Origin of the sequence: Nocardia sp. SYP-A9097 (assembly GCF_009649815.1) — a bacterium.
Classification (GTDB): Bacteria; Actinomycetota; Actinomycetes; order Mycobacteriales; family Mycobacteriaceae; genus Nocardia.
Genome location: NZ_WJIC01000007.1, coordinates 1 through 57,430 on the forward strand (window position 1 = coordinate 1; position 57,430 = coordinate 57,430).

Consider the following 57,430-nt stretch of genomic DNA (forward strand, 5'->3'; position numbering starts at 1 on the left):
GATGACGGCACCCAATGGGGGAGCTAAAGCCGGGTACGGCACCCAGGGTTCCCACACCTCTTCTTTGTCGCATGCACGCCACAACCGAACACCACCAAGATCGCACCACGCCATTGGTTCGGCCACCTCAGGCAAATGCCCAACTAGCCAGGGAAGGGCATCTGTTCGGTAGCCACGGTCACCCAGCGAGTATTGGAGAAGGCTTCGACACCCCAGCGCCCTCCGAACCGCCCGTAGCCGGAGCTTTGAACGCCACCGAAAGGCGCTTGAGGTTCATCGCCAACAGACTGATCGTTGATATGCACAATGCCGGTATTCAGGGCAGCGGCCACACGCAGTCCGTGGGTGGCGTTCTCGGTGATAATGCCCGCGGAGAGACCATGTTCGGTGTCATTGGCCTGGGCGATAGCTTCGGCGTCGGTGGCGAAAGTGCCTATTACACAGGCAGGGCCGAAGATTTCGGTGTGGTGGATATCGGCGTCGGTCGGCACACCGGTGAGAACAGTTGCGCGATGGAGTGCCGCCGAGGGCTCGCCGCCGCCCACGCGTACGGTCGCACCCTTGGCGACGGCATCGGCGATCAACTGCGAGACACGTTGGGCGGCAGCCGGGTTCACCATTGGCCCGATGACCGTGTGGGGGTCGCCCGGATCGCCGGTGGGTAGCGAATCGACCGCCGCGCAGAACTTGGTCAGGAATTCCTCGGCGATATCCTCGTGCACCAGGATGCGGTCGGCGGACATGCAGATCTGGCCGGAGTTGGCGAAAGCGCCGAAAACTGTTGCGCGGACGGCATAGTCGATGTCCGCGTCCGCGAGCACGATTACCGAGTTCTTGCCGCCCAGTTCCAGTACGGCGGGTTTGAGGTGTTCCGCGGCGAGCATGCCGATGATCCGGCCGACCCCGGTGGATCCGGTGAAGTTGACCGCCCGCACCCGCGCGTCGGCGATCAGCACCCGGGCGATCTCGGCCGCGTCGGCGGGGTCGTTGGTGATCACATTCAGCGCCCCGGCAGGCAGCCCGGCCTCGTGCAGCACATCGGCGATGAGCAGACCCGCCGAGAGCGGCGCGGCCTCGCTTGCCTTGAGCACCACGGTATTTCCCGCCGCCAGCGGTGCGGCCACCGCCCGCGTCGACAGGATGATCGGCGCGTTCCAGGGCGCGAACGCGGCCACCACACCGAGTGGGCGGCGCACCGCGAGCCCGAGTACACCGGGGTGCGCGGCGCTGAGCACCTCCCCCGCAGGCGCGGTGACCGCCGCCGCGGCCTCCCGCAGAATCCCGGCGGCGAGCATCACATTGAACTCCGCCCACGGGCGCGCGCCACCCACCTCACCCGCCATATACGTGACGGCCTGCTCGGCGCGAGACTCCAAAAGGTCTGCGGCACGCAGAAATACTGCCCGCCGCACGGAAGGGGCGAGCCCCGACCAACCCTCGAAGGCCGCGTGCGCGGCATCGACCGCAGCAGTCACATCCTCGGGCGTGGCGGCGGCGACCGTCGCGTACACCTCCCCGGTATAGGGATTGACCACATCGGTGGTCAACGCGGTCCGGGCGGGGGTTTCGGCACCGGCGATCAGCAGGGTGCGAGCGATAGACATGGGTTCCTCTTATCGATGCTCCGGTCGGCCCGCGAAGCACCGGGCCGAGGCGTTTCGTCCGAGCATCCGATGGCGGCCGACCACATCTCCATGGCACTTTCATTGAATGGAATCCCACCGGGAATCGGGCTCGCGCCGCACCGGTCGGTGCCGGGTGCCATCGCGGTGCGATGCGAAGATGACCGAGTGACCGGCTATTTCGACGATCGTGCCGAGGCCCCGCCCTCCACCCTCTACCTGATCAAGCAGCTGGAGCTGGCGGTGCGGGCGCTGATGGACGATGCGCTGCGCCCACTGGGCCTGACCACACTGCAGTACACCGCGCTCACCGTGCTGGAGCGCCGCAGTGGGCTGTCCTCGGCACAGCTCGCGCGCCGTTCGTTCCTGCGCCCGCAGACCATGAATGTCATGGTGCAGACATTGGAGGAGCGCGGGCTGATCAGCCGCAAACGCGATCCCGCCAATCGCCGGGTGCTGGTCGCGACCCTGACCGAGCAGGGCCGGAATGTCTTGCGCGAGGCCGCACCCCGGGTCGGTGAGATCGAGGCGCGCCTGCTGGGAGGTATGAGTGCCCGGCGCGGCGAGGAATTCCGCAGCACGCTGGGCCACGGGGTGAGTGTGCTGGCGCAGGAGGCCGCGCGCCGGCAGATTCCCGAATCACCCGGGGAGTAGACGGGTTCGGTGTTTCCACCGAGCGAAAAGGACTCTTGACGCGCCATCGATCGAGCGGTAGAACGTCTCCTGAATCATCAGCAATACTGATAAAGGAGTCGAGATGAGCACCACCGAACCCTGGGGCAACACCGTCACGGTGGAGTTCGACGAGGGCATCGCCTGGGTCAGCCTGAACCGCCCGGAGAAGCGCAATGCGATGAACCCCACCATGAACGACGAAATGGTGGCGACCCTCGATCACCTCGAGTACGACGACCGCTGCCGCGCGCTCGTCCTCACCGGCGCGGGCGAATCCTTCTCCGCCGGAATGGATCTCAAGGAATACTTCCGCGCCGTCGAGGCCGCGGGCACCATTGCCGCCCAGCAGCGGGCCCGCCGCGCCAGCACCGAATGGCAGTGGCGTCGACTCTCCTACTTCGCCAAGCCGACCATCGCCATGGTCAACGGCTGGTGCTTCGGCGGCGCCTTCACCCCGCTGGTCGCCTGCGATCTGGCCATCGCCGATGAGGAAGCGCAGTTCGGGCTGTCCGAGGTGAACTGGGGCATCCCGCCGGGCAGCGTGGTCACCAAGGCCATGGCCGCCACCGTCAGTCAGCGCGACGCGCTGTACTACATCATGACCGGCGAACCCTTCGACGGCCGCCGCGCCGCCGAGATGCGCCTGGTCAACGAGGCCGTCCCCGCCGATCGACTGCGCGCCCGCACCCGCGAGCTGGCACTCAAGCTGGCCGGTTTGAACCAGGTGGTGCTGCATACCGCCAAGGTCGGCTACAAGTTCGCCGCCGAGATGACCTGGTCGCAGTCCGAGGATTACCTGTACGCCAAACTGGACCAGTCGCGGACGCTCGATCAGGACCACGGCCGGGAGAAGGGACTCAGCCAGTTCCTCGACGACAAGAGCTACCGGCCGGGCCTCGGCGCGTTCGACGCCTCCAAATAGATCCGAGGACTGGGATGAACGTGCGCAATCGGGGACTGGGTTCGTGGCCCGCGCGCCGCGCCCGGATGACTCCGGCGGCGGTCGCCATCACCTACGGCGACCAGTCCATCACCTACGCGGATCTGCACGAGCGCTCGACCCGCACGGCCCGGGCCCTGCGCGATCTGGGTGTGAACGCCGGCGATCGAGTCGCCTACCTGGGACCGAATCATCCCGTCTACCTGGAGGTGCTCTTCGCCGCCGGACTGCTGGGCGCGGTCTTCGTACCGCTCAATGCCCGGTCCGCGGCGGCGGAGATCGAGTACGTGCTCGCCGATGCGGGCGTGTCCGTACTCGTGCATACCGCCGAGCACAATGCCCAGGTGGCAGCCCTGCCCGAGGCCGTCCGCCCGGGCATCGTGCGGGTCGGCGGTCCGGGCGGATACGACGAATCGCCGGCCGCGGCCCCGGCCGTGCCCATCGATGAACCGGTCACCCTCGACGACGACTGCCTGATCATGTACACCTCCGGCAGCACCGGACGGCCGAAGGGCGCGGTGCTCACCCACGGCAATCTCACCTGGAACTGCCTCAATGTGCTGGTCGAATCCGATGTGGCCGGGGACGAGGTGGCGCTGGTGGCCGCGCCACTGTTCCACGCGGCGGCGCTGGGCATGATCTGCCTGCCGACGCTGCTCAAGGGCGGCCGGGTGGTGCTGCTGAGCAAATTCGATCCGGCGACCGTACTCGACCTCATCGAGCGGGAGCGCGTCACCTGGATTTTCGGTGTTCCCACCATGTTCGACGCCCTGGCCGCGCATTCGCGCTGGGCCGGAACCGACCTGTCCAGCCTGCGCATTCTGCTGTGCGGCGGAGCGCCGGTGCCGCACAGCACGATTCGGCGCTACCTGGATCGCGGACTCGGCTTCGTCCAGGGCTACGGCATGACCGAGGCCGCACCCGGAGTCCTTGTGCTGGACCGCGCGAACGCCGAATCGAAACTCGGATCGGCCGGTGTGCCTTCGTTTTTCACCGATATCCGAGTGGTGGACGGCGAGGGCGAGGATGCCGGTACGGGCGTGCGCGGCGAGGTATTGGTCAGCGGCCCGAATGTGATGCGCGAGTACTGGGGTCGACCCGATTCGACCTCGGATGTACTGCGCGACGGCTGGTTTCACACCGGCGATGTCGCCACCGTCGACGCCGACGGCTATGTGTTCATCGTGGACCGGATCAAGGATGTGATTATCTCCGGCGGCGAGAACATCTATCCCGCCGAGGTCGAGAACGAACTGTGCAGGCACCCCGAAGTCGCCATGTGCGCGGTCATCGGGGTGCCCGACGAGCTCTGGGGCGAGGTCGGTAAAGCCGTAGTGGTGCTGGTCGACGGCGCGCACGCCACCGCCGACGACCTGCTGGCCTTCCTGCGGGAGCGCCTGGCGGGCTTCAAGGTACCCAAGTATGTCGAGTTCACCGCGGACCTGCCCATCACCGGCTCGGGCAAGATCCGTAAGACCGACGTCAGGCAGCTGTACGGCCGATCCTGAAGCGGCACAAGCTCTTCGAGCCCGAATAACGAGCCCCCGATCCGCGGATCGGGGGCTCGTTCGATCGGCGACAGTGAACCGCCGAGAATCGCACCGAACTGGTATCCGATCGAGGATGGTGCCGTAGGACAGAATGTAGGTCGGTACGATATAGCCGAAGGCCGGACTGGCCGCCGCCGCGTACACCGACACGAGCACCCCGGCCGCCGTGCTCGTCGGCGTGAATGTGGGTGTGAACGTCGATGGCGACGAGCCGGTCGAGATCGAGCCGGGCCTCGGGGTTCGCCGGGACGTTGACCGTGGTTGTCTCGGAGTGGTACACATCTCACATATATCAGTAAAGCTGATGATCAGAACGGGAGACGACGATATGGCCAGGTCGACCAGCGGCGAATCACTACTGTCCCGCGTGGTGCGGATCTACGAGGCATTCGGCCCCGACCACCGCGCGGTCACCCTCTCGGAACTGGCCCTGCGCAGCGATCTCCCGCTCGCGACGGCCTCGCGACTGGTCAATGAACTGATCGAACACGGCTGGCTGCGCCGCGACGCGCAACGCCGCATCTGCGTGGGAGTTCGCATGTGGGAGTTGGCCTCCCGCGCCGCACCCACCCTCGGCCTGCAGGAGGCCGCCATCCCCTTCATGTCCGATCTGCATGCGGCAGTGGGCAACCACGTCCAGCTCGGCGTCCTGCAGGAACGCGATGTCCTCTATATCGAGCGACTCTCCGCACCCCGCGCGATTCGCAATCGAGTACGCGTCGCGGGCCGCCTGCCGCTGCACGCCACCTCCAGCGGACTGGTGCTACTCGCACACGCTCCGGCCGAGATGCAGGAGGCGGAGCTGTCCCGCCCACTGACCGCACTCACCCGCCACACCATCACCGATCCCGCGATACTGCGTTCCACGCTGAGCGAAATCCGGCACACCGGCGTGGCCTACTGCCCCGGCTTCGTCGACGAGGACGCCACCGGAATCGCGGTCCCCATCCGCACCACCGGCGGTCGAGTGGTCGCCGCCCTCTCGGTGCTGGTCCCCAATGAAATGACCGCCCGCACCGCGATCCCCGCCCTGCGCGCCGCCGGCCGCGGCATCTCCCGCCTCCTCGGCGACACCACGGAAGTCCGCAATATCGCCTGACCGAACCCGGATCACCCCGCGCCAACTCTGACAGATCAGCTGCCCGACCATAGGATCGCCTCAGATACAGCGGGATTTCGGGATCGGACGGTAATAGGGGGCCGGTCCCGCAAGGAGGGGATATGCCGGGTTCCGACGACCGGGAAAATGCCGGGGCACAGCCGTATCCGCAGCATCCGGAACCACCGGCGCAGGGTTGGCAGAGCGCGCCACCGCCGAATTACCAAGCACCACCACCGGGTTACAGCGCCGTGCCACCGGGCTACGCTCCCCCACCACCGGGATATGGTGCCCCGCCGCCGAATTACTATGGGCAGCAGCCGAATCCCGGAGGTTGTGGCGGGCCACCGATGCCGCCATACGGATACAGCCCGTCGCCATATCCCGTAGCGCCGCCTCGACGCAATGGCAAGAAGCCGATAATCCTTGCGGCACTGGCCGTTCTGCTGATCGTCGCGGTCGGCATCACCGCGATTGTCGTGCAGCGCTTGACGAATGACAGCGGCTCCACGCCGGAGCAGCGCGGACGGTCCGCGCTGGCGACCGCGCAGGTGCGGATGTTGCACACCGCCGCGGTGCATTACACCGGCACACTCACCAAGACCCCGCTGGCCATATCGGGTGGCGTGCACTTGGACCTGACCGTCACCAATGTGGGCGACGCCTACGGCACGGTCAAGGTGAGCGACACCGCCTGGCTGGACTATCTCGGTGTCGGCGGCAAATCCTTCCTGAAGGGTGACAAGAGCGCCTGGATGGTGCTCGGTGTGCTGGGCGATACCGCCGGCGACTACGCGGATCATCCGGTGCAGATCGGGCCCGACCTGCTCGGCATCGATCTGGCCACCACCTTCGCACCCGCCCGGCTGGCACTGGCCCTGGATCCGGATGCCGCGCGGGACAAGCCGGTCCGGGTCGGCGCACCGGTAACCATCGGCGACCATGAATCGACACCGGTCAGCAGCGGTGGCGTCACCACCTATATCCGCGGGTTGCGCGAACAGCACAGTTCGCCGGGCAATGACGATGATCAGTCGATCGAGCCGTCCATCGACCGGGTGGTCAGCGACGATGATCCCGACTATTCGGGAGCCGGGAACGCGGACCTGCCGCAGTTCAGCCTCGATACCGAGCCACTGCAATCCGATGACGCCGGAGACATCTACGCCCAGCTGCCCGGCCGCATCGACGCCCTGGACAAGGCCGTCGATTCACGGGTCAGCCTGGACGGCACGCTCAACGGCCGCTTCCTGCAGAACCCGTGCCTGGGCACCTGCACCGTCGAATTCACGATTACCAATCGCGTCGAGACCTCACCCGATATCCAAATCAAGACAATCGCTTTCGAGTACACGGTCAGCGTCACGGCCTCCATCGCCATTGCCACCGGACCGGACTGTTCCGGATCCGGGACCATGGCCCCCAATGGTTCGGCGACCATCCGCTGTACCGCCACCTACGACGCCTACAAGATCCGTGCGGGCACGACCTTCCCGATTACCGCGAATGCCCAGGTGATCGTTCGGGCGTTGGATCCCGAGCAGATCAAATCGCTGAAGGATCAGGTCCAGGGGCACGGGACGAGCTCGGGCGGGCTGTCGCCGGAGGTTCCGGTGAGCCTCGCCGACGACTGGAACGACTATGTCGCCGCGGGTGGCAAACTCTCCAAGGACGATTGGACGGCGGCCCGCACGGCGCTGGGAAACCGCGCGAATGCGGCGACCACCGCACCGGCTCCGGCGACCGACTGGCTCGCACCGGGCGCGGTCGCGAAGGTGCCCGCCGGCTGGGGCAGTCCTTCCGCGAACAGCAAGACCGGCCGGGCGGGCAGGGACGAGAAGCTCGGGGTGCGCTGGTCCGACCCGAACAACAAGGGCAATTCGATTCGAATCGACAAGGGCGATCCCACGAATGGACTCGCCTCGCAGCAGGTCGACCACGTGGTGATCAATGTGAATGGCCGCATTATCGACAAGAATGGCAATCCGATCGACGCGCCGAAGCCGTCCAAGACCGCGGAGGCGCATATCCCATTGTCGGAGTGGCTTACCTGGAAGGCCTGGGATCATCCGTGAGCAAGGTCCGATTTCCCTATATGCGCAGTGCGGTGATCGATGCCGTTGCGACACTGGCGGATCCGCAGTATCAGCAGCGAGTCTGGATCGACAATGTCTCGCCGGATCCGGCCTTCTTCGATGATCTGGACGCCAATATCCATGTGCTGTACGACGATTGCCGGGTGCTGCCGAATCCGCAGGACATGGTCGGCGAGGTATTGATCGCCGGTGACGAGGTCACTCGGCTGCGGGCGCTGGGCGCGGTGCTCGACCGGCTCATCGACCGGCTCGGCAATGCCGAGGATCGGGAGTACCTCGCCGATCCGGAGTGGCCGGCCGCCGTCCAGGCCGCACGCGAGACGCTACCCGCGTTGATTCTCGGCGGCGGCTGGATGGCGGAGCAGGACGACTGATCGGCTCAAAGGTCTTGCACCGGAACGGATCCGCACCAGATGCGGATCCGGTCCACCGGCATATCGTCCGCTAGTTCGCAGTCGCGGGCGAACTCGCGGCGGCCCGCTACGGCGGGCCGTTCGGCGAGGCCGAGGGCGTCGGCCCAGTCGAGGGTGAGGAGTTCGGCGGTGAGGGGGTCGTGGTCGGCGGGAGCGGTGCCGACCACCTCGGTGAGGATGCCGATGCCGAATTCATCGGCCGGTTCCTCACCGAGGCTCCACTCCAATGGTGGAAGATTCCGCCAGTCGCCCAGGTAGGCGATTCTGGCGGAGACCCGCTCGATCCGGGTTTGGTCGCGCGGGTCGGCTTCCATCAGCCCAGACGCGACTCGATGGCCTCGATGATGCGCGGGCGGAGTTCGGCGGCACGAATGATGGCGTCCACCGAACCGACCTCGACAGCGCGCTGAATATTGTGCACGCGATCGAATTCCGCCGCGACCTCACCGAGCTTCTCCGCGCGGACCGACGAGCGGATCTCGTCGACCTCGGCGGTGAGCGCGGCGCGGTCGGCACCGGGGGCATTGGCCGCGCGCTCCTGGAGCTCACGGACTCGCGGATCGGCGGCCGTGCGGGTGTTCACCTCACCGGCGAACACGACCGCGGCGGCCGGAGCGCCACCGAGCACCGAGGCGACCGAGCCCTCCAGGGCGAGCACGGTCATATTCGGATTCAGCGCCTTCGAGAACACCACGAACGCGCCACCGTGATACCGCGAGATCACGCAGAACACAATGGGCCCTTGGAAATTCACGATGGCACGGCCGATTTCGGCGCCGTACTCGAGCTGCACCTTGCGCATCGACTCCGGGGAACCGTCGAAGCCCGACAGGTTCGCCAGCACCACCAGCGGACGATTTCCGCTGGCCGCGTTGATCGCCCGCGCGGCCTTCTTCGACGACTGCGGGAAAAGCGTTCCCGCGGTGTAGGTGTCGGGTCCATCGGTGGCCGGGAAGCCACGACGCGGCACACTCTGGGATTCGATACCCAACAGGCACACCGGGATTCCGCCCAAGTGCGCGTCATGCACCACCGCGGTCTCGGCATCGGCCATACCCGCCCAGCGCTCCAGCACCGGATGGTCCTGATCCGAGAGCGCCCGCATGACGGACCGAATATCGAAGGGCTTCTTGCGATCCGGATTCGCGGCCGCGGAGAAGATCTCACCGACGGTCTTGAAATCGCTGTCGACTGCGGCGTGCGGGAAGTCCGAGACATCGCGATCGATGGGATCGCTGGTCTGCGAACGACGCGGGGACTGCTCACCGGGCGCGATGTAGGTGTGGTCGTAGTGCGCCATCAGCACACCGCGCGCGGCGGTCAGGTTCGGCGCCCAGTACTGCGCCTGGCCGTTGGGGCCCATGACGCGGTCGTAGCCGCCGATACCGAAATTGTCCTCGGCGGACACACCACCGGAGAAGTCCAGGGCCTGCTTACCGGTGAGCACCATGGCCGAATCCGGGGTCATGACCAGAATGCCCTTGGTGTGCATGAGCATGGTCGCCTCGGCGTTCCAATACGGCTGCGCGCCGACATTGATGCCCGCGACGACGATATTGATCTCGCCACCGTCCTGGGTGAATTCGACGATCCGCTTGAGCGCGGCCGCCACCCAGTCCATATTCTCGGTGCCCGACTCCATCGAGATACGCGCACCGGAGGAGAGCGCGTACCACTCCAGCGGCACCCGCATCTGCTCGGCCAGATCCAGTGCCGCGATCACCCGGCGGCACTCCGGTTCCGACAGTGCGCCAAGGGATTTCGTCGGATCGCCGAGCAGCACCACGCGCTTGACGCCCTCGGGGTACTGCGTGGTCGGCGTGCTCACCACACCGGCGACAATGGCCGCGCTATTGCGACCCTTGGGCCGCTCGACCGGCACCAGCGCATGCTCGGCATTCAAATCGTATTCGGCGAAATCACCGAGCTGATCGGTCAATTCGTACGGGTAGACGGTATTGCGGCTGGTCGCGCGCAGCACCTTCTGCCGGTATGCGTCCAGCGGCTCGACCGGCTCATCGGAGCGCTCGACAAAGCTGACCTCGGTACCGCCCGCGGGATCGAACGCGATCCGCACCGCGATCTTGACCAGTTCGCCGGTGGCGGCATCACGCTGACGCGCGATGAGCAGGATCTCCTCCAAACCCGCACCGGCGGTTGCCGGTTGCACCCGCGCCGCGATGATGGTCTCCAGCTCGGCACGGTTCAGGTCGACCGGCGGCCAGATGTACATGACGATCCGGTTGGTGTGCAGGCGCTTGGCCGAGGGCCGCTGCGACTGGGCCCGGCGAATCGAGTCCAGGCAGGTGGCGATGGTGATCTCGGCGGTCGGCAGCGAGAGCAGACGACCATCGTGGTCACGCAGTGCCGCGAGGTCCCGGACCTGGGCGAACGCGACGAGCCGCTCGTCCGAGGGGTTGTCCTTGGCCACACACCGGAACAGGTACACCTCTTCGTCATCCGAGGAGGGCAGTCGGGTGAGGTCGAACTTGCGCAGGCGCTTCATCTGCATGCGCTGCGCGATGTACGGGTGCAGGCCGCGGATCAGTCGCTCCTCGACCATGCCGGTCGCCGAGGGACGGAAGGTGAAGTGGTGGTGCATGACCGCGCCACCACTACCGGCTACGGTGCAGGTGATGCGATGCACCTGGTTCGGCAGCGGTTGCGCGTTCAGCACTTCCTGCAATGCCACGGCCATGGCGTCGAAGTCCTCGGGCTGCTGCTCCCAGCCGAGGTAGATATCGACCTCGAGCGAGGCCGCGCCACTGGCGACCGCGGTGAGACCGCGCAGCACGGTGCCCAGCGCATCGAAGCTGACCGCGGCCGAAACCAGGGTCAGGCCACGGCGTTCGGCGACGACGAAGGCGCAGCCGTCGGCCTCGTGGGTACGGACGCCGTCCAGACCCTTGTTGCCGTAGTAACGACGGGTCAGCACCTCCAAAACCGCTGTGTTGTAGGCACTTCCGCGTACCAGGCGCTGACCGAGCAGACGCACCAGCGGTTCGGTGCTGCGCACCATATCGGAGATGCGCTCGGCGCGATCAGCCGAATCCGGCTGAAGATCCAAGTGCCGCAGGTTCTTTCGCACATTGGTGTAGACCCGGGCGCGATTGCGGCGCAGCAGCGGCAGGGCGTACCAGGCGTAAACCACACCGCGAGCCAGGTCCGCGATCACCGGGAAGCGCACCTGCGTGGCGGCCACCAGGCGCTCCAGCGCCAGGCCGACCGGTTCCCGCAATGCCCTGTCCGGCACGGCTTCCCGCAGCCATTCGCGCAAGAGCGTCGTAATAATGGTGACCGTGTCCGCCGGCCGCTGCTGCGCCAGGAAGATGCGGAACACCGCGGCTTCCAGGTCGGGCGTGCGGTCCAATTCGGTAACACCGTAGTGCCCGAGCGCCTTACCGAGCTTGGCCTGATAGGTCTCCGGCAGGCCGGCCCGCTCCACATCGAAGCTCTGCAGATAGGTGTGGAAATACTCGCGGGCGCTGTGGACATGGCTCTGATCGCCGTCCTCGTCCCACGACCGGTTATGGCTCAGCTCGGCGAGATCGGCGAAGACCTCCACCAGCGCGAGCTCTTCGGCAAGCGGACGACGGTAATCGGCGACGGCGGCCCGGCGCAGCACCAGATAGTCGTCCACCACCCGCTTCTCATCGAGCGGGTCGACGTCGAAGCCGAGCAGCAGACCGCGCAGATCCTGCAGGCGGCGGGTAATGCGCTCGTCCGGGCGCACCGGCGCGGTCTCCACCGGCAGGTCCATGACCGCCGCGGCGACCGCCGAATTATCTTCGGCCTCATCGTCATCGGAGGCGAGGGGCTCCAGGCGCAGCAGCGGCGCACCGGTCTCGACCTGGGTGCCGACCGAGACCGCACACTCCTTGAGGCGAGCCCGGAACGGTGCGCGCAGCACCGTCTCCATCTTCATGGACTCGAGCACGAGCACGGGCGCGCCCGCCTCGACCTCATCGCCGACCTGCAGCGGAGTGGCGACAACCAGCGCGGGCGCGGGTGAGCGCACCACGCCGCCCTCGTCCCGGCTGATCCGGTGGGTGACACCGTTGACATCGACCAGGTGGATCGGGCCGTGCGTGCCGGTGGTCAGGCGATACCGGGTGTCATTGACGACAATCTGCCCGGTGTGCTGATCGAAACGCTCCAAATCCACATCAGCGGTACGGGTTTCGCCGCCCGCCTCGATGCCGACCCGGAAACGATGCGCACCGATACGGGCCACGCGCACGCGGTAGCCGACACCGCGCAGTTTGAGATCGCGCGGGCGTCCGCTCTCGTGCTGGACCTGCGGACGACCACCCGAGGCGGTGGAGATCAGCCGGTGCCGCTCGACCCGCTCCTCCTCCTCGTAGGCGTCGATGGCCGCGGCGGCCAGGGCAATGCTGGAGTGCGCGTGCGAAATCAGACGGCCTTCGCCGCGGACGCGGTCGATCCAGCCGGTGTCCGCGCTGGCATCGATGACCTCGGGCTGGATCAGCAGATCCAGGACGAAGCTCTTGTTGGTCGCACCGCCCTCGATGACCACGCGGGTCTGTGCCACCGCGCGGCGCAGTCGGGCCAGGGCCTCATTGCGGTCGCGGCCGTAGGCGATGATCTTGGCGATCATGGAGTCGAAGTCGGCGGGGATGGTATCGCCCTCGCTGACGCCGGTATCGACGCGAATACCCGGTCCGGCCGGAAGATCCAGGCGCGCAATGCGACCCGGGGCGGGCGCGAAGTCACGGTCCGGATCCTCGGCATTGAGGCGCGCCTCGATGGCGTGCCCGCGCTCGGCGGGCGGTTCACCCTCGAGCCGTCCGCCGGAGGCCACATGCAGCTGTGCGCGCACCAGATCGAATCCGGTGGTGGATTCGGTGATCGGATGCTCCACCTGCAGGCGGGTATTCACCTCGAGGAACGCGAAAAGCTGATCACCCGGGTGGTACAGGAATTCGACGGTCGCCGCACCGCAGTAGTCGACCGCGATGGCGAGGCGCTCGGCCGAGGCCTTGAGTTCGGCGGTCTGCTCGGCGCTCAGCACCGGTGACGCCGACTCCTCGATGACCTTCTGATTGCGGCGCTGCACCGAGCAGTCACGCACGCCCAGCGCCCACGCGGTCCCTTGACCGTCCGCGATCACCTGAACTTCGACGTGCCGGGCACCGGTGACCAGACGCTCCAGGAACACCACGCCACTGCCGAAGGCACGCGCGGCCTCCTGGCTGGTGCGTTCATAGGCATCGACAAGTTCGGCCTCATTGGTGACGACGCGAATACCGCGCCCACCACCACCGGCGGTGGCCTTGAGCATGAGCGGGTAGCCGATTTCGGCGGCGGCCTCGGTGGCCGCCTCCAGGGTTTCGACCGCGCCGCGGCTCCACGGCGCGACCGGCACGCCGACCTCCTCGGCGATCAGCTTCGCGCCGATCTTGTCGCCGAGTTTGCGCATGGCGTCCGGGCTGGGCCCGATGAAGGTGACACCGATCTGCTCACACAGTTCGGCGAAGGCCGGATCCTCGGCGACGAAACCCCAGCCGACCCAAGCCGCGTCGGCCTTGGTCTCGACCAGCGCCTTCTCGAGCAGCTTCAGATCCAGGTAGGGACGTGCGGAGGCGGGGCCGAGGTCATAGGTGACATCGGCCTCGCGCACGAATGTCGAATTGCGGTCGACATCGGTGTGCAGGGCGATGGTTTCGATCGGCAGCGCGGTCTCCGCGGCCAGGTCTCGTACGGCATGGATGAGGCGCATGGCGGCCTCTCCGCGGTTCACGATGGCGATGCGGCTGAACAACTCGCCGACTCCTTTCCAAGGCATTGGCCCGGTCGGGCGAGGGAATGGACTCCCGGTTTTTGCCCAGTGTGCTCCCTCCCACCACATGGAGCCACAGCGTGTGGGTGTTACCGGTCCGTAGTTCCGGAGAATTTCACACTCCGCAGGTCAGCGGAGGCCGCGCATGGGGGTCAGCAGGCGGTTTGCTCGGGCGTATTGGCCGGGGGTTTGGCCGCGCCAGGTACGGAAGGCCGTGCCGAAGGCCGAGACGCTGGCGTAGCCGAGGCGGTCCGCGACGCTTTCGACGGTGAGGCCGGTGCCGAGGAGCTCCTCGGCGAGTAGGCCGATTGTCTCGGAGCTCAGTTCGCGGAAGGTGGTGCCTTCGGCGGCGAGGCGGCAGCGGAGGGTGCGAACGCTGATGTTCAGGTCGGCGGCTATGTCGGATTGTTCGGCCAGGCCGTGATGGTGGATCAGCAGCTCCCGGACCTGTTCACTGACTCCGAAGCGATTGCGGCGGCGCTGGACCATCTCGGCGCATTGTTCCTCGTACATTTTCATACTGGCCGGATTCGCTTGCGGGAGAGGCATTTCCAGCGCGGAGGCGGGGAGTGTGAGGGCGGATCGGCCGGCATCGAAGATCAGGTCCGAGACACCCAGCAGCGTCGAAACCGCCTCGTACATCGGGTGTGCGGGCAGTGCCAGTTCGAGCCGGATGGCGGGCAGGCGCATGGGCAACAGGTCCTGCTGCACAATGCCGATGGCGACCATGTCGCGCTCCAGGGTGAAGCGCCGCAGTTCGGGTGGTAGCGCCGAATCATCGCGAATGATCACCACATTCGTGCCGCGGGTCTCCAGGCGCATCTCCCCCGCCGCGAAGGACAGGTCCAGATAGCGCACGCCGATCTCCAGGGCCTGGCGCAGCGTCGAACTCGTGCTGAGCGCGAACCCCCAGATTCCCAGACTGGTCGGATGGCACAGCATGCCCGCCAGCAAACCCAGCCCGGGTTCGTCGACACATCCCGCGAGCAGATTCCGCATCAGCGCGTACTCCTGCTCGCAGGTGATCATCACCTCCGCATCGCCCAAGTCCTCCAACTCGATTCTGGTCCCCGCCAGCACATCCTCGGCCGCGAGCCCGCGCTGCGCACCGAATTCGACCAGCAGAGCGGCATTGTGAATGGCGCGAAGACGCCCGGGCGCTTCAGACATCTCGTCATCTTCGCAAACATCCGGCTCACGGTGATGCGAAACGTGCGGGCCCTACGCCGAACGGCACGCACTGACAGAACTCCGCCACGCCCTGGCACAGCCCCCTCGTGGGGCTGTGCCGGGATGCCAAGGGAGACCGCGCGATTTTCAGACCCGGGCGGGAAGCTTCGGGTGACGGTGTTCGGGGGCTTGGACGGTGAGTTCGGTGCTCTCCGAACCGGGTTCGTCGCGGCCGATGATATCGGCGAACGCGCGGTCCACGGCATCGCCGCGGATTGCCTGTTCGCATCGGCGGGCCAGGTCGCGACGGTCCGTGCCGGGCTGTTCCAGAGGTTGCAGGACCAGTTCGGCCACTACGCCTTTGGAGCGCAGTACGCGGCGGAAGGAATCGGCCATGGTGTCGATGCCGACGAAACCCGGGACGGTGCAGACCTCGCCGTGTCGATCCAGGTAGCGCAGGCGGATCGGCTGGACCGGGGTTTCGGTATCGATGGCCGCTTGGAAGAGAGCGGGCCGCAGGCGCCCGTGGGCGCGGCCGCACCAGGTGGTGCCCTCGGGGAACAGGCCGATACGCTCACCGGCGGTGAGACGTTCGGCAATGCGGTTCACGACGCCCGGGAGTTCCCGGAGCCGTTCCCGCTCGATCGGGATGACGCGGACGCGGCGCGCGATATCACCGAGTACCGGCCAATCGACCATATCCGCGCGCGCCACGAAGGCGGTGGGCTGCACGGCCGAGAGCGCGATGATATCGGTCCAGCCGATATGACCGGCCACCACGAGCAGCCCCTGCTGCTCCACTTCCGCACCGCGCTTGTCCACGACGCGAACTCGAATTCCGCAGCAGGACAGCAGGGCTCGGGCGTACCGGCGCTGCAGCCCGGCACGGTGGCGACGCGGCGTGACCAGATACGCGACCGGGAAGGACACCGCCACCGCACCGATCCCCGCGAGGCGGGCGGCGAAGCGGAGTCGCCCGGCCTCAGGCGGGGTTTCGACGCATTCGGGCCCGCATGGACTCGACGGCATCCAGGCGTGGGCGGAGGCGGGGGCCGGCGGACATTCGAGGGCACCGGATCCGGGGGAAAGGAAGGCGGGCATCATGATTCATCACCGCTCGAGAGTGGCCACCGCGCCCTGTAGGCGCTCCAGGTAGCGAGTGTTGATGGTCTCCAGGCCCAGCAGGGCGACGAAATCGGCTACGGCGAACTCCGGATCATGGGCGGGTTCGCCACAGATCTCCGCACCCAGGCGCAGGTATCCGCTCAGCAGCGGCGGCAGCTTCGGGCGGGCCGGGGCTACCAGCTCGTCCAGTCCGCGACCGTCCACCACGACCGGGTTGTACGGGCGCACATGCCGATCGGCTTGCAGCGCATGCTTTTTCATGAGCAGGTCACGCACGCCGCGCACATTCACGCCGGGCGCGTCCTCGGGAGTCTGTTGCATGGGCACCGACACACACCCCATCACCCACTCGTATCCGGTGAGCTGGATGTAGTGCAGGATGCCCGCCCACATGAGCGTCAGCACCGAACCGTTGCGGTGGTCCGGCACCACACAGGCGCGACCCATCTCGACAATCCGGTTACCGGTGGGATCCAGTGCGGCCAAATCGAATTCGGTCGCGGTGTAGTAGCCGCCCGCGGCGGTCACCTTGTCCGGCGGCAGCATGCGGTAGCAGCCGACGAACTGTTCGGTGAGCTCATCGCGGACCAGCAGGTGGTCGCAGTGCTCGTCGAACCGGTCGGCATCCAGACCGGTTCCATTGTCGGGGATGGTGAATCCCGGTTCGGCGGCGAACACTTGGTACCGCAGCCGCTGGGCCGCTTCGCGATGCTCGGCATCGGAGGCGACAACCAGGGAGTACTGGGAGCGGCCCGTGGTGCGGGGCGGCTCCGGAGCTACATATGACTCGCGTGGGAGCAGGCTGGAAGTCGACGCTGCCTTGGTGGCCATACGGTTGATCAAGCCAGTCCCAGACTGCATCGGAGCAACCTTCGGATGGCCTCTCGATGCCAGTCCGGTGAACGCGACACAGACCACACCCGGCGTTCATCCGACCGCCTCCGAAAGTTCCCTACCAGGACAAACGCTCGTATCCCGGCTGGGTACAACCCCCGCCCGAGCCCTCGCGGCGCGGGCCTCGCAACAGCTGGAGAGCGCGACTTTACGCCTTCGCACGGAGGCTGTCAGCGCCGGGTACGGCGGGTCCGTCAGCGCTCGGCTCGGTCGGCGAACAGCAGCGCGGTATCGCCGAATTCATGCCAGAGGTAACCGGAGTCCAGCGCGACACGGTAGGCGCGCCGCACCGCCTCCGGTCCGGCGACCGCTTCCAGCAGATGTAGATGCGAAGCCCCGGGTGCGTGCCAGCCGGTAATGAGCCCGTCGACCACCCGCGCCGGATGCGCGCAACCGAGTACCAGGTCCGTCCAGCCCGCCGCCGCGTGCACCAGGCCATCGGCGCCGACAGCGGATTCGAGAGCTCGGGTGACCGTAGTACCCACGGCCACCACGCGTCCACCCAGGGCGTGCGTGAGATTCGCCAGCTCGGCAGTCAACTCGGGCACCGCGAAGCGTTCCGGACTGGGCGGCTCCCCGTTCTCGGGCGAGGAGACGCCCGTGTGCAAGGTGATGGTGGCCAGGCCGATCCCGCGCGCCACCAGCTCGGTGATCAACGCCTCGGTGAAAGGCCTTCCCGCGCTCGGCATTTCGGCACTACCGGGTTCACGGCCGAAGACGGTGCGGTAGTACTCGGGCGACCAGCGTTCGGTGACATAGGAGTAGGTGATGGGCCGGCCGTACCGGGCGAGCAGTTCGGGCACATCGGTATCGATATCGGCAATCCACAGACGCCGACCCTCCGGAAGCCACGGTCCGCGCAGTATCGCGCGGTGACCTCCCGGAATCAGTACTGCGGCACCGGCTTCCGGACTCGCGCCGACCCAGGGCGTGCCATGCTGGTCACGCAGTTCGACCACCCAGCCGCCGTCGTCCAGCCGCGTCGAAAAGTGCAGTACCGCGGCATCATCGCCGTACCAGGCCGCCACGGCGGCAGTGACCATGGCCGAATTGTTCACCACCACAAGGTCTCCGGGCCGCAGGAAATCCGGCAGCTCCCGGAAGCGCGCATGCGTCAGCACGCGCGCCTGGCTGACCAGCAGTCGCACCTCGTCCCGCGCCAGCCCGCGCGCTTCGGGCGGACTGGTCGCGTTCAACGCGTCCGGGAGAGTGAACTCCACGGCCGCCAACTCCACCGTCATAACGCCACCGGCAATTCCGAGGCCACATACCGGCCACTCGGCGGACGCGTATCGAGCAGCTGGAACAGCGCGGGGACAACGGTTTCCGGCTCCGGTCGATCGGAGATATCCTCACCCGGGAACGCCGCCTGATGCATGGCCGTGCGCATATCGCCGGGATCGAAACTGTAAATCCGCAGCTCCGGATGCTCCGCGCCGAGCACGGCGGTGAGCTGATCCAGGGCCGCCTTGGACGCCCCGTATCCACCCCAGCCGGGATACGCGCCGACCGCGGCATCGGAGCTGATATTCACCACCACCCCGTCGGCAGCCCGCAGCAGCGGCAGCGTCAATTGCAGAACCGCCAGGGGCGCAATGACATTGGTATCGAATACCGAGACGAGCTCCTCGATCGGATACCGATCCAGCGGCGGCAGCGGACTCGGGCCGAGCGCACTCGCATTATTGAGCACCAGATCCAGCGGCCCGGATCCGATGGCCTCCGCCAGCCGGTCGCGGTGCACCGGATCGGCGATATCGCCGGGCACGACCACCGCACCGGTGACCGCGCCCACCTTCGCCAATTCCTCCGCACCGCGCGCGGTAATGATCAGCCGCCAGCCTCTATCGGCAAGTGCGAGCGCGACCGCCCGCCCGAATCCCGCCGAGGCCCCGGTGATCAAGGCTCTTCTGTTCTCCGTCATATCCCCATCGTGAGACCTCAACCTGAGTTCAGGTCAAGGTCTTTCACCTGGGGTGAAATACCTGGTTGTCAGGCATTCTCGCGAGCGAAGCTAAGGGCCCCGATCACCATGAGGACCAACGCCAGCACCACCGTCACGGCGGTGCCGACATACACGTCGGAGGAGCCGAAGTCACCGCGGAACAGCGCCCGCGCGGCATCGACGGTATGCGAGAACGGATTGGCCTTCGCGACATTCTGCAACCAGGTCGGGCCGACACTCATGGGCAGCAGAATCCCCGAGAGCAACATGATCGGGACCGACACGGAATTGAGCAGTGAGGCCAGGGTCGATTCCTGTTTGGCCCACAACCCCAGCGCATATGAGGCCGACGCCAGACCGGCCGCCATGACCGAGATCAGCAGCACCGACAACACCAGGCCCAGCGGATCCGGACGTAATCCGAAGGCCGCCATGGCCACACCCACCAGCACCAGCGCCTGCACGATGAGCACCACCATGTCCTTGAGCACCCGCCCCACCAGCAGCGCGCCCCGCGGGGCCGGGGTGACCCGCTGCCGCTCGACCACACCCGAACGCAATTCCGAGACAATGCCGAAACCCGCGAACATGGCCCCGAACAGGCCGATCTGAATCACCAGCGCGGGCGTGAGCAGCTTCCACGGGTCCGCGCCCGCGCCGAAGGAGCCCGAGACACCCTTCACCAGCGGACCGAACAGCACGAGATACAGGATCGGCTGGGTGAGCCCGATAATGACCCACACCGGATTTCGCAGATTCGACCGGAGCTGAGACCAGAACACCAGACCGGTATCGCGCAGGAATGTCATGAGTGGTTTCCTTCCCGGAGCGAACGGCCGGTGAGAGTGAGAAAAACGTCATCGAGGCTGGGGCGTTTGACGGTGAGCGCACCAGGGGTAATGCCTTGATCGCCGAGCGCGTGCAACAGCGGAACCACCGCCTCATCACCTTTGTCCACGGTCAGATGTACGAGGGCCTTTCCGGCATGGCCGTTCTCGTGGCCGTCGGTGCGCAGGCGGTGCCGCACGGTGAGTACCCGGTCGGCGATCTCCATCGCGAGATACGCACTGTCGCCGTCGATTTCGAGGCTGATCACATCACCGGAGATGCGGCGCTTGAGTTCATCCGGGGTGCCCTCGGCGACAATGCCGCCGTGATCCATCACCAGGATGCGATCGCACAGCGCATCGGCCTCCTCGAGATAGTGGGTGGTCAGCACCACGGTGGTGCCCTCATCGCGGAGTCGCCGAATGTGCTCCCAGAGATTCGCGCGCGATTGCGGGTCCAGGCCGGTGGTCGGCTCATCCAGGTAGATCAGGAATGGCCGGTGCACCATGCCGAGTGCGATATCCACCCGCCGCCGCTGCCCGCCGGACAGCTGCGAGCATTTGCGCCGTCCGAGCCCGTCGAACTCCAATGCCTTGGCCAGTTCGGCGGTATTGGCGACAGCCTCGGCCTTGGAGAGTCCGAAAAGCCTTGCCTGCAGGATCAATTCATCGTCGACCAATTCATAGTCGGAGGTCGAACCGCCCTGCGGGACATAGCCGATACGGGAGCGGACCGTCCGCGATTGGGTGCGCAGATCCGCCCCGGCGACGGTGGCCTCCCCCGCCGTGGGCGTGAGCAGGGTGGCGATCATGCGCAGCGTGGTGGTCTTACCCGCACCATTGGGCCCGAGCAGCCCGATGATCTCGCCGTCGCGCACATCGAAGTCGATACCGGAAACCGCTTGTACGGCACCGGTTTTGGTTTTGAAGGTGCGGGCCAGACCGCGAACCCGGATGACCGGTTCCGAGGTGGGTGGGCGCACCGGTGATGTCGTTTCCACAGACCAACCGTAGAAACGATTCGTTTTGTAGTCAAGGTTGACTATTAAAACTTGACTAACTGACGATTGGTGGCACCCTGGAGCCGCTCATACCCTCCGTCCACACATCCAGCTCACCCTCTTCGATGCGACGCAACGTCCGGCGCGACCACTCCAGATCCGCCCGCGTGTGATCGGCGGAGAGCCGCATGGCATCGGCCACGTGATACGGCGCCGACTCCTCCGGCTTCCCGCTGCCCGCCAGAATTCGCTGCTCCTCACGCTCCAGAAAGAACAGTGCCGCTTCGAATTTCAGAATCCGGCTCTGCAGCGCCGCCACCACCTCGGCCTTCGGGGCATGCGGGAACAACGCCACCGTGGCGAAATACGGATGCTTGACCTGATCCGCCGAGAACAGCGATTCCCGCAGCATCTCACCGAACTGCTTCTCCCCCTCCGGAGTAAGCCGATACGCGGTCCGCTCCGGCCTCCCCCCGTCCTGCCCCACCTCATCCACCGAGATCAGCCCATCCCGCGCCAGCGTATTGAGCGCCCCATACACCGACCCGGGCTTCACATTCGCCCAATCGTCCGCATGCCAGGACAACAACTCACGCCGCACGTCATACCCATGCACCGGTTGCAGCAGTCGCACCACCGAGAGCACCAGCAAACGCGTTGTAGGAACAGCCATATGCGCAGGTTAGCGCGCCCGATACCACCTGCGACTGGCGGCTTGCTCCTCCGGATTCACCAATCGCACCGGCTTACCATCGCACCGGACGAACAGCAGCGGCGCGAAAGAGCCGCCCGGTGGGGACTGCCGGGCGGCTCATTTCGGTGGCGGGTCAGGCCGCGCGGGGCGGGTCCAGAACCTTTGCCACCGGGGTCTTTTCGACCTCGCTGAAGCCGGGGCGGCCGGTGCCGATGAAGGCGACGAGCCAGGAGAAGATCGCGGCGAAGCGGTTGCGGAAGCCGACCAGGTAGAACAGGTGGACGGCCAGCCAGGTGATCCAGGCGATGGTGCCGGTGAACTTGATCTTGTCGTTGATCTTGGTGACGGCGCTGAAGCGGCTGATGACCGCCATGCTGCCCTTGTCCCAGTAGTTGAACTCGGTGGCCGCCTGCTTCTTGCCGCGAATGATGTCCGCGACGTGGCGGCCCTCCTGCATGGCGACCGGCGACTGGCCGGGGTAGCCCTTGAGTGAGGTCATATCGCCGATGGCGTAGATATCGGCGTGGCCGCCGACGGTGCAGTCCGGATTGATGAGAAGTCTTCCGGCCCGGTCGGTTTCGCAGCCGGTGGCCTCGGCCAGCAGCTGCGCGAAGCCGCCCGCCTGTACGCCGGCCGACCACACCACGGTCTCGGCGGCGATACCGCGCTCCACACCGTCCTTGCTCTTGACGGTCACCTTGCCCTCGTCGATATCGGTGACGAAGGTGTCGACCAGCACCTCGACGCCGCTCTTGCTGAGCGAGCCCTTCGCGTACTCCGACAGTCCGCCGCCGAACGGGGGCAGCACCACGCCCGCGCCCTCGACCAGAATCACCGAATCATCGGTGTGGTAATACCTTTTCGCGAGTTCCTTGAGCTGGCCCGCGACCTCGACACCGGTCGCGCCCGCGCCCACGACGACAAAGCTGAGCAGGCGGCGGCGGGTCTCCGGATCGGCGGTCTTGGCCTCGGTGAAGACGCGATCGATCTGCGCGCGCAGCGCCTTGGCATCGTCGATCGTCTTGAGCGAATAGGTCTTGTCCGCGAAATCGTCACGGCCGAAGTAGGACTGGTTCGCGCCGGTGGCGGCGATCAGTGAGCCGTAGCGGATCCGGCGGGTGCCTTCGGCGGTCTCATAGGTGAGGATCGCGTTCGCGGCGTCGATGGCGGTCACCTTGCCGATCCTGGTCTCACCGTGCTTGTGATGCTTGAGGATGTTCTTGATGGGCGGGGCGATCTCATCCGACGCCAGCACACCCGTCGCAACTTGGTAGAGCAGTGGCTGGAAAAGGTGTTCGGGGGTACTCGAAATCAGAACGTACGGAACTCCAGACTTATTGAGCTGTTTGGCGGCGGCAAGCCCACCGAAGCCCGAACCAACAATGACGACCTCTACGGTCTCGACACCCGCACCCGCGAACGACATGACAGCCTCCTTCTCTCATGACTAACCGTGATTCGAAGCGCGGATGTTCCAGGGGTCAGGGCGCATAATCAATATGACTCTTATCTAGATTGATCATGAATTGGAGAAGTCCCGTGGAGCTGCGTCAGCTGGCCTACTTCGTCGCCGTCTGCGAGGAGCTCAGTTTCAGCCGCGCGGCGACCCGCTGCTTCATCTCGCAGTCGGCCATCAGCCACCAGATCGCGCGGCTGGAAAGAGACCTCGGGGTACCTCTTTTCGAGCGGTCCACACGATCGGTTGTACCCACCGACGCGACCACTCGGCTACTTCCTCTTGCGAAGCAAATGCTGAGCCTGGAATCCGCCATTCGCGCAGCTGTACGCGCTTCCGGACCACGAATTCGCCTCGCCGCCAATATGAGCTTCGCAACAAGATCACTGTCCGCCATTGCCGGAGCACGCGAGGCGCATCCGGGCGCGGAGATCGAATTCGTCATCAAGCCCTTCCGCCAGCGCATTCAAGCCGTGGCCGACGGAGATTGTGATCTCGCCCTCATTCGAGGCAGCGTGGATCAGCCCGGATTGACCGTCGAAAAACTCTGGGTGGAAGACCTCGTCCTCGCCACTTCGACCGCCCATCCCCTCGCCGGCCGCACGGATGTGACACTCGCCATGCTCAGCGCCTATCCGCTATTACTCCCCGGGGAACACGATCAGGTGCTGTTACACAATGTGGTTCGCTCCGCCTTCGCCGATCTACCCACCGGCCCGGCCTACGGCCCACCCATTCCCCCGGACCACACCGCCACCATGGAACTCATCAATCGGCCGGACGCCTGGACCATCCTCTACGCCGACAGCCACACCGAAGGCATCGCGACCCTCCGCCTCACCGGCCACCCCCTCCGCATCCCGGTATCGGCGGTGGTACGCAGCGATATCCGCCCCTCCCCCATCCTCACCACCCTGCTCGCCGCCCTGCACTGCGCCTGAATTCGCGCGACGCCGCCGACTATCTCTGGTTCGATCATGTCGAGCCATGGCGAAAGTGGTTCGCAGGTAGGGGGAATCATGAATCCGTGTCCGCAGTGCGGAATGCTCGACCAAGTACGCGGCATACGCGCGATCATCTTGTGTTCGACCCGTATACCGGGACACACTTTCCCCCCGAAGGTACGACCGGATACCTCTTTCATCGCTTTCCGGAACCGGCATCGATGGCGAAAGTCGATCGACCGCAGCAGTATTGAGAGCGCATGAGGGCACCACGCGTCCTAGGCTGAGGTTCGTGAGCCAGGAGAATATGCGGGCCTCCGATGCCGACCGCGAGCAGATTGTCACCAAACTGCGGGCGGCCATGGATGACGGCCGGATCAATCTGCACGAATTCGATGAGCGGGTGCAGCAGGTCTACGCCGCCCGAACCTACGGTGAGCTGACGCCGGTGCTGTCCGACCTTCCCGTGCAGCGGAATTCGCGCTCCGGGCCGAAGATCGCCGCGGAGCCGAGTGTCTTCCCGCTCTGGGTCAAGATCATGTGGACGCCTTGGGTTTTCGTGAATATCCTGGTCATTTTGATCTGGCTCGCAACCGGGATGGGCTACTTCTGGCCGTTCTGGGTGGCCGTGCCGTGGGGATTGGCGCTGTTCATTCCGAGCACGGTCGGCTACCTGCTCAATAAGGACAAGGGTCACGGCGCGCCTTGACTCTCCAGCAACGGGAGACCTGATCCTCAAAGTATGAAACTGGATCTGACCAAGACCGATAAGAACTACTACGCCGCACCCGCGAATCCGGTGCTGCGCACGTTCGGCACCTACTCGTACGCCACCGTCACCGGCTCGGGCGCACCACTCGGTCCGGCCTATACCGAGGCCGTGGCCACCCTGTATCGCGCGGCCTACGGTGCGAAGAAACTGGCCAAGGCCGCCGATCAGGATTTCGTGGTCGCGAAGCTGGAGGGGCTGTGGTGGGTGGAGTCCGATGCGCCGCCGCTCACGATCCCGCGCGAGGAGTGGCATTGGAAGATGCTGATCCGCCTCCCCGAATACGTCACCGCGGACATGGTTTCCGGGGCGACCTTCGAAACCCTCACCGAGGGCGAATCGATTCAGATCATGCACGTCGGCCCGTATTCGGCCGAACCCGAAACCCTGTCCCGCATGGACGCTTTCATGCAGGCCGAAGGCTTGACCATGAACGGCCGCCACCACGAGATCTACCTATCGGACCCACGTAAGTCGGCCGAGGCCACCATGAAAACCATTCTGCGCCACCCGGTTCGGCGCATCTCCGCCTAATCCGGAACCGAGGTTTCATGGACGGTGCGCCAGAGATGGGTCCGCCCATCGGTGACCAGCACCGCGGTCACCGTCCGGCGCGAGCGAACCTCGCCCATGACGTTCTCGGCGACGAACCGCAACACAATGAGATTCCCACTGCGCGCGATCTCCTGCACCTCGGAGACCTCGATCTCCAACCCCGGCTGCGCATTCCGCGCCGACCACACCCCGGCCAGCAATGTCTCCCGATCCACCGCATGCCCGGTCGTCACCACCGACGTGAACGCCTCATCCAGCTGCCCGGAAATCCGGTCGAACACCTTCGGCAGCGCATCGGACCCCAGCCACTCGGCCAGATCCCAGTGCAGCGCGGCGGCGATGTCGGTCAGCTCGGGTTGTGTTGGCATATAGACATTCTCGATCTCTGTCCAGCCGGGGTCACCTCGACTGGGACTCCCCCGAATACAAGTGACCCCCGGCCTTTTCGGGCCGGGGGTCACTCTATGCGCTCAGCGCGAGACTTTCTCAACCCTTGTGGGCCTTGACCGCCTCGGTCAGCTGCGGGGCGACGTTGAACAGGTCGCCGACGATGCCGTAGTCGCTGATCTCGAAGATGGGGGCTTCCTCGTCCTTGTTGACAGCGACGATGGTCTTCGAGGTCTGCATGCCCGCACGGTGCTGGATCGCGCCGGAGATACCGAGCGCGATGTACAGCTGCGGGGAGACCGTCTTACCGGTCTGACCGACCTGGAACTGGCCCGGGTAGTAGCCCGAGTCGACGGCGGCACGCGAAGCGCCGACGGCGGCACCCAACGCGTCCGCGAGGGGCTCGACGACCTTGCCGAAGTTGTCGGCCGAGCCGACACCACGGCCACCGGAGACCACGATGGCGGCCTCGGTCAGCTCGGGACGATCGCCACCGACATTGGGCTCACGGGAGATGACCTTGGTGACGCCCTCTTCCTGGGCGGGCACCTCGACGACGACCTTCTCACCGGCCGCGGCCTGCGGGGCCGCCTCGATGGCGCCGGGGCGCACCGAGATGACCGGGACGTCGCCGGTGGCCTTGGCGGCCACGGTGAACGCGCCACCGAAGATCGAATGCTGCACGGCGCCATCGGCATCGACCGCGATGACGTCGACGAGCAGGCCGGAGCCGATGCGCGCGGCGAGGCGGCCCGACACCTCCTTGCCGTCGGCGGTGGCGGCGACCAGGATCGCGGCCGGGGCGGCGGTCTCGGACAGGGCCGCGAGGACGTCGACCTTCGGGGTCACCAGGAAGCCTTCGGCCTCATCGGATTCCGCGACGTAGATCTTCTCGGCACCGGCGGCGGCGAGGGCGTCGGCCAGCTTGTCGGCGGTGCCGGAGGTGGCGACCACGACGGCGGCCGGGGTGCCCAGACCGCGAGCGGCGGTGAGGAGTTCGGTGGTCACCTTCTTGGGCGCACCATCGGCGTGCTCCACGAGCACAAGTACTTCTGCCATTGTCTTTCTCTCCTGAAGTTCGTTGGGCTCGGGGGCTTTAGATGATCTTCTGACCGACCAGGTAGGTGGCGATCTGCTGGCCGCCCTCACCCTCGTCGACGATCTTCTCGCCCGCCGTGCGCGCCGGCTTCGGGGTCACACCGGTCACCTGGGTGCCGGAGTTCGCAACACCGACGGTCTCCGGGTCGACACCCAGATCGGCCAGCGTGAAGGTCTGAACTTCCTTCTTCTTCGCGGCCATGATGCCCTTGAAGGACGGGAAGCGCGGCTCGTTGATCTTCTCGGTAACCGAGACGATGGCCGGGAGAGTGGCCTCGAGCTTGAACACGCCTTCGTCGGTCTCGCGCTCACCGGTGATGCGCTCGCCGTCGACAACCAGCTTGCGCAGGTGGGTCAGCTGCGGCAGACCCAGGTACTCGGCGATGATGGCCGGGACGGCGCCCGAACGGCCGTCGGTGGCCTCGTTGCCGGCGATGACGAGCTCGATGCCCTCGATCTGGCCGAGAGCCGCGGCCAGCACGTAGGCGGTCTGCACGGCGTCGGAGCCGTGGATCGCGTCATCGTTGATGTGAATGGCCTTGTCGGCGCCCATGGACAGCGCCTTGCGGATGGCCTCGGTGGCACGGGCCGGGCCCATTGCCAACACGGTGACCTCGCCGCCCTGGGCCTCCTTGATCAGCAGCGCTTCTTCGACAGCGCGCTCGTTGATCTCGTCGAGGATGGCGTCGGCGGCCTCGCGGTCGAGGGTGTAGTCACCATCGGTCAGCTTGCGCTCGGACCAGGTGTCAGGAACCTGCTTGATCAGTACGACGATGTTGGGCATGGGTCTTCGTCGACCTCCTGTTCTGATGGCACGGGTGTGGCGGTCGCACGATCGACTGGCCGTACGTCCACAAGTAGCTCGCGCTGGAGATTACCCTACGTTAAGTTACCCGTGGGTAACTTAGGCTGTGATGTTCTCCATCGGCCGATCCGGTCGCCGCTGTGATATGGGCAACCGCTAACGTCGATCCAATGAGCGAGGCCGTGATACCCACCGAAAACCACACCGATCCCCTGCCTTTGACCGGTGAGCGGACGGTGCCCGGCATCGCCGAGGAGAACTACTGGTTCCGTCGGCACGAGATCGCGTACGTCCGGTTGCTGGAGCACTGCGCGGGCAAGACCGTGCTCGAAGCCGGATCCGGAGAAGGCTACGGCGCCAACATGATCGCGGGGGTTGCCGCGAAGGTGACCGGACTCGACTACGACGACAGCGCGGTCGCGCACGTGCGGGCCAAGTACCCGGCGGTGGAAATGGTGCAGGGCAATCTCGCCGACCTGCCCCTCGAAGACGCATCCGTTGACGTCGTGGTGAATTTCCAAGTCATCGAACACCTTTGGGATCAGTCGCAGTTCATTCGCGAATGCCTGCGGGTACTGAAGCCGGGCGGGAAGCTGCTGATCAGCACACCCAACCGGATCACCTTCTCGCCGGGCCGCGATACCCCGCTCAACCCGTTCCACACCCGTGAACTCAATGCCGCCGAGCTGACCGAACTCTGTGTCGAGGCCGGTTTCCAGGTCGAGCTGATGGCGGGCGTTTTCCACGGCGCGGAACTCGTTGCCCTCGATGAGAAGTGGGGCGGATCGATCATCGACGCGCAGATCGCACGCGCCATCGCGGGCGAGCCGTGGCCCGCCGATCTGGCCGCCGATGTGGCCGCGGTGCGCACCGACGACTTCGAACTGCTCGCCGATTCGGCGGCCGATATCGATGCCAGCCTCGATCTGGTCGCCATCGCGGTGAAGCCGTGAGTGGCAGCACAACTCAGGTGCCGGGCCAGTTCACCCTGGTCCTGCACTCGCATCTGCCGTGGCTGGCACATCACGGGCGCTGGCCGGTCGGCGAGGAATGGCTGTACCAATCCTGGGCAGCCTCTTACCTTCCCGTCGCCAAGGTACTGAGAAAGCTTGCGGCGGAAGGGCGTTCGCATCTGCTGAGCCTCGGTATCACGCCGGTGCTCGCGGCGCAGCTGGACGACCCGCACAGTTTGTCCGGAATGCATCACTGGCTGGGCAATTGGCGGCTGCGCGCCGACGAGGCGTCCATGGCCGGGAATACCGCGCTCGGCGGTCATGAGCATCGGCTCGCGAACGAATCCCTCGAAGATTTCGAAACCCGCTGGCGGCACGGGGCTTCGCCGGTATGGCGTGAGCTCATCGATGCCGAGGCCATCGAGCTGCTGGGCGGACCCCTGGCCCATCCGTTCCAGCCGCTGCTCGACGAGCGGCTGCGCGCCTATCAGCTGCGCGAGGGTCTGGCCGATGCGCGCGGGCGCTGGGGGCATACCCCCACCGGAATCTGGGCTCCCGAATGCGGATTCACGCCCGGCATGGAACGCGGTTACGACGCCGCGGGTGTGAAGCACTTCATGGTCGATGGCCCGGCCCTGCGCGGCGACACCACCCTGGGCCGGCCGGTGTGGGACTCCGATGTGGTCGCCTTCGGACGCGATCTGCATGTCAGCTACCGCGTGTGGTCCCCCAAATCCGGGTATCCGGGGCATGCCGCGTACCGTGATTTCCATCACTACGATCACGCCACCGGTCTCAAACCCTCCCGCGTGACGGGCAAGACCGTCGCGGGTCCGGACAAGGCCCCCTACGATCCCGCGCTCGCCGCGGTGGCCGTCGAACACGATGTCGCCGATTTCGTCGCGACCGTGCGCGAACGGCTGATCTCCGAATCCGCGCGCATCGGCCGACCGGCCCTGGTCGTGGCCGCATTCGACACCGAACTCTTCGGGCACTGGTGGCATGAGGGCCCGCAGTGGCTGGAGCAGGTGCTGCGCGCACTGCCCGAGGCGGGCATCAATGTCGGCACGCTCGCCGATGCCCGCGCCAATGGCTATGTCGGGGAATCGGTGCAGCTCAGCGACTCCTCCTGGGGTTCGGGCAAGGACTGGCGGGTGTGGGCCGGGGATCAGGTCCAGGATCTGGTCGACCTCAATGCCGAGATCGTGCGGCTCGCACTCGACACCCTCGACAAGATGCGCACCGAAAGCCCTTCCGGCGATGGCGAATCCACCTTCCACGGGCTGCGGGACCGGGTCGCCGATCAGCTGCTGCGCGAGGCGATTCTGACCGTCTCCAGCGACTGGGCGTTCATGGTCTCCAAGGATTCGGCCGCCGGGTACGCGCGTGACCGAGCCCATGAACACGCACACGCCGTGCGCGAAATCGCCGCGGCGGTCGCTGCCGGACAACTCGCCAAAGCGGAGCAGTTGGCGGCAGGATGGTACGCGGCCGACGGATTCTTCCCAGCGCTCGATGCGCGCAGGCTCGGCCCCGCTTCAGAAGGACCCCAATGAAGATATTGATGGTGTCGTGGGAGTACCCACCCGTCGTTGTCGGTGGGCTGGGCCGCCACGTCCATCACCTGGCCACCGAGCTGGCCGCCGCCGGGCACGAGGTCGTCGTGCTGGCGCGCCGGCCGATGGGCAGTGACGCCACCACGCACCCCACGATCTCCTTCATCGAGGACCGGGTGCTGGTGGTCGCGGTCGCCGAGGACCCGCCGGTCTTCGACTTCGGCGAGGACATGCTCGCCTGGACTCTGGCCATGGGTCATGCCATGGTGCGCGCGGGAATCGCACTGAACAAACCGGGTATCGGCGAGGGCTGGACGCCCGATGTGGTGCACGCGCACGACTGGCTGGTCGCGCATCCGGCCATCACGCTCGCCGAGCATTACGACGTGCCGCTGGTGTCGACCATTCACGCCACCGAGGCCGGGCGGCACAGCGGGTGGGTGTCCGGGCGGGTCAACAAGCAGGTGCATTCGGTCGAATGGTGGCTGGCGCACGACTCCGATGCGCTCATCACCTGTTCGGAGTCGATGAAGGACGAGGTCGAACGGCTCTACAACCCGGAGCGGACACCGGTCACGGTGATTCGCAACGGCATCGATGTGAGCTCGTGGACCTTCCGGGAGCGCGCACCGCTGTCCGGGCCGCCGCGGCTGCTGTATGTCGGACGGCTCGAGTACGAGAAGGGCGTGCAGGACGCCATTGCCGCGCTGCCGCGTATTCGTAAGGCGCATCCGGGTGCGACGCTGACGGTCGCCGGTATCGGCACCCAGATCGATTGGCTGCGCGAGCGGGCTCGTGCGCATCGGGTTGCGCGCGCGGTGAATTTCGTTGGCCGCCTTGACCATACGGATCTGCTCGGCTGGCTGCACAGTGCCGACGCGATCGTGCTGCCCAGTCGCTACGAGCCCTTCGGCATCGTGGCCCTCGAGGCCGCCGCGGCCGGTACTCCCCTGGTCACCTCCACCGCCGGTGGTCTCGGCGATCTGGTGACCGACGGCGTCACCGGAGCCTCCTTCGAACCCGCCGACGTGAACGGCATTGCCGAGGCGGTGTGCACCGTCCTCGACGATCCGGCCGCCGCACAGGATCGCGCCTGGGCCGCGCGCGAACGCCTCACCGCCGATTTCGCCTGGGATGTGGTGGCGCAGGAGACCGCGCTGGTCTACCAGTCCGCCAAGCGTGGGGTGCGTAATCCGCTGGGCCGGCCGGTCATCGTGGAACGCCCACTGCCGGAACGGGATCCGAACCAGCCGTACTGAATCGTCGGCGTTTCCTCGCGGACGAGACCTTTCGCACAGAACTGTAACGTGTTCTAATTCACGGCATGGGTGGACGAGTCCAAGGCCATGCCGATCCGGCATTCCGGGCCGTGCGAGATGTCTTCGAGGCGAGCTTCGCGGACGGTCAGAACCTGGGCGCGGGCGTCGCGGTGTACGCCGGGGATCGACTGGTGGTCGATCTCTGGGGCGGGCTCGCGGATTCCGGCACCGGGCGCGAATGGGAACGCGAGACGCCGTGCATCGCCTTCTCCTGCACGAAGGCGGTGACCGCGACGGCGGCCCTGCGGGTCGCCGACGAATACGGGGTGGACCTGGACGCACCCGTCGGCGAGTGGTGGCCCGAATTCGCCTGTGCCGGAAAGGAAGCCACCACCACCGCCCATCTGCTCAGCCACCGGGCCGGACTGCCGGCCTTCCACCGGACCGTAAGCGCGGCCGACGCCGCCGATGCCGAGGCCATGGCGGCGGTGCTCGCCGAGCAGACGCCGGAGTGGGAGCCGGGCACCCGGCACGGTTATCACGCAATGACATTCGGCTGGCTGGCCGGCGAACTTGTACGCCGCCATACCGATTCGACCGTCGGCGAGTACACCCGCCGGCATCTGGGCGCGGACCTGCACATCGGCGCTCCCGCCGCGATTCGCGAGCAGGCGGCGCGCAGCGAGTATCCGCCTGCCACACAACAGGTTTGGTCCGATCCCGAACCGCTCGACGCCGTCTCCTTCGACGCCGCCACGGTGACCCGCCTGATCGAATCCTTCCGCGATCCGCAGTCGATGATCATGCGCGGTGTCGGCAATCCCGCCGGCTCGTTCAACGATCCGCAGGTGCAGGCGGGTGGCTGGCCCGCCGTCGGACTCATCACCACCGCCCGCGCCCTGGCCGGATTCTACCGAGACCTGGTGCGGGGCAAGCTACTTCGCCCCGAGCTGCTACGCCATGCGGTCCGCGAACAAGTGCGTGGCGTCGACACCGCACTGCAACTGGAGAGCGCGTTCGGCCTCGGCTTCATGCTGCCCTCACAGAACATGATGGTCCCGAAAGCCGCCCGCGCCACCGCCTTCGGCCATCCCGGCGCGGGCGGATCGATCGGACTCGGCGATATCGACAACGACCTCGCCATCGCCTTCATCCCCAACCTGCGCCGCGATTGGCTGGCCCGAGACCGCCGCGCCTACCGACTGATAGAGGCCGTCTACGCCGCCCTCTGACCGGTCATTCGAACGGACACCCCGGATTAGGCGCATCCTCAGAAAGCGGACTCCCCGTGGGCAATACGTAAAGCACATCCAGAATCTGCGGTTCGTTCCCCAAATTCCGTTCGATATGCACATTCCCGATCCCGGCCCGCTCGACAAACGCCTGCGCCCCACCGGCCCCGTCCTGCTCACAACTCGAGTCGTAGTGGAACAGCACACCCCGCCGGATCACGGCATACAGCGTGCCGTCATGGTAGTGCCACCCCGTGGAACCCCCTGGGGCGATGGTGATTTCGCGCAGAATGTAGTCGGTATCGCCAATCGTGGTGCGAGACAGGATCACCCCCGTGACACCGTCCGAAGGAGTCGCGTGCGCCGTGGTGGCGAACGGACCGGCCAGCGCGAGCGCGACCAGACCGGTGAGTGCCGTGCGGAGACCGATATTCACCGGAACAGCCTATCGGCGGGCGTCAGGTCCCGTATCACTCCGGCGCAACCAACGTCAGCGTCGGGAAGTAGGTGCGATATCGCCGCGCATATCTGGTCAGTGGTCATATCACGCACGGCCGGATTCGTGAAGCGGCTGCGCCGCAGGTGCTGGACGAGTTGCTTACCTCGACTATCCGCTCCGTCACGGGGTGAGATCCGCAGCGAGCCACCATCGTCGATGACATCGACCTCTACGCCCTCGTGTAGCCCGTACTTGGCTCTCAGGTCGGCAGGGATTGTCACTTGACCGTTCGCATTCACTCGCATGCTGAGCCCCGATCCAATAGACGGTGATCTATCAAATTCTGGTGTGATGCGCGCCGACCTGCATCGACTTCAGCTTCAGTGGCTGATCAGCCCAGCTTCTTCAGGGTCTTCTGGACGGTGAGGAAGGTGCGGGTGGTGACGTCCTTGCCGTAGGACTTTTCGATCCAGGACATGAAGTTGGTGGTGCTGGGGTCGGTGTTGTCGATTACCGAGAGGACGGCGGCGCAGGGCTTGTCGTAGGCCAGGATGCGGACCGCTTTGCCGGTGGTTTCATCGAGGGGGCCGGGCGGGCCGGCGGCGGTGTCCTTGACGAAGGTGACCGTCAAATATGTTTCGCGGCAATGGGTCAGGTCGGTGAAGGGGTCGGTGTCGACCAGTGCCTGGAGTTGCTCGCCGGTGCGGATTATGGTGCCGCCGCCGATGCCCAGTTCGGCCTGTAGCGCCTGCTGGATGCGCGATTCCAGGGTGGGGATATCGGTTTCGGGGCTGTCGAAAACGATATTGCCGCTGCTGAGCAGCGATGCCACCTTCGTGAAGCCGAGGTTCTCGAAGACTCCGCGGAGCTTCTCGTTCTTCATATTCGGGTTCGCGGGCATGATCCCGCGCAGGAAGGCGGCATAGCTGGTCATTAGGTGGTGACGCCGCTCTTCTTGCGTTCGATATCGGCGAGGGCGGCCATATACGCGGCGCGGGCCTCGGCGGCGGCATCCCAGGCGTCCTTGCGGTTCTTGACCACCCGGGCCGGAGCGCCGACGGCGATGCCGTAATCGGGGACGTCGCCCTTGACCACGGCGTGCGCGCCGAGCACGCAACCACGGCCGACGCGGGTGCCGCGCAGGACGGTCACCTTCGCCGCGATCCAGGTGTCGGGGCCGATGCGCACCGGGGACTTCACAATGCCCTGATCCTTGATGGGCATATTGATGTCGTCGGTGACATGGTCGAAATCGCAGATGTAGCACCAATCCGCGACCAGGGTGGATTCGCCGATCTCGATATCGAGGTAGGTGTTGACGACATTGTCCTTGCCGAACACCACCTTGTCGCCGATGCGCAGCGAACCCTCATGGCAGCGAATGGCATTGCCGTCACCGATATGGACCCAGCGGCCGATCTCCAGGCGCGCCAGATCCGGGGTGCAGTGCACCTCGACATTGCGGCCCAGGAAAACCATGCCGCGCAACACAATGTGCGGGTTGGCCATCTTGAACTTCCACAGGCGGTAGTAGCGCACCAGATACCAGGGCGTGTACGCGCGATTGGCGAGCACCCACTTGGCCGAGGCCACCGTCAGAAAACGCGCCTGCTCCGGATCCTGGCGACGCGACCCGCGCCAACGCGCACTCAACGGCGCGCCCCACATGCTCGTCACGAACTGCTCCCTGTTTTCCGCTGGGCCGGTACTGCCGCCCTGATCGGGCAATCTTGCCTAACACCTTATGACTTGCGTCTCGCGAGCACCGACGCGGGGACGGGTAGGCGCGCCCTATCTCAGCCGTGACCGGCGTAGCCTGCCATGCCGGGCATCTCCATTTTCATCGGGGTGGGCTGCTGACCGGGGGCGAGGACGAGGAATTGGCCCATCATGCCCTGGTCTTCATGCCGGAGCAGGTGGCAGTGGAACATGTACGGGTAGGTGGGGTCGCTGTGGCCGGAGAAGCGCATGGCGAGGGTGTAGGTGGGGCCGGGGGTGGTGTAGACGGTGTCTTTCCAACCGGCGAGTTCGGGCGGCGGGGCGTGGCCGTCGATATCGACGATCTGGAATTGGACGTCGTGGACGTGGAAGTTGTGCGGCCAGTTGTCGCTATTGCGTACGGACCAGACCTCGGTGGTATCGACGGGGATGGTCATGTCTATGCGGTTCATATCCATGCGCCGGTTGTTGATCATGTGCCAGCGCAGGTCGAAAGTACGGGTCGCGCGGGTGCCGGGCGGGACCAGGGCGGCGCTGGTGGTGAGCGAAGCCGGAAGGGGCGCAGTGGATTTCAGGTTCCGCGCGGGTTGTAGTCGCAGGATGTCGAAGGAATCATCGAAGCCGAAATCCGCGGGATTCTCGATGCCGGCGCGCTGTTCGATCGGCAGGCTACGCAGGGTGACGGGGTCACCACCGCTGAACTCCACGACCAGTTCGACGCGCTCACCCGGACTGATCTGCATGTGCCGCAACGGAACCGGGGCAGCGAGCAGGCCGCCGTCGGTGGCGATCAGCCGGAATTCGCGATTATCGGAGAAGGCCAGGTTGTAGAGGCGACCCGAGGAACCATTCAGAATGCGCAGGCGGACGCGCCGGGTTCGGACGTCGAGGTGCGCTCCCGCAATGCCATTGGTGATGATGACATTGCCGAGCAGGCCGATATCGCCGAGATCGGATTCGTCGAGTGCGCCGTCGGCGGTGAAGCGGCGATCCTGGATGACCAGCGGAATATCGTCCACCCCATACTCTTTCGGCAGATCCAGGCGGCCGGACTCGTCGTCGTCGATCAGGAAGAAGCCGGAAAGCCCACGGTAGACATGCTTTTCGGTGCTGCCGTGCGGATGCGGGTGATACCAGAGGGTGGCGGCGGGCTGCTCGACCGTCCAGGCGGGCTGCCAGACGCCGTCCGGCTGGATGGTTTGATGCGGGCCGCCGTCGCAGGCAGCGGGGACGTGCATGCCGTGCCAATGCACGGTGGTGGGTTCGGGCAGGGCGTTGTGAATGCTGCAGGCCACCTGTTCACCACGTTTTGCGCGCAGTGTCGGGCCGAGGATCGAACCGTTGTATCCCCAGGTGGGCGTGGACTTTCCGGCGAGGATCTCGGTACTGCCCGCCTGGGCCTCCAGGTGGAAGTGGCGCACTCCGTCCGCGCCGACCGTCGACGCGGCCGGCGGCGGAATCGGCAACGGCCTGGTCCCCCTCGCTCCCGAGATCGGCGCAGCGGAGCGGCTGGATGCGCATCCGGCGGTCACCACCACCGATGCGGCTGCGAATCCGGTGAGAAAGCCCCGCCTCGAGACCACGACTGCTCCTTCGATCGACACCCCTTCAGCTTCGATTGCCACCGGATTGCTTTCGATCCTGCGAACGGTCCGTGATCGGCCGCCCACACTCCTCCTGGCGGACCTTGTGAGCACCGCGAAAACGTGCTAAACAGCGCCGACGTCAAAGCCCTACGCACCGCGGCGCAGGTGCGGGTCGCCTACGGTGGGAGCGTGATCGAGACGCGGGATCGGCGGCGATGGGCGGTGCTCGCGCGCTGCCTGCCGGTGGTGCTGGTGCCATTCCTGCTGGCGGCGAGCACCTTTCCGGGGCAGTACCGGGTGCCGGGGGTTTACTGGCTGCTTGCCATGGCGGCGAGCACGCTGTTCGTACTGGGTACGCGGTGGCCGCTGGCCGCTTCGCTCGGCATTTCGGCGCTGGCGATTCCGATGTTCCGGATTCCCGCGTGGGGTCTGTCCGGGCTCGTTCCGTTTCTCGGCGCGGTCGCCCTCGTCGATGTGATCCGGCGCTCGCACCGCAATTCCCCGGTGGTGATCGCGACGGCGGGTTGGGCGGTGGCGGTGCTGATCGGCCGCAATGGGTCGCACGCTCCGGTGGCATCGCGGGTGACGCCGCTGCTCGAGGTGTGCGCGTATGTCGGGCTGGCGGTGGTGCTCGGGCTGTATCTCCGCGGGCAGCGTGAGCTCGCGGTGAGCCTGCGACTGCGCGCCGCCGACGCCGAAAACCGCAGGGCGGAGGCGGAACAGCGCACCCGGCTGCTGGAACGCGGTGCGCTCGCCCGCGAACTGCACGATCTGGTGGCGCATCACATGGCCTCGATCGTGCTGCGCATCGGCGTCGCGCGGCATGTGGTGGCCGATGCCGATCCGCGCGTGCACGCGGTGCTCGACGATGTGCACGGCACCGCATCGGATGCCTTGACCGATATTCGCCGACTCCTCACCGCCCTGCGCGATCCCGGGTTGGGTGAAGTCGCACTGGTGGACTCGGCGGCGGTGCGCACCGAAATCGAAGCCGCCGCCGACCGGGTACGCGCCGCCGGATTCCAGGTGCACAGCGAAATCCGCACGAGCGGAGACGGATTGGATGCGATCGGCCGCCTCACGCTGCTCCGCCTGGTGCAGGAGTCGCTCACCAATGTCATGAAGCACGGCGACCCGGCTGTGCCGGTGTACCTCACCATCGCCGCGGCAGGTGGGAGCACCGGCACCGTGGTGCGAGTGCGGAACGGGCTGCGGACGGCACCGCCCGCCGCGGCATTCGGTCCGGCCGCGAATTCGACTGGCGCACACGGCATTATCGGTATGCGTGAGCGCGTCGAGCTCGCGGGTGGGCGGGTCGGTGCCGGCGTGAGCGGTGTGGAATGGGTGGTGGCGGCCTGGCTGCCGGATACGACTGGGGAGGACGCGTGATCTCGGTGCTGCTCGTGGATGATCAGCGGTTGGTGCGGGCGGGGCTGCGCATGCTCATCGAGTCCACGGATGATCTGCGAGTAATCGGTGAAGCGGCCGATGGGGTCGAGGCGATTCGCCTGACCGCCGAGCTCTCCCCCGACCTGATTCTCATGGATCTGCGTATGCCGGGACTCGACGGCGTCGCCGCCACCGAATCGATCGTCCGCGCTGGTTCGCGCGCGAAGATCCTGGTACTCACCACTTTCGATGACGACGATCACCTCTTCCCCGCGCTCGCCGCCGGAGCCACCGGCTATCTGGTCAAGGACACCGAACCCGCCGACCTGCTCGCGGCCATCCGCCGCACCGCCGAGGGTGACCTGCTCTTCTCCCCACCTCTGCTGCGCCGCTTGGTCGATCGCGCGGTCAGCACCCGCGACCCCGCCGAATCCGATCCGCCGCAACCGGATCTGACGCCGCGCGAATACGAGGTCCTCACAATGGTCGGCGAGGGCTTCGGCAATCAGGAGATCGCCGACCGCCTGCATCTCGGCGTCACCACCGTGAAAACACATATCGCGAACCTGATGGAGAAGACCGGCCGCGACAATCGCGTGCGGCTCGCGGTATATGCCCACCGAATCCTCGGCACCCCACCGCAATAGGCGGTACCCGGACCTCGCCCCGCCCTGAGGCCGCCGACTCGTGGACAGGTATATGACGACTCGCGGCACGACACGCAGGCGTTGGACAACACACCGGTGTGCTCCCGGGCGATCCGGGGTTATGGGCGGAAGGGCGCTCCGCACGGGGTACCGGGATCGGCGTCGGGCGGCGAAGTAGGCTGTGCTGCGGCTGGATCAGCCCGAGCATCGCGCTGCCTCAGCCGCAACGGTATTTCAGTGACTCCGTACTGGCAGAAGGGACACCAGCAGGTGCGAAGCGGCAGGCGGCAGACCGGACGTGACGAGCGGGGACCGCGCACATCGGATCGTTTCGCGCCGGCCTGGCTACGGACCGGGACGCGGGCCCTCGCGGTGGCCGCCGCCGGAGCGCTGACGCTGAGTGCATGCGGCAGTACGACTGTCGACGACATCAAGGTGGGTGCGGGGCAGGGCTGGCCGCTCGCCTTCCACGATGCCCGCAATAGCTCGACCAGTCCGGTCACCGGATCCCGGGCGCTGACGCTGAACTGGTCGCGGCCGGTGGGCGGGCCGCTCGCCGAGCCCGCACTGGTCGGGCCGGAGGGGCAGATCGTGGTCACCACGCGCACCGCGTCCTGCCAGATCTTCTCGTACCTGATGCCGACCGGACGCAAGCGATTCTGTAATCCCATGGGTATCAGCGCGATTGCGGGTGGGATGGCCATCGACGGCACCACCAATATCTATGCCGGTGACGACGGCGGGGTCAATTCGTTCAATGCGCTCGGGCAGCCGCGCTGGCGCACAGCGGCGGCGGGCGTACCGATCTCGGTGCAGTTCACCGGGGACGGCAATGTGCTGTCGGTGACCCAGCTCGGTCAGGTCGATGTGCTCAGCCGTCAGACCGGCGACCGCAAGGTCTCCACCTTCCAGCTGCTCGGCGAACCGGACTTCCTGAAGTTCCCGGATCTGCCGCGCCCGCCGGACTTCACCGGTCTCGACGACTGCTCCACCGGCGGACCGCAGTGCCCGGTCGCGAATGTGTCGGCGGTGGACGAGAAGTCGGGCCGCTTCTATGTCACGGTGTGGCGGCCGGGTCAGGGCAGCGCCGACCTGGTGGCGCTCACCTACGACGGCAAGGAGATTCGCAAGGACTGGAGCGCACAGGTCCTCGCCGACGGCAGCGGCACCAGCCCCACCCTCTCCCCCGACGGCTCCACCCTCTATGTCGGTGACAACGACAATCATCTGATGGCCGTGAACACCACCGACGGCAAAACCAAATGGGTTCACGACCTCGGCTTCCCGGCTCGCGGCGCGGTCTCCGTGGCCGATGGCCTGATCATTCCGGCCGGTGACGACGGCCACCTGCTGGCCATCCACGACAAGGGCGATTCCCCCGAAATCGCTTGGGAGCGTAAGGATCTCGCCTTGCGCGGCCGTCCCGTTCAGACCGCGGGCGGCACCGGCTACACCGTCGCCCCCATCGGCGACAACCTCACCCTGGTCACCTTCGACACCCATTCCGGCGCGACGGTCGACTCCCACGAACTCCCCGGCGCCCAAGGCTCCACCGTCGGCACCACCATCGGCCCGAACGGCGAAATCGTAGTAGCCACCCGAATCGGCGAACTCTTCGTCTTCAAACCCGAAAAGAAGTAACCCCGCAGCCCAGCCATAACCCCAGCACGCCCCCTCGTCATCCCGGCATGTTTTTGGCCGGGATCCACACCCCCGCAACATCATCCGTCCACCTGAAAACCCGCGAGTAGTCGCGCCACATGAGCGGGCGCGGCGGCCGGGTCGAGCGGTGCGTGGTCGGCGAGGAGCCGGTACCAGAACGGCCCGAAGATCAGGTCGGTGGCGTAATCCACGTCGCGGGTCGGGTCGAGTTCGCCGCGGTCGATGCCGCGACGGAGCAGTTCCGCGACCACGGCCCGACGGCCGTCTATCCAGCCCCGACGGCATCCACTTCAGTCGCCACCAGAACCGCCGAGAAACTACACGAGGCGGTCGAACTGGTGCGGGAACTGCTGCCCTAGCGCCCACACAGCGGATGTGGATCCCGGCCGAAAGCATGCCGGGATGACAGGCGGGGTCGACTCCGGCCGGGGCGGATGGAGTTTCGGCTATTCCGGGCGGGTGGTTTCGAGGCTGGCGGTGGCTCGCTCCAGAAGGTCCATCAGGGTTTTTCGTTCTGCGGCGGTGAATTCGTCGGCGAGTGCGCGTTCCACTCGGACCGCGCGCTTGTCGGCGTCTCGGAGGGTTTTCTCGCCTGCGTCGGTCAGGCGGGTTTCCAGGACGTTCTTGTGCCACTCGTGGGGGGTGCGCTCGATGAGGCCGCGGTCCTTGAGATTCGCCAGGACCGTGTTCATGGTGGGCGGGGTGACGCCGCATTGGCGGGCCAGGGCGGCTGCGGAAATGCCGGGGCTGTCTCGTAATACGAACAGGGCGGCGTACTGGGGGACGGTGACGCCGGAGGGTTTGAGGGCGGGGTTCTTCGCACCCATGAGGGCTTGCTCGGCGCGCTTGATGTAGGAACCCAGGCGCTCATCGGCGGGCATCGACGTCACGGGATGCATGGTAGTCGAGTCTATCGGTTGTTCGAATCTTGACGAGCATTAGAGCTCTAATCTACGTTCGTGTACATACTAATGTGTCACATCTACCGTTCTGCATCGGAAGGCTCACCTATGCCTCGCGTCACTCGACTCCATCTCGCCGCCGCGGCGGCTGCCCTGCTGGCGCTCACAGCCTGCAGCAACAGCCAGGAAGCGGCCGCTCCTGTGGCGACGCCGCACATCGGCATCGCGTTCGAACTGCCCGATGCGAAGGCGTATCCCGAAGGGATAGCGGTGGATTCGCGTAGTGGGGACGTCTATGTCGGGTCGTTCACCAATGGTGCGATTTATCGGGCCGCGAAGGGCGGGACGAAGGCGGAGGTCTTCCTGGCTTCCGGCACCGATGGCCGGCAGACCGCCAATGGGCTGCGCGTCGACAACGCGGGACGACTCTGGGTCATCGACCACACGACCGGAGTCGCGGTGTACGACACCGGGACTCGCGCTTTGATCGCACGCTTCGACGCACCGCAGGCGGACAAGCCGTTTCTCAACGATCTGGCCATGACCCCGGACGGTGACGTCTATTTGACCGACAGCGTGCGACCGGTGGTCTACCGTGTGACACCGCAGCAGTTGAGCGATGCCATCGCACACGGTGGGCGCGCTGGGCTGGATGTCTTCGCCACGGTCAATTCCACGAAAGATGCTGCCGCACAGTCGGCTCCACTCCTCAATGGCATCGTCGCCGACACCGCGGGTCGCTACCTGCTCGTGGTCGATATGCCCACCGGCGACCTCTACCGTATCTCGCTCGACGCACAGCGAGCCGTGATCAACGTGACCGAGCGGGGCGGCAACATGATCAATGGCGACGGCCTCGAATTGCGCGGCGATACGATGTGGGTGGTGCAGAACAAGGACAACACCGTCAGCCGCTGGAAGGTGACCGACGACGGCGCGACCGTCGAACAGCAGCAACGCATTACCGATGCGGCACTTGCCATTCCGACCACCATCGCCCATGTGGGCGATCGCGCACTCGTCGTGATCTCCCAATTCGACCGTGGCGGCCCCATGGGCGAGGGCACCCCCGCCGCCTTCACGGTTGCCGCCATAGACGGCATCTAGTTACAGGCACGTCGACAGTTCCCTGCCGACCGGTAGGTGAGGTCGGGCGGGGGTCGGATTATGGAGTGGCGCAGAGGAAGACCGTGGCGGTTTTACCTATGCGGGTGATTACCAGCGAATGAGGTTGGGTGCCACGGGGTTTGAGTTTGGCGCGGAGGGCGTCGGGGTCGAGGTCTACGCCTCGGGTGAGGATTTCCAGGGGGCCGCAATCGCGGCGGTGGAGTTCGGCGCGGAGGGGTTTTTCGCGGAAGTCCATGCGATCGAGGATTCGGAAGCCGCGCATGCCGGCGGGGACCGTATCGCCGGTGAGGTAGGCGATGCGGGGATCCAGTTGCCAGAGGCCGTGTTTCGCGGCGTAGTGGCGGACCAGGCCCGCGCGGACGACCGCGCCGTCCGGGTCGATGATCCACTCCCCCGGTGCGCGGTCGGGGATGTCGTCGGGCAGCGTGTCCGTGAGGATTTCAGGCACGCGGCTGCTGGAAAGGACTGTGGCGCGGCGGGCTACGCCGGATTCGGCCAAACCCGGTGACCACAGGCAGGCTTCGCGGACCGCACCGTCGAGGGAGGCGACCTCGATCTCCCCCGCCCAGGCGAGTTTGTCGAAATCCAATCCGGGGGCGCACTTTACGGCCAGATCTCGGCCCACGTAGGCATCGAGAAGATCCGGGAGTGGCGGTTGCAGTTTCGCCGGGTCATGGGTGCGGCGGCCGTCCGCGCGGCGGGCCGGATCGGCGATCACCACCTCGGCGGTGCTGCACGGCCGCAAGGCATCGGCCTTGGCCAGCAGCACATTTCGAGCACCGCCGACCCGAGTGGTTCTCGGATCACCGGCCGAATCGATTGCCGCGGAGCCGAATTCACGCGCATCCAGGCTGCGCACTCCCAGATTATGCGCGGCTATCGCCAACCGAACGTCGTCCAGATCACTGCCGATCACCGCCGGGCAGACTCGCGCCAATTCCGCGAGTTCCGCTCCGATGGAACAGGTTACGTCGTGGACGGTGCGACCCTTCAAGCGTTCGGCGCGGTGCCGCGCGACCACGGTCGGGGTGGCCTGTTGCAGGGCGTCGTCGGTGAAGAGCCACTCCCCCGCGTCGGCGAGTTTGGCGGTGGAGCGGCGGCGCAGGCGGACGGTCTCCACGAGCGCGGCGGCACGGTCGCCGTGGGCACGCCGCAGCTTGTCCAGATCGGACAGCATCGATGTGGAGGTGAGCGCGAATGCGCCTACCTCGGCCAGCGCGGCCACTCCGGCCGCGCTGCCCAGGTAGGCGACATCATCGCGAGAAAAGGCGTAGCCCATGGGGTTTCGCCGCGAGTTCCTACTTGGCCGAGACGCCGGGCTTCACGCCGGTGATCATGGCGTTGTAGAAGAACCGGCGGGGCACGATATGCCGCATGACCTTCTCGTCCAGCCAGCTGAAGCCCAGCCACGCGCGGTACTGCGCCATGCGGTAGCGGGGGGTCAGCTTGTCGGCGGGGACGGCGGCCTCGAAGGTGCGCACCGGCCAACCCCACAGGGCGGCGGCGAACTCTTCGGTCTTGGCCTGTACCTCGACGGCGCCGGCGCTGCGGGCCATGGCCTCGAGGTCCGACGGATCGAAGGTGTGCAGGTCGACGACGGCCTCGAGGGCGGCCGCGCGCGAGGACTCGTCCAGCTCCTCCTGCGGGCGGCGCCAATCCTTGAGGAACGGCAGCTTGGTGATCTCGGTGGTGACCTTCCAGGTCGCCTGGCCGAGGCGGCGCGCGTAGATATTGCCGATGGTGGTCGGCTCACCCGCGAAGACGAAACGGCCACCCGGCTTGAGCACGCGCAGGCACTCCTTGAGCGCCAGTTCGACATCCGGAATGTGGTGCAGCACAGCGTGTCCGCACACCAGGTCGAAGGTGTCGTCCTCGTACGGGATGGTCTCGGCGTCGGCGACGCGGCCGTCCACATCCAGGCCCAGGTGCTGGCCGTTACGGGTGGCGACCTTGACCATGCCCGGGGACAGGTCGGTGACCGAACCACGCTTGGCGACACCGCCCTGCATGAGGTTCAGCAGGAAGAAGCCGGTGCCGCAACCGAGTTCGAGAGCCCGCTCGTACGGCAGCTGCGCATCCGGCACGACCGCGTCGAAGCGGCCGCGCGCGTATTCGATACAACGCTCGTCATAGGAGATGGACCATTTGTCGTCGTAGGTCTCTGCTTCCCAGTCGTGGTAGAGCACCTGCGCGAGCTTGTTGTCGGAGTACGCGGCCTGGACCTCCGCCTCGGTGGCGTGCGGGTTCGGCGCGGGGTCTTCAGGACGAACGGTCATAACAGGGCAGCCTAATGAATACCCCGGTGGGACCGGTTATCGGCCCGGCTAACGGCCTGTGAACGAGGCCGCACCCGGACCGTCGGCCAAATAAGAACGTGTTCCAACCTGCTGATCTTCGGAACCGAACAGTCCGGCCCATTCGGTGCGGGCGCGATCATGGCCGTGCGTGCCCGCTTCGAAGACGCGCTTGGCCGCGGCGAGCGCGAGGGCCGGACCGCCGGTGAATTGGCGCGCCCAGCGCAGCGCGAATTCCAGAACATTGTCGGGGGGCACGACCTCGTCGACCAGGCCGAGCTTCTCGGCTTCCTCGGCATCGACGAAGCGGCCGCTGTAAACCAGGTCCTTGGCGGCGGACGGGCCGATGAGCAGACTCAAGCGGCGAATACCGGCGACCGGGATCAGCCCCGCTTTGATTTGCGGCAGACCCAGTTTCACGTTGTCGCCGATTATGCGGCGATCGGCACCTAGAGCGAGTTCCAGTCCCGAGCCCAGCGCATAGCCGCTGATGGCCGCGACGGTCGGCTGTGGGATGCGCGCCAGGCAGCTCAGCGCGGCCTGGAAATCCGAGACCACGGCCTGCGCCTGCTCGGGGGTGAACCCGGCCAGTTCGGCCATCTCGTCGCCGGCGGAGAACACTCGCTCATCGCCGTAGACGACCACAGCGGAGATTCCCGGATCGGTCGCGATCTCCGCGGCGGCGGCCGCGACCTCCAATGCTACCTGCAGATCGATCAGATTCATCGGCGGGCGCGCGATTCGGAGAACGGCAACGCCCTCCGCCACACCCCGGTCCACGGTCACGAATTCGGCCACAGCGGTCACCCTACTGGTGGAGGTCGGTGGGGACTTCGCCCCCACACCCCATAACGGACATACCCGGTCTGCCCCCGAACTCCCGCCTGGTCCGGGTCGTACGAGCCGCTGTGCCGCAAGCTATTGCGAGCAGCGGCTCGGCGACCGGACAGTTACGGCGCACCCGGAGAGCGGGTCAGCTACTCCGGCCGTTGCGACCCGCGCAGGCGGGCGTTATCGGGCAGATCGGCGAAGTAGCGGTCGGCCTGCGGGAAGGCCAGCGCAGGCTGGGCGTCGGGGTTGTACACCGGCATGATCGGGTCGATCGTGCGGGTGGCTTCGAGAATCGCCGCGGTGGAGGCGAATTCGCGCAGCGCGTCCAGCTGGGTCCAGGTGGGCGGGAGCAGCACGTCCAGGCCCTGCTGCCAGCGGGCAATGGCCTCGTCGGGCGTGCACCAGGTGACGACGTCGGCCTCGGTGGTCGCACCGTCGGCGAGCTGACCCTCGGGCAGGACCGCCACGAAGAAGCGGGTGTCGTAGCGGCGCGGCTCGATCTCGGGGGTGATCCAGTTGTCCCAGGGGCGCAGCAGATCGGTGCGCAGCACCAGCTTTTCGCGGGTCAGGAATTCGGCGAAGGAGAGTTCGCGGCGCTCGAGCTGTCCACGCGCCTCGGCGTAGACGGAGGTGTCGGAGACGACCGAATCGGCGGTCGGGCCCGCGAGCAGGACGCCGCACTCCTCGAAGGTCTCACGCACGGCGGCGCATACGAGGGTCTGCGCGCGCCCGGCATCGGTGCCGAAACGCTCCGCCCACCAAGCGGGTTCGGGCCCGGCCCAGTCGAGGGTGACCGAGGCGTCGGAGCGGTCCACACCGCCGCCCGGGAATACCGTCATACCGGCGGCGAACGCCATACCTACGACACGGCGCTGCAGGAACACCTCGGGGCCACGTGCGCCGTCACGCACCAGCATCACCGTGGAGGCGTCCTTGACGGGCGCGCTGGTGGGCTGGGCAACGGGCTGGGCAACGGTCTCACTCACCTTTCGCACCCTAACGGTTGCTAGGGCATCTGGCGAACATCGCCCACAGGGCGAGCGCGAGCAGCGTCGCGCCGGCGCCGATCCCGCAGATAAGACCCCATCCACCGGCCTGATACGCCGAACCCGCGGTCACCGAACCGGCCACCCCGCCCAGGAAGTAGGCGACCATGTACGCCGTGGTGAGCCTGCTGCGCGCGGCCGGATCGAGCGCGTAAATGGCGCTCTGATTGGACAATTGGATGCCCTGCACACCGAAATCGAAGACCAGCAGGGCGATGATCAGCACCCACACATTGCTGCCACCCCAGGCCAGCAGACCCCATCCGGCCAGGACGGCGAGCCACACCAGCGTGGTGACGGCGCGCAGCTTTCCGTGATCGGCCGACCGGCCCACCAGTGGCGCGCCCAGCGCACCCGTCACACCGGCGAGACCGAACAGGCCGATGACGAACTCCGAGTAGTGATACGAACTCGACCCCGCGAGCAGGAACGCCAACCCCGTCCACATGCCCGAAAAGCACGCCATGGCAAGGAATCCCAGCACCATGCGCTGCCGCAGCACCGCATGCCGACGAATCAGCACCAGCACCGACGCGAGCACCTCGAGATAGCGTTCCTCGGTCGCCGCCCGTCCGGTCGCGGGCGCGAGCAGATACACGCTCACCGACATGACGAGCTGAATTCCCGCGGCCACCAGCAGCACCCCACGCCATCCGGCGAATTCGGCGATGGCCCCGGAAAGCACGCGGGACAACAGGATTCCCAGCAGCAGCCCGCTCATCACGGTGCCGACGATCTCGCCCCGCTTATGCGGATCGGCCAGCGCCGAGGACCACGGCACCACCACCTGCGCCGCCGACGCCGCGACACCGGTGGCGAACACGCCCAGCAGCAGTAGCGGCAGATTCGGCGCGGCGGCGGAAAGCCCCAGCGCCACAAACGAAATCGCGAGCAGTCCGGGCACCATGCGCCGCCGCTCCAGGAAATCACCGAGCGGCACCAGCAGCGCGATACCGCTGAGATAACCCACCTGCGCCGCACTGACCAGCAGCGCGGCGGTCACCGTCGACACCCGCAGATCCCCCGCGACCTGACTCAGCAACGGCTGGAGGTAATAGAGACAGGCTGCGGACGAACCCGCGGCGACCGCGAACACCAGCACGGTGAGCCGAGTCAGCGGCATGGTCGCGGTATCGGGACGGGCAGGCGAAATAGTCACGGTAGTCATCGTCCGACCTCGGCGCGATCAATGGAAGCGATGAGTTTTGATGTGCCCATCTATGAAATAGCTAGGATCGTGCCGTGGAGATTCGTCAGATCGAATGTTTTCTGGCCTGTCAGGAGCATCGCTCGTTCACCGCGGCGGCGCGCAGTCTGAATCTCGTGCAGTCGGCGGTATCCACCAGTGTGGCGAAGCTCGAACGCGAACTCGGGGCGCGGCTCTTCGATCGCACACCGCGCGGGCTCGAGCTCACCGATGCCGGACGTGCGGCGGTGATGCCGGCGCGAAATATGTTGCGGGCGCGGCTGGAAATCGCCGATGGGATCGATCGGGCGCGGGGGCAGGTGCGGGGTGAGGTGGTGATAGGGAATCTGATGAATATCCATACCCTGGATTTGGCGAGCGTTATCGCCGACCTGCGCGGGCGGTACCCGGAGGTGACTTTGCAAATGCGGCAGGATATTTCGGGGGTGAGCGGGAATATCGCGGGGCTGCGGGACGGGAGTCTGGAGATCGCGCTGGTGGCGGGAGTGAGCACGGAGATCGCCGGATTGCGGCTGTATCCGATCAGTTCCGAGAGCATTGTGCTGTGTACCGCGCCCGGACATCCGCTGGCGGGCCGACCGTTCGGCGCGGCCGATCTCGATGGCATCCGATTCATCGACTTCGCACCGGGCTGGGGTATTCGCGGAATAGCCGACGACTTGTTTCCGGCCCGCCGCAGTGTGATCGAGGTGGCGGATCAGATATTCGCATTGGAGTTGGCGGCCAAGGACTTCGGCGTGCTGCTGGTGCCGCGTTCGGTCGCCGAAACCACCGATGCCACGGTCTTCGCCGAGCGCGCGGGCGCACCCATTCCGTGGCATCTGGCGATCGCGCACGACGCGCAGCGCACTCCGTCCAATGCGGCGCGCACGGTCATCGACGCGCTGTGCCGCTGCCGGCGCGAATGAGTCAATCGGTCAAGTGCACTGACCCGCTGCGGGTTTCGATCGTCATGGACGCATTGGGTTCGTCAGGACGCGACCAGGTGCCCCGCACCTTGCCGGTGCGGTAGTCCTGCACCTGGCTGATTACCGAGCCGGTCGCGTCATCGGTCCAGGTGACCAGGAAGATGCCCGGCGCGACGGCTTCCACCGCCACCGGCGAGGTGGTCTTGCGGCCGGTATCGGCCGCCACATAGGTGAGGGTGCGGCCGTCGCCGCCGAAGGTCGCGGTGCCCCCGGACCCACTGTCATAGGTGAGTTGCACGGTCTTGCCGACCAATTCCGCGGGAAGCGCCGCGGGTGCCACACCTTCCGCCGATTCCGAGGGCGAAAGTTTATGCGGCGGCGCGGGATCGGCGGCGCAGGCCGCCACCGCCAGTGACACCGCCAGCAGCGCGACGATTCCGAGTGTGCGACCCATCCCCTGCTCCCTCCACCCACGCCGAAAATTCGCCAGCGGGTGGCGAAACGTCGGCGATTGCATCGACACACCAGTTCAACGCTTAAACCGGAGATATTGCCGACAGTTTGCCCGTTCTGGACAAACGATGCAATGGCAGCGCGCCGCAGAAAGATTCAGCGATTGCGATGACGTCCGAAACGCTGTGCGCGGCGGGCGAAATACCGTCCGTCGATCCGATCCAATGCGATCGACTGCCGGAATGCCTCGCTCAGATTGTCGGCGGTCAGTACATCGGTGAGCAGGCCCTGCGCCACCACACTGCCCTCATTGAGCAGCAGGCCGTGCGTGAATCCGGGCGGAATCTCCTCCACGTGATGGGTGACCAGCACGGTCGCGGGTGCGTCCGGATCGGCGGCCAGATCCCCCAGCCGCTCCACCAACTCCTCGCGCCCACCCAGATCCAGTCCGGCGGCGGGCTCGTCGAGTAGTAGCAGTTCCGGGTCGGTCATGAGCGCACGGGCGATGAGCACCCGCTTGCGCTCCCCCTCGGACAGCGTCCCGTAGGCGCGATCGGAAAGGTGTTCGGCCCCCAGGCTTTCCAGAATATCCACGGCGCGATCGGTATCCATCGCGTCATAGCGTTCGCGCCAGCGACCCATGACCGCGTATCCGGCGGAGACCACCAGATCGGAGACCTTCTCATCCACCGGCACCCGTCCGGCGACCGCGGCCGAGGACAATCCGATCCGCGGTTTCAGCTCATTGATATCCACCTTGCCCAGGGTCTCCCCCAGCAGGTTGGCCTCGCCGGACGTCGGATACATCTCGGCGGCGGCCATCCGCAGCAATGATGTCTTACCGGCCCCGTTGGGGCCCAGCACTACCCAGCGTTCGTCGAGCTCCACCTGCCAGGTGACTGGGCCGACGAGCGTATGGCCCGAGCGTCGGACGGTGACATCGTTGAAGTCGATGAGCAGATCGGGATCCGGTTGCGGCACGGGGTCCATCTTGGCCCACCGCCCTGGACGTTCGTCAACGTGGTGGGAAAACTCGATGCGTGTCACTTTCTTCCGCACCGAATCCGGACGTGAATTCACCGGTGCGGCGGTCGATTTCGAGGCGGTGTGGGGATAGTTCGGGGTCGTCGGGGCTGCGCGCATGCCCGTCTCGGCGTGTTCGCGTCTCGCCGCGGCCGCGCGCGTCGTCGCTCGTGGACCGGAACATGCGTGCCAGGAGCAGTGCCGCCGGGATCGAGAGCACCACCCATACGATGAGAACAACCAGCAGTGTCGTCATAGTCGTGTTTCCTCCTGCGGAAACTCGTGCACCGATCCTTCTCCTGCAGTTCGGTGAAGTCGATACCTCAGCACACATGGGCCACTGTTCCGACCGAGCGGTTCGTGGCATGGACAGCTGTCGGCATCCGCCGATTCAGTTCATCTGCACCGCGATCACGGTCATCGATCCCGGCGCCACCTCGGTGAATCCGGCATCGCGTACCGCGACAGCGCTACCCTCGGCCACCCGGCGCTGTAGCTGAGCCCAGTGCTGTGGATCGGCCTCGGCTACATTGCATCGGAAACCGCGCGCGGACCAGGCGTGCGCCTGCTGCACCGGCATGAAACCGGCCAACAGCATGCTCGCATGCCCGACCTGCGCGGCGGCCTTACCCACAGTCATACCCAATTCCGAATTCACCCATAGCGTCGGATACCCGCCAATGATCGAATTCGGTTCATCGGCCTCCAATTCGGTGCCGCCGATCTGTAAGCGTTTGATCCGCGGATCGATTTCGCCGACCGCACCGGGCACCAGCGCCCGGGCCTGCGCGCCCTCGAATTCGACTGTCACACCATCCACATCCTGCGCGGCCAGCCATTGCGTGCCCCGAGCGCGCCTGGCCACCTTCCGAATTCGCGATCGCTTCCAGGTGAGATAACGCTCCTCCCATTCACCGTCCGGCCCGACCCGCTCGTCCAGGCAGAGCTCCACCACCGCGGATGCGGCGGCGGCCAGCAACGCATTTCGTCGTGGCGGATCGGCTTTGGGGATGTGCAACACCATCTGCATCGCCTGTACCAGCGTCGGATCCGCCGGATCGCCGCCACCGCCGTAGCCCCGCGCCAACTCCGCATGCCTGGCCACGAACCCGGCATCGATGGTGGACTCCACGCTGGACACCGGCATCACGCTCCTCATCAAACCGACAACTCTGAGCCAGAGTAACGAAATCCCGAAAATAGCTGAGCCGAACCCGATTACGTGACGTTCAGGTTCAGCGTGAAGCGTTCGGCCGGCTCGATCCCCTGCTCCCAGGGGCGGCGGTACTCCAATACCAGGCGGGTCGCGCCGGGCGCCCGCGCGGTGAAGCGCCAGATGGAGGTGCCACCGACGCCGACCATGTCCCGGGGGCTCGCGTCCTGCTCGTACTCCGCGCCACCGTCCTGCCGGACCATGCTCTGATCCAATTGGGTCAGCTCCCACAGGTATCCGGTGGAGGGATTGGCGGTCAGGCGCACGGTCAAACCCTGGCCGATCGCCAGCGGAATATCCTTGCCGTCCTGATCTTTACCCGCCGTCACCGGCTCGGACACGTGCTGGGCGGCGGAAGTGGTTGTCGTGGGCGGCACTTCATTCGGATTGGCATTATTGCCGCAGCCGGTCAATGCCAGCCCGAGCATCACTACCGCCAGCGGTGTGCGCACCCACACGGACAGCCTCCCATCGTCGTGGCCGGACAGTGCGGACCACGCTACCGACGGGAGGGCCGCCGATCGTGCAGGCGGCCCAACGCGTTTCGCGGTTTCTAGCGGGGCAGCGGCACCCGGCGCACACCGCCGTCGCGGGCATCGGCGGCCTCGACCTCTTCGCGAGTGACACCGAGGATGAACAGCACGGCGTCCAGGAAGGGGTGCGAGAGTGCGGCATCGGCGACCTCGCGCAGCGCGGGCTTGGCATTGAACGCGATACCGAGGCCGGCCGCGTTCAGCATGTCGATGTCATTCGCGCCGTCACCGACCGCGACCGTCTGCTCCATGGCCACACCGGATTCCGCGGCGAACCGACGCAGCATGACGGCCTTGGCGGCCCGATCCACGATCTCGCCGACCACACGACCGGTGAGCTTGCCGTCGACGATCTCGAGCGTATTGGCCTGCACGAAATCCAATTCCAGTTCGTGCGCGAGGGGTTCGATCACCTGACGGAAACCGCCGGAGACGACGCCGCAGCGGAAACCCATGCGGCGCAAGGTGCGAATGGTGGTACGCGCGCCCGGGGTCAGCTCGATCTTGTCGGCCACCTCGTCGATGACCGAGGCATCCAGGCCCGCGAGGGTGGCCACGCGCTGGCGCAGCGATTCGGCGAAATCGATTTCACCGCGCATGGCGGCCTCGGTAACGGCCCGGACCTCTTCCTCGACACCGGCGTGCGCGGCCAGCATTTCGATGACCTCGCCCTGGATCAGCGTCGAGTCCACGTCGAACACGATGAGCCGCTTGGAGCGTCGCGCCAGACCGGCGCGCTCGACGGCGATATCCACGCTCTCCTTGGCGGCCACCACGGCCAGCATGGTGCGCAGGGTGGTCTCGGTATCCGCGTCCGGGGACGGCACGGTGACCATGAGTTCCAGACCGGTCACCGGATAATCGGCGATACCGCGAATGGAGTCGATATTGACGCGCTGCTCGGCGAGCTTGCGTGAGATGGCGCTGAAGGCGCGGGCGGTGACCGGGGAACCCAGCACCACGATCGCGTGCGTGGAGAGCCGCGCACCGGCGACCGAGTTCGCGCCGATCTCGACATCGACATTCATGCCGACGCTGGCCATGGCGTCCTCGAGCTGATCCTGCAGTGCCTCGGGATCGGTGGGACACGACACCAGCACGCCCAGAGTGAGGCGGCCGCGGATCACGACCTGCTCGACATCGAGCAGGCTGACCGCATTATTGGAGAGTGCCGTGAGGAGCACCGATGTCACGCCCGGCTTGTCAGGTCCGGTAACAGTGACCAGAACCGTCGTCTGAGACGTGCTCAATGAAACTCCTATATCTCGCGACCAAACTCCCCCGCCTCAGCACGCGGCGGCGCACATCATTCTGTCAGGCGAGACCGGTTGCGGTCGCGCCGCCCGCCGTCGCGGGCATCACAGCAAGTTCGCGGCACCCGAGCACAAGTCGGTGAGCACCTGCGCGACCGGGCGGACCTCGGTCACCGCGCCGACACCGGTCCCGGCATCGATCGGGACGATGTCGGGGTCGTCGGCGAGGCGAGCGGCATGTAAGGCCGCGCGAGCCGCTTCGGGAAGTTTGTCGCCGAGACCCGACCATCGGTCGGTAAAGGCATTGCGCAGCACTCGCGCCGGGAACTGTGCCGGCCACGGCAATCCCATGGCCACATCGAAGACCCTGGTGACAACGGTGTCCTGCGACTTCGCCGCGAGCAATGCGCGGCGGTCGGTCTCGGAAAGCATGGATTCCGTGCACGCGGCCAGGCGGGTGCCCAGCCACACTCCGCTCGCCCCGGCGGCCAGCGCCACGGCAATATCTTGCGAGGTGGCGATACCGCCCGCTGCGAGTACCGGCACCGGTACCTCGGCTACAACGGCCTGCAACAGGGACAGCGTCGGCACCTCGACCGCACCGTGTCCCCCACCCTCCAAACCCCGCGCGACCAGCACATCGACTCCGGCATCCTGCGCGCGATGCGCATCCTCGATGCTGTAAACCTGTGTCGCCGCGCGGATTCCGGCCTCATGAACGGCACGCACCCAGGACAGATCGGTCCCGAAACTCACCGAGATCAACGTGGGCCGGGCAGCGATGGCGGCGGGCAGCAGCCCCGCTTCGGCGCGAATCACCCAGTCCACCAAGCCGATTCCGAATGATCCGGGCACACCGTCGAGATGTGGCAACTCCCGCTCGAGCGCGGCCACCGACCCCGCGCTCCCCATACCGATCATCCCGAGCCCACCGGCACGAGTGACCGCCGCCGCGAGCCGACCGCCCGCGACACCACCCATGGGCGCGTTGACCACGGGCAATCGCAGTCCGTTCGCCCGTGACCAGGCGGTGGACAGTTCCGGCTCCGACATCGGATTCCTTTCGGTCACTCCGCATTTCCATACCGGAAGACGACCGCGGCGGCCGTCAGAAGACGACCGCCGCGGTGGGTATTGCGCTGTGCTACTTGGACACGCTGTCCTGCAGCTCGTGCACGGTGTGGGACTTGGTGCCCCAGCCGACATGGGCCTCGGCGCGCATGCGCTCGACCATGTGCGGGTAGTGCAGCTCGAACGCGGGACGCTCGGAGCGGACCCGGGGCAGCTCGTAGAAGTTGTGCCGCGGCGGCGGGCAGGAGGTCGCCCACTCCAGCGAGTTGCCGTAGCCCCACGGATCGTCGACCGTGACGACCTCGCCGTAGCGGTAGGACTTGAAGACGTTCCAGATGAACGGCAGCATGGACGAACCCAGGATGAAGGCACCGATCGTGGAGATGGTGTTCAGGGTCGTGAAGCCGTCGGTCGGCAGGTAGTCGGCGTAGCGACGCGGCATGCCCTCGTTGCCCAGCCAGTGCTGCACCAGGAAGGTGGTGTGGAAGCCGACGAGAGTCGTCCAGAAGTGCCACTTGCCCAGGCGCTCGTCCATCATGCGGCCGGTGATCTTCGGAAACCAGAAGTAGATACCCGCGAAGGTCGCGAACACGATGGTGCCGAACAGCACGTAATGGAAGTGCGCGACAACGAAATACGTGTCCGAGACATGGAAGTCGAGCGGCGGGCTCGCCAGGATGACACCCGACAGACCACCGAAGAGGAACGTCACCAGGAAGCCGATCGACCACAGCATCGGCGTCTCGAAGGTCAGCTGACCCCGCCACATGGTGCCGATCCAGTTGAAGAACTTCACGCCGGTGGGAACGGCGATCAAGAACGTCATGAACGAGAAGTACGGCAGCAGCACCGCACCGGTGGCGTACATGTGATGCGCCCACACGGCGATGGACAGCGCCGCGATACCGAGCGTCGCGTAAACCAGTGTGGTGTAACCGAAGATCGGCTTACGGCTGAAGACCGGGAAGATCTCGGAGACGATGCCGAAGAATGGCAACGCGATGATGTACACCTCCGGGTGACCGAAGTACCAGAACAAGTGCTGGTAGAGCAGTGCACCACCATTTGCCGGGTCATAGATATGACCACCCAGGTGACGGTCGTACGCCAGGCCGAACAGCGCCGCGGTCAGCAGCGGGAAGGCAAGCAGCACAAGCACACTGGTGACAGCGATATTCCAGGTGAAGATCGGCATGCGGAACATGGTCATACCGGGGCAGCGCAGGCAGACCACGGTGGTCAGCATGTTCACGCCACCGAGGATGGTGCCCAGACCGGAGACGGCCAGGCCCAGGATCCACAGGTCGGCGCCGACGCCCGGGGAGTGGACGATGTCCGACAGCGGGGTGTAGGCGGTCCAGCCGAAGTCGGCCGCACCACCCGGGGTGATGAAACCGGCGGTGGCCATGGTGCCGCCGAACAGGTACAGCCAGTAGCTGAACGCGTTCAGACGCGGGAACGCCACGTCGGGCGCGCCGATCTGCAGCGGCAGGATGATGTTGGCGAAGCCGAACACGATCGCGGTCGCGTAGAACAGCAGCATGATGGTGCCGTGCATGGTGAACAGCTGGTTGAACTGTTCCGGCGACAGGAACTGCATGCCCGGTCGCGCGAGCTCGGCACGCATCAGCAGGGCCATGAGGCCGCCGACGAGGAAGAAGGACATGGCAGTCACCAAATACATGACGCCGAGAACCTTCGGGTCCGTCGTGGTGACCATCTTGTAGATGAACGAACCCTTCGGACCCACTCGTTGCGGGTATGGCCGAGCCGCCTCCACTTGACGGACTGGCTGTGGCTCTACGGCAGTCACAAATCCTCCTGAACAGGTGCCTTCTTGTCGTTCGCACGCGGTGGTTCCGGCGTCCGGTTCGGCGCATGACGAACGACGGGGGCCTAGCGCTCCAAGGATCGTAAACCGTGCTCCCACAGGGCTCGCGGGCTGGTCCTACTCTGTGTCGTAATTGGGCGTCGCGGTCACCGGATGTACGCTGCCAGCCATGCCGGTGCGCGAGTCCGCTTCCACCCGAATCACGTTCGCCTCCACCAATGGCCCGGTGCGCCGTTTGCGCACCTGGGGCAGTGTTCTGGCCGCTGTCGCGGTGCTACCGGCGGGTCTACTCGCGGGGTGTAGCAAGGGCACGGACGATGCCATGAGCTCGATTGTGCGCACCACCACCAATATCGCCGGAGCCGGTGTGGTGGGTGTTGAGCGCGATACTCGGGCCGCGTGTGCGCTGCCGAGCGCCGCGGACGCGAGTTCGGGGACGGTCACCGTCACCCATGCCGCGGGAACCAGTGAGGTGCCCGCCGATCCGAAACGTGTCGTGGTGCTCTCCACCGCCGCCCTCGATGCCGTGTGCGCGCTGGGTCTGTGGGAGCGAGTGGTCGGTGCGGCAACGGTTTCCGGGCCCACCGCGCAACCCTCCTACCTGGGCACGGGCATCTCCCTGATTCCGGCGGTCGGTATGGTCGGCAGCCCGGACGCGGCGAAAGTGGCTGAGCTCAAACCCGATTTGATTCTCGGCGCGGCCTCGGACAGCGCGCAGTACGACGCGTTGAAGGGAATCGCGCCGACAGTGCTGGCGGGTGCGGATAACGGCTGGCAGGCCGAGTTCAGTACCTACGGCGCGGCCCTGGATCGCAAGAGCGCCGCGGCCAAGGCCCTGGACGAATATCGGATCTCGGCCCGCGATGCCGGAAACTCGGTGTCGGCCAGCCTGTCCCAGGCGTCGGTGCTGCGGTTCGATCCGAAGAGCATTCAGGTGCAGGGCAACAACAGCTTCGCCGGACTGGTGCTCGCCGATGCCGGGGTGCAGCGGCCGCAGTCCCAGCGCGGTGACTCGTTCGATGTGCCGGGACTGAGCGCGCAGGCCGATCGCGACAAGGTCGAGGGCGACATCATCTATGTGATGTTCGACGGTAAGGACGGCCAGAAGTACGCCGAATCGGTCATGCACGGTGATGACTGGAAGTCGCTGAGCGCGGTCAACGATCGTCGGGAATTCGCTGTGGCGGACAGCATTTGGCATGGTTCGGGCATCACCGCCGCGCGGGCGCTGCTCGAAGATCTGCGCAAGTCGCTCAATTCCTATGTGTCGGACTGAGTTTCGAAGCCACTGACCACAGACGAAAGCCCGGCATCCGTGAATCGGATTGCCGGGCTTCGTTTTTCAGCGAGCGGGAATTAGAACTCCCAGTCCTCGTCCTCGGTGTTCACGGCCTTGCCGATGACGTAGCTGGAGCCCGAGCCGGAGAAGA

Annotated in this window: 54 protein-coding genes and 1 pseudogene (1 of these 55 cut by a window edge); 19 read left to right on the forward strand and 36 right to left on the reverse strand. The window is 66.2% G+C overall.

The genetic code is table 11. The features are described 5' to 3' along the window. Positions 1-143: 143 nt before the first annotated feature. A complete protein-coding gene (locus GFY24_RS16245; RefSeq protein WP_153805911.1) occupies positions 144-1,604 on the reverse strand; it encodes an aldehyde dehydrogenase family protein in 1,461 nt (486 codons plus the stop codon). A gap of 186 nt (positions 1,605-1,790) precedes the next feature. Between GFY24_RS16245 and GFY24_RS16250 the strand changes: the two genes are divergently transcribed. From GFY24_RS16250 to GFY24_RS16275, 6 genes are all read left to right on the forward strand, one after another. After that, positions 1,791-2,276, forward strand: a complete 486-nt coding sequence (locus GFY24_RS16250) for a MarR family transcriptional regulator (RefSeq protein WP_309230924.1) — start codon at positions 1,791-1,793, stop codon at positions 2,274-2,276. 103 nt (positions 2,277-2,379) lie between these two features. Continuing rightward, positions 2,380-3,219, forward strand: coding sequence for a p-hydroxycinnamoyl CoA hydratase/lyase (locus GFY24_RS16255; protein ID WP_153805913.1), 840 nt, complete (start codon positions 2,380-2,382; stop codon positions 3,217-3,219). A gap of 14 nt (positions 3,220-3,233) precedes the next feature. Further along, on the forward strand, positions 3,234-4,745 hold the full coding sequence (locus GFY24_RS16260) for a long-chain fatty acid--CoA ligase (RefSeq protein ID WP_153805914.1): 1,512 nt from the start codon (positions 3,234-3,236) through the stop codon (positions 4,743-4,745). Between the two features lie 370 nt (positions 4,746-5,115). Continuing rightward, positions 5,116-5,886, forward strand: a complete 771-nt coding sequence (locus GFY24_RS16265) for an IclR family transcriptional regulator (protein ID WP_153806193.1) — start codon at positions 5,116-5,118, stop codon at positions 5,884-5,886. A gap of 350 nt (positions 5,887-6,236) precedes the next feature. Continuing rightward, on the forward strand, positions 6,237-7,961 hold the full coding sequence (locus tag GFY24_RS41115; protein ID WP_194852896.1) for a hypothetical protein: 1,725 nt from the start codon (positions 6,237-6,239) through the stop codon (positions 7,959-7,961). Continuing rightward, positions 7,958-8,356, forward strand: coding sequence for a hypothetical protein (locus GFY24_RS16275; protein WP_153805915.1), 399 nt, complete (start codon positions 7,958-7,960; stop codon positions 8,354-8,356). The genes GFY24_RS41115 and GFY24_RS16275 overlap by 4 nt, the downstream gene beginning before the upstream one ends. A gap of 5 nt (positions 8,357-8,361) precedes the next feature. Here the strand turns inward: GFY24_RS16275 and GFY24_RS16280 are convergent, their stop codons facing one another. The 11 genes from GFY24_RS16280 to GFY24_RS16330 form a co-directional block, all read right to left on the reverse strand. Then, positions 8,362-8,709 (reverse strand): hypothetical protein, encoded by a 348-nt coding sequence (locus GFY24_RS16280; protein WP_153805916.1) that lies wholly within the window; start codon positions 8,707-8,709, stop codon positions 8,362-8,364. Then, complete coding sequence (locus tag GFY24_RS16285; RefSeq protein WP_153805917.1) at positions 8,709-14,177, reverse strand: carboxyl transferase domain-containing protein; 5,469 nt, start codon at positions 14,175-14,177, stop codon at positions 8,709-8,711. Before GFY24_RS16285 ends, GFY24_RS16280 begins: the two co-directional genes overlap by 1 nt. A 147-nt stretch (positions 14,178-14,324) precedes the next feature. Beyond that, positions 14,325-15,365, reverse strand: a complete 1,041-nt coding sequence (locus GFY24_RS16290) for an AraC family transcriptional regulator (RefSeq protein WP_153805918.1) — start codon at positions 15,363-15,365, stop codon at positions 14,325-14,327. Positions 15,366-15,512: 147 nt separating this feature from the next. Continuing rightward, the gene (locus GFY24_RS16295) at positions 15,513-16,466 is read right to left on the reverse strand and encodes a lysophospholipid acyltransferase family protein (protein ID WP_375336058.1); all 954 of its coding nucleotides are present in this window, start codon (positions 16,464-16,466) and stop codon (positions 15,513-15,515) included. A 9-nt stretch (positions 16,467-16,475) separates the two neighbouring features. Continuing rightward, positions 16,476-17,351 carry a GNAT family N-acetyltransferase gene (locus GFY24_RS16300; protein ID WP_228566384.1) on the reverse strand — a complete coding sequence of 292 codons (876 nt, stop codon included), beginning with the start codon at positions 17,349-17,351 and terminating at the stop codon, positions 16,476-16,478. A gap of 227 nt (positions 17,352-17,578) precedes the next feature. Further along, complete coding sequence (locus GFY24_RS16305; RefSeq protein ID WP_153805919.1) at positions 17,579-18,625, reverse strand: S-adenosylmethionine:tRNA ribosyltransferase-isomerase; 1,047 nt, start codon at positions 18,623-18,625, stop codon at positions 17,579-17,581. Beyond that, entirely contained in the window at positions 18,622-19,308 is a 687-nt protein-coding gene (locus tag GFY24_RS16310) for an SDR family oxidoreductase (RefSeq protein ID WP_153805920.1), read from the reverse strand. Before GFY24_RS16310 ends, GFY24_RS16305 begins: the two co-directional genes overlap by 4 nt. 68 nt (positions 19,309-19,376) lie before the next feature. Further along, the gene (locus tag GFY24_RS16315; protein WP_153805921.1) at positions 19,377-20,138 is read right to left on the reverse strand and encodes an ABC transporter permease; all 762 of its coding nucleotides are present in this window, start codon (positions 20,136-20,138) and stop codon (positions 19,377-19,379) included. Beyond that, positions 20,135-21,157 (reverse strand): ATP-binding cassette domain-containing protein, encoded by a 1,023-nt coding sequence (locus GFY24_RS16320; RefSeq protein ID WP_309230925.1) that lies wholly within the window; start codon positions 21,155-21,157, stop codon positions 20,135-20,137. Before GFY24_RS16320 ends, GFY24_RS16315 begins: the two co-directional genes overlap by 4 nt. Before the next feature lie 55 nt (positions 21,158-21,212). Continuing rightward, positions 21,213-21,830 (reverse strand): PadR family transcriptional regulator, encoded by a 618-nt coding sequence (locus tag GFY24_RS16325; RefSeq protein WP_153805922.1) that lies wholly within the window; start codon positions 21,828-21,830, stop codon positions 21,213-21,215. Positions 21,831-21,984: 154 nt separating this feature from the next. Further along, the gene (locus GFY24_RS16330; RefSeq protein WP_153805923.1) at positions 21,985-23,277 is read right to left on the reverse strand and encodes an NAD(P)/FAD-dependent oxidoreductase; all 1,293 of its coding nucleotides are present in this window, start codon (positions 23,275-23,277) and stop codon (positions 21,985-21,987) included. A 113-nt stretch (positions 23,278-23,390) separates the two neighbouring features. Between GFY24_RS16330 and GFY24_RS16335 the strand changes: the two genes are divergently transcribed. The 3 genes from GFY24_RS16335 to GFY24_RS16345 all read left to right on the forward strand — a co-directional run bounded on the left by GFY24_RS16335 (position 23,391) and on the right by GFY24_RS16345 (position 25,554). Further along, the gene (locus GFY24_RS16335) at positions 23,391-24,248 is read left to right on the forward strand and encodes a LysR family transcriptional regulator (protein ID WP_309230926.1); all 858 of its coding nucleotides are present in this window, start codon (positions 23,391-23,393) and stop codon (positions 24,246-24,248) included. Between the two features lie 295 nt (positions 24,249-24,543). Continuing rightward, positions 24,544-24,960 (forward strand): DUF1707 domain-containing protein, encoded by a 417-nt coding sequence (locus GFY24_RS16340; RefSeq protein ID WP_309230927.1) that lies wholly within the window; start codon positions 24,544-24,546, stop codon positions 24,958-24,960. A gap of 33 nt (positions 24,961-24,993) precedes the next feature. After that, positions 24,994-25,554: a GyrI-like domain-containing protein gene (locus GFY24_RS16345; protein WP_153805925.1), complete on the forward strand. Its 561-nt coding sequence runs from the start codon at positions 24,994-24,996 to the stop codon at positions 25,552-25,554. Here GFY24_RS16345 and GFY24_RS16350 read toward each other — a convergent pair. The 3 genes from GFY24_RS16350 to GFY24_RS16360 form a co-directional block, all read right to left on the reverse strand. After that, entirely contained in the window at positions 25,551-25,943 is a 393-nt protein-coding gene (locus GFY24_RS16350; RefSeq protein ID WP_153805926.1) for a hypothetical protein, read from the reverse strand. The genes GFY24_RS16345 and GFY24_RS16350 overlap by 4 nt on opposite strands. Before the next feature lie 118 nt (positions 25,944-26,061). Further along, positions 26,062-27,021: an electron transfer flavoprotein subunit alpha/FixB family protein gene (locus tag GFY24_RS16355; protein ID WP_153805927.1), complete on the reverse strand. Its 960-nt coding sequence runs from the start codon at positions 27,019-27,021 to the stop codon at positions 26,062-26,064. 37 nt (positions 27,022-27,058) lie between these two features. Further along, on the reverse strand, positions 27,059-27,844 hold the full coding sequence (locus tag GFY24_RS16360) for an electron transfer flavoprotein subunit beta/FixA family protein (RefSeq protein WP_153805928.1): 786 nt from the start codon (positions 27,842-27,844) through the stop codon (positions 27,059-27,061). Positions 27,845-28,035: 191 nt separating this feature from the next. Between GFY24_RS16360 and GFY24_RS16365 the strand changes: the two genes are divergently transcribed. From GFY24_RS16365 to GFY24_RS16380, 4 genes are all read left to right on the forward strand, one after another. Further along, positions 28,036-28,818: a bifunctional 2-polyprenyl-6-hydroxyphenol methylase/3-demethylubiquinol 3-O-methyltransferase UbiG gene (locus GFY24_RS16365; RefSeq protein WP_153805929.1), complete on the forward strand. Its 783-nt coding sequence runs from the start codon at positions 28,036-28,038 to the stop codon at positions 28,816-28,818. Beyond that, positions 28,815-30,374: a glycoside hydrolase family 57 protein gene (locus GFY24_RS16370; protein WP_309230928.1), complete on the forward strand. Its 1,560-nt coding sequence runs from the start codon at positions 28,815-28,817 to the stop codon at positions 30,372-30,374. Before GFY24_RS16365 ends, GFY24_RS16370 begins: the two co-directional genes overlap by 4 nt. Continuing rightward, entirely contained in the window at positions 30,371-31,633 is a 1,263-nt protein-coding gene (locus GFY24_RS16375; protein WP_153805930.1) for a glycosyltransferase family 4 protein, read from the forward strand. Before GFY24_RS16370 ends, GFY24_RS16375 begins: the two co-directional genes overlap by 4 nt. A 65-nt stretch (positions 31,634-31,698) precedes the next feature. After that, positions 31,699-32,865 (forward strand): serine hydrolase domain-containing protein, encoded by a 1,167-nt coding sequence (locus GFY24_RS16380; protein WP_153805931.1) that lies wholly within the window; start codon positions 31,699-31,701, stop codon positions 32,863-32,865. 4 nt (positions 32,866-32,869) lie between these two features. Here GFY24_RS16380 and GFY24_RS16385 read toward each other — a convergent pair whose 3' ends face one another. From GFY24_RS16385 to GFY24_RS16405, 5 genes are all read right to left on the reverse strand, one after another. Further along, positions 32,870-33,301 carry a cupin gene (locus tag GFY24_RS16385; RefSeq protein ID WP_309230929.1) on the reverse strand — a complete coding sequence of 144 codons (432 nt, stop codon included), beginning with the start codon at positions 33,299-33,301 and terminating at the stop codon, positions 32,870-32,872. Further along, positions 33,298-33,609 (reverse strand): AbrB/MazE/SpoVT family DNA-binding domain-containing protein, encoded by a 312-nt coding sequence (locus GFY24_RS16390; protein ID WP_153805932.1) that lies wholly within the window; start codon positions 33,607-33,609, stop codon positions 33,298-33,300. The genes GFY24_RS16385 and GFY24_RS16390 overlap by 4 nt, the downstream gene beginning before the upstream one ends. Positions 33,610-33,695: 86 nt before the next feature. Continuing rightward, a complete protein-coding gene (locus GFY24_RS16395) occupies positions 33,696-34,238 on the reverse strand; it encodes a DUF1697 domain-containing protein (protein ID WP_153805933.1) in 543 nt (180 codons plus the stop codon). Then, positions 34,238-34,972 (reverse strand): acyltransferase, encoded by a 735-nt coding sequence (locus GFY24_RS16400; protein ID WP_153806200.1) that lies wholly within the window; start codon positions 34,970-34,972, stop codon positions 34,238-34,240. The genes GFY24_RS16395 and GFY24_RS16400 overlap by 1 nt, the downstream gene beginning before the upstream one ends. A 128-nt stretch (positions 34,973-35,100) precedes the next feature. Then, complete coding sequence (locus GFY24_RS16405) at positions 35,101-36,606, reverse strand: multicopper oxidase domain-containing protein (RefSeq protein ID WP_309230930.1); 1,506 nt, start codon at positions 36,604-36,606, stop codon at positions 35,101-35,103. A 123-nt stretch (positions 36,607-36,729) separates the two neighbouring features. On the opposite strand from GFY24_RS16405, the gene GFY24_RS16410 reads away from it, so the two are divergent. The 3 genes from GFY24_RS16410 (at position 36,730) to GFY24_RS16420 (ending at position 40,286) form a co-directional block, all read left to right on the forward strand. Then, entirely contained in the window at positions 36,730-37,998 is a 1,269-nt protein-coding gene (locus GFY24_RS16410; protein ID WP_309230931.1) for a histidine kinase, read from the forward strand. Next, positions 37,995-38,645 (forward strand): response regulator transcription factor, encoded by a 651-nt coding sequence (locus GFY24_RS16415; protein WP_309230932.1) that lies wholly within the window; start codon positions 37,995-37,997, stop codon positions 38,643-38,645. The genes GFY24_RS16410 and GFY24_RS16415 overlap by 4 nt, the downstream gene beginning before the upstream one ends. A 237-nt stretch (positions 38,646-38,882) precedes the next feature. Next, complete coding sequence (locus GFY24_RS16420; RefSeq protein WP_309230933.1) at positions 38,883-40,286, forward strand: PQQ-binding-like beta-propeller repeat protein; 1,404 nt, start codon at positions 38,883-38,885, stop codon at positions 40,284-40,286. An 80-nt stretch (positions 40,287-40,366) separates the two neighbouring features. Here GFY24_RS16420 and GFY24_RS16425 read toward each other — a convergent pair. Next, positions 40,367-40,579, reverse strand: a pseudogene (locus GFY24_RS16425) (TetR-like C-terminal domain-containing protein); the annotation flags it as partial. A 174-nt stretch (positions 40,580-40,753) separates the two neighbouring features. After that, the gene (locus tag GFY24_RS16430; RefSeq protein ID WP_375336053.1) at positions 40,754-41,206 is read right to left on the reverse strand and encodes a MarR family winged helix-turn-helix transcriptional regulator; all 453 of its coding nucleotides are present in this window, start codon (positions 41,204-41,206) and stop codon (positions 40,754-40,756) included. 111 nt (positions 41,207-41,317) lie between these two features. Between GFY24_RS16430 and GFY24_RS16435 the strand changes: the two genes are divergently transcribed. Next, on the forward strand, positions 41,318-42,316 hold the full coding sequence (locus GFY24_RS16435) for an SMP-30/gluconolactonase/LRE family protein (protein WP_153805936.1): 999 nt from the start codon (positions 41,318-41,320) through the stop codon (positions 42,314-42,316). Between the two features lie 58 nt (positions 42,317-42,374). On the opposite strand, the gene GFY24_RS16440 is transcribed toward GFY24_RS16435, so the two are convergent. The 5 genes from GFY24_RS16440 to GFY24_RS16460 all read right to left on the reverse strand — a co-directional run bounded on the left by GFY24_RS16440 (position 42,375) and on the right by GFY24_RS16460 (position 47,676). Next, entirely contained in the window at positions 42,375-43,616 is a 1,242-nt protein-coding gene (locus tag GFY24_RS16440) for a class I SAM-dependent methyltransferase (protein ID WP_153805937.1), read from the reverse strand. Positions 43,617-43,635: 19 nt separating this feature from the next. After that, positions 43,636-44,613 carry a class I SAM-dependent methyltransferase gene (locus GFY24_RS16445; protein ID WP_153805938.1) on the reverse strand — a complete coding sequence of 326 codons (978 nt, stop codon included), beginning with the start codon at positions 44,611-44,613 and terminating at the stop codon, positions 43,636-43,638. 48 nt (positions 44,614-44,661) lie between these two features. After that, a complete protein-coding gene (locus GFY24_RS16450) occupies positions 44,662-45,429 on the reverse strand; it encodes an enoyl-CoA hydratase-related protein (RefSeq protein ID WP_309230934.1) in 768 nt (255 codons plus the stop codon). Between the two features lie 179 nt (positions 45,430-45,608). Then, a complete protein-coding gene (locus GFY24_RS16455; protein WP_375336054.1) occupies positions 45,609-46,448 on the reverse strand; it encodes an NUDIX hydrolase in 840 nt (279 codons plus the stop codon). 10 nt (positions 46,449-46,458) lie between these two features. Continuing rightward, complete coding sequence (locus tag GFY24_RS16460) at positions 46,459-47,676, reverse strand: MFS transporter (protein WP_194852897.1); 1,218 nt, start codon at positions 47,674-47,676, stop codon at positions 46,459-46,461. A 74-nt stretch (positions 47,677-47,750) separates the two neighbouring features. Between GFY24_RS16460 and GFY24_RS16465 the strand changes: the two genes are divergently transcribed. Further along, positions 47,751-48,623, forward strand: coding sequence for a LysR family transcriptional regulator (locus tag GFY24_RS16465; RefSeq protein WP_309230936.1), 873 nt, complete (start codon positions 47,751-47,753; stop codon positions 48,621-48,623). 1 nt (position 48,624) lies between these two features. On the opposite strand, the gene GFY24_RS16470 is transcribed toward GFY24_RS16465, so the two are convergent. From GFY24_RS16470 to ctaD, 8 genes are all read right to left on the reverse strand, one after another. Next, positions 48,625-49,077 carry a MoaF N-terminal domain-containing protein gene (locus GFY24_RS16470; protein ID WP_153805939.1) on the reverse strand — a complete coding sequence of 151 codons (453 nt, stop codon included), beginning with the start codon at positions 49,075-49,077 and terminating at the stop codon, positions 48,625-48,627. A 155-nt stretch (positions 49,078-49,232) separates the two neighbouring features. Next, positions 49,233-50,066 carry an ABC transporter ATP-binding protein gene (locus GFY24_RS16475; protein WP_153805940.1) on the reverse strand — a complete coding sequence of 278 codons (834 nt, stop codon included), beginning with the start codon at positions 50,064-50,066 and terminating at the stop codon, positions 49,233-49,235. A 25-nt stretch (positions 50,067-50,091) separates the two neighbouring features. Beyond that, positions 50,092-50,355 (reverse strand): hypothetical protein, encoded by a 264-nt coding sequence (locus GFY24_RS16480; RefSeq protein ID WP_153805941.1) that lies wholly within the window; start codon positions 50,353-50,355, stop codon positions 50,092-50,094. A gap of 135 nt (positions 50,356-50,490) precedes the next feature. Further along, positions 50,491-51,246: an aminoacyl-tRNA hydrolase gene (locus tag GFY24_RS16485; protein ID WP_228566385.1), complete on the reverse strand. Its 756-nt coding sequence runs from the start codon at positions 51,244-51,246 to the stop codon at positions 50,491-50,493. 71 nt (positions 51,247-51,317) lie between these two features. Continuing rightward, the gene (locus GFY24_RS16490; RefSeq protein WP_194852898.1) at positions 51,318-51,770 is read right to left on the reverse strand and encodes a protease inhibitor I42 family protein; all 453 of its coding nucleotides are present in this window, start codon (positions 51,768-51,770) and stop codon (positions 51,318-51,320) included. 95 nt (positions 51,771-51,865) lie between these two features. Next, positions 51,866-53,095, reverse strand: coding sequence for a phosphoserine phosphatase SerB (serB, locus tag GFY24_RS16495; RefSeq protein ID WP_153805944.1), 1,230 nt, complete (start codon positions 53,093-53,095; stop codon positions 51,866-51,868). A gap of 108 nt (positions 53,096-53,203) precedes the next feature. Beyond that, a complete protein-coding gene (locus tag GFY24_RS16500; protein WP_153805945.1) occupies positions 53,204-54,151 on the reverse strand; it encodes a nitronate monooxygenase family protein in 948 nt (315 codons plus the stop codon). Positions 54,152-54,242: 91 nt separating this feature from the next. Next, positions 54,243-55,982: a cytochrome c oxidase subunit I gene (gene ctaD / locus GFY24_RS16505; RefSeq protein WP_309230937.1), complete on the reverse strand. Its 1,740-nt coding sequence runs from the start codon at positions 55,980-55,982 to the stop codon at positions 54,243-54,245. Between the two features lie 187 nt (positions 55,983-56,169). On the opposite strand from ctaD, the gene GFY24_RS16510 reads away from it, so the two are divergent. Then, positions 56,170-57,276 carry an ABC transporter substrate-binding protein gene (locus GFY24_RS16510; RefSeq protein ID WP_153805946.1) on the forward strand — a complete coding sequence of 369 codons (1,107 nt, stop codon included), beginning with the start codon at positions 56,170-56,172 and terminating at the stop codon, positions 57,274-57,276. A gap of 80 nt (positions 57,277-57,356) precedes the next feature. Here GFY24_RS16510 and nrdF read toward each other — a convergent pair whose 3' ends face one another. Beyond that, positions 57,357-57,430 carry the final stretch of a class 1b ribonucleoside-diphosphate reductase subunit beta gene (gene nrdF / locus GFY24_RS16515; protein ID WP_309230938.1) on the reverse strand. The gene runs 889 nt beyond the window's last position, so the window shows 74 of its 963 coding nt (coding positions 890-963); its start codon lies beyond the right edge, outside the window; its stop codon occupies positions 57,357-57,359.

What these genes read in the sequence shown, in the direction of transcription:
- GFY24_RS16245 (WP_153805911.1), bottom strand. Translation starts at nt 1,604, where the DNA reads ATGTCTATCGCTCGCACCCTGCTGATCGCCGGTGCCGAAACCCCCGCC.
- GFY24_RS16255 (WP_153805913.1), top strand. Translation starts at nt 2,380, where the DNA reads ATGAGCACCACCGAACCCTGGGGCAACACCGTCACGGTGGAGTTCGAC.
- GFY24_RS16260 (WP_153805914.1), top strand. Translation starts at nt 3,234, where the DNA reads ATGAACGTGCGCAATCGGGGACTGGGTTCGTGGCCCGCGCGCCGCGCC.
- GFY24_RS16265 (WP_153806193.1), top strand. Translation starts at nt 5,116, where the DNA reads ATGGCCAGGTCGACCAGCGGCGAATCACTACTGTCCCGCGTGGTGCGG.
- GFY24_RS41115 (WP_194852896.1), top strand. Translation starts at nt 6,237, where the DNA reads ATGCCGCCATACGGATACAGCCCGTCGCCATATCCCGTAGCGCCGCCT.
- GFY24_RS16280 (WP_153805916.1), bottom strand. Translation starts at nt 8,709, where the DNA reads ATGGAAGCCGACCCGCGCGACCAAACCCGGATCGAGCGGGTCTCCGCC.
- GFY24_RS16290 (WP_153805918.1), bottom strand. Translation starts at nt 15,365, where the DNA reads ATGTCTGAAGCGCCCGGGCGTCTTCGCGCCATTCACAATGCCGCTCTG.
- GFY24_RS16295 (WP_375336058.1), bottom strand. Translation starts at nt 16,466, where the DNA reads ATGCCCGCCTTCCTTTCCCCCGGATCCGGTGCCCTCGAATGTCCGCCG.
- GFY24_RS16300 (WP_228566384.1), bottom strand. Translation starts at nt 17,351, where the DNA reads ATGCAGTCTGGGACTGGCTTGATCAACCGTATGGCCACCAAGGCAGCG.
- GFY24_RS16305 (WP_153805919.1), bottom strand. Translation starts at nt 18,625, where the DNA reads ATGACGGTGGAGTTGGCGGCCGTGGAGTTCACTCTCCCGGACGCGTTG.
- GFY24_RS16310 (WP_153805920.1), bottom strand. Translation starts at nt 19,308, where the DNA reads ATGACGGAGAACAGAAGAGCCTTGATCACCGGGGCCTCGGCGGGATTC.
- GFY24_RS16315 (WP_153805921.1), bottom strand. Translation starts at nt 20,138, where the DNA reads ATGACATTCCTGCGCGATACCGGTCTGGTGTTCTGGTCTCAGCTCCGG.
- GFY24_RS16325 (WP_153805922.1), bottom strand. Translation starts at nt 21,830, where the DNA reads ATGGCTGTTCCTACAACGCGTTTGCTGGTGCTCTCGGTGGTGCGACTG.
- GFY24_RS16330 (WP_153805923.1), bottom strand. Translation starts at nt 23,277, where the DNA reads ATGTCGTTCGCGGGTGCGGGTGTCGAGACCGTAGAGGTCGTCATTGTT.
- GFY24_RS16345 (WP_153805925.1), top strand. Translation starts at nt 24,994, where the DNA reads ATGAAACTGGATCTGACCAAGACCGATAAGAACTACTACGCCGCACCC.
- GFY24_RS16350 (WP_153805926.1), bottom strand. Translation starts at nt 25,943, where the DNA reads ATGCCAACACAACCCGAGCTGACCGACATCGCCGCCGCGCTGCACTGG.
- GFY24_RS16355 (WP_153805927.1), bottom strand. Translation starts at nt 27,021, where the DNA reads ATGGCAGAAGTACTTGTGCTCGTGGAGCACGCCGATGGTGCGCCCAAG.
- GFY24_RS16360 (WP_153805928.1), bottom strand. Translation starts at nt 27,844, where the DNA reads ATGCCCAACATCGTCGTACTGATCAAGCAGGTTCCTGACACCTGGTCC.
- GFY24_RS16365 (WP_153805929.1), top strand. Translation starts at nt 28,036, where the DNA reads ATGAGCGAGGCCGTGATACCCACCGAAAACCACACCGATCCCCTGCCT.
- GFY24_RS16375 (WP_153805930.1), top strand. Translation starts at nt 30,371, where the DNA reads ATGAAGATATTGATGGTGTCGTGGGAGTACCCACCCGTCGTTGTCGGT.
- GFY24_RS16380 (WP_153805931.1), top strand. Translation starts at nt 31,699, where the DNA reads ATGGGTGGACGAGTCCAAGGCCATGCCGATCCGGCATTCCGGGCCGTG.
- GFY24_RS16390 (WP_153805932.1), bottom strand. Translation starts at nt 33,609, where the DNA reads ATGCGAGTGAATGCGAACGGTCAAGTGACAATCCCTGCCGACCTGAGA.
- GFY24_RS16395 (WP_153805933.1), bottom strand. Translation starts at nt 34,238, where the DNA reads ATGACCAGCTATGCCGCCTTCCTGCGCGGGATCATGCCCGCGAACCCG.
- GFY24_RS16400 (WP_153806200.1), bottom strand. Translation starts at nt 34,972, where the DNA reads ATGTGGGGCGCGCCGTTGAGTGCGCGTTGGCGCGGGTCGCGTCGCCAG.
- GFY24_RS16430 (WP_375336053.1), bottom strand. Translation starts at nt 41,206, where the DNA reads ATGCATCCCGTGACGTCGATGCCCGCCGATGAGCGCCTGGGTTCCTAC.
- GFY24_RS16435 (WP_153805936.1), top strand. Translation starts at nt 41,318, where the DNA reads ATGCCTCGCGTCACTCGACTCCATCTCGCCGCCGCGGCGGCTGCCCTG.
- GFY24_RS16440 (WP_153805937.1), bottom strand. Translation starts at nt 43,616, where the DNA reads ATGGGCTACGCCTTTTCTCGCGATGATGTCGCCTACCTGGGCAGCGCG.
- GFY24_RS16445 (WP_153805938.1), bottom strand. Translation starts at nt 44,613, where the DNA reads ATGACCGTTCGTCCTGAAGACCCCGCGCCGAACCCGCACGCCACCGAG.
- GFY24_RS16460 (WP_194852897.1), bottom strand. Translation starts at nt 47,676, where the DNA reads ATGACTACCGTGACTATTTCGCCTGCCCGTCCCGATACCGCGACCATG.
- GFY24_RS16470 (WP_153805939.1), bottom strand. Translation starts at nt 49,077, where the DNA reads ATGGGTCGCACACTCGGAATCGTCGCGCTGCTGGCGGTGTCACTGGCG.
- GFY24_RS16475 (WP_153805940.1), bottom strand. Translation starts at nt 50,066, where the DNA reads ATGGACCCCGTGCCGCAACCGGATCCCGATCTGCTCATCGACTTCAAC.
- GFY24_RS16480 (WP_153805941.1), bottom strand. Translation starts at nt 50,355, where the DNA reads ATGACGACACTGCTGGTTGTTCTCATCGTATGGGTGGTGCTCTCGATC.
- GFY24_RS16485 (WP_228566385.1), bottom strand. Translation starts at nt 51,246, where the DNA reads ATGCCGGTGTCCAGCGTGGAGTCCACCATCGATGCCGGGTTCGTGGCC.
- GFY24_RS16500 (WP_153805945.1), bottom strand. Translation starts at nt 54,151, where the DNA reads ATGTCGGAGCCGGAACTGTCCACCGCCTGGTCACGGGCGAACGGACTG.
- GFY24_RS16510 (WP_153805946.1), top strand. Translation starts at nt 56,170, where the DNA reads ATGCCGGTGCGCGAGTCCGCTTCCACCCGAATCACGTTCGCCTCCACC.